Annotated in this window: 55 protein-coding genes, 1 other RNA gene and 1 pseudogene (2 of these 57 cut by a window edge); 42 read left to right on the plus strand and 15 right to left on the minus strand. The window is 39.3% G+C overall.

What is annotated here, in order from left to right; all coding sequences use genetic code 11:
- From PISS_RS02380 to PISS_RS02460, 17 genes are all read left to right on the plus strand, one after another.
- On the plus strand, positions 1 to 722 hold the 3' portion of the coding sequence (locus PISS_RS02380) for a Wzz/FepE/Etk N-terminal domain-containing protein (protein WP_036955882.1). It extends 241 nt beyond the left edge of the window; 722 of the gene's 963 nt are visible here — the last part of the coding sequence; its start codon lies off the left edge, out of view; the stop codon is at positions 720 to 722.
- 54 nt (positions 723 to 776) lie between these two features.
- Positions 777 to 1,895, plus strand: coding sequence for a non-hydrolyzing UDP-N-acetylglucosamine 2-epimerase (wecB, locus tag PISS_RS02385; RefSeq protein WP_036955885.1), 1,119 nt, complete (start codon positions 777 to 779; stop codon positions 1,893 to 1,895).
- A 209-nt stretch (positions 1,896 to 2,104) separates the two neighbouring features.
- Complete coding sequence (gene wecC, locus PISS_RS02390) at positions 2,105 to 3,397, plus strand: UDP-N-acetyl-D-mannosamine dehydrogenase (RefSeq protein WP_036955887.1); 1,293 nt, start codon at positions 2,105 to 2,107, stop codon at positions 3,395 to 3,397.
- Position 3,398: 1 nt separating this feature from the next.
- Positions 3,399 to 4,589: a UDP-N-acetylglucosamine 4,6-dehydratase gene (locus PISS_RS02395; RefSeq protein WP_036955889.1), complete on the plus strand. Its 1,191-nt coding sequence runs from the start codon at positions 3,399 to 3,401 to the stop codon at positions 4,587 to 4,589.
- Positions 4,590 to 4,604: 15 nt separating this feature from the next.
- Positions 4,605 to 5,759 carry a LegC family aminotransferase gene (locus tag PISS_RS02400; protein ID WP_036955892.1) on the plus strand — a complete coding sequence of 385 codons (1,155 nt, stop codon included), beginning with the start codon at positions 4,605 to 4,607 and terminating at the stop codon, positions 5,757 to 5,759.
- Positions 5,759 to 6,913, plus strand: a complete 1,155-nt coding sequence (gene neuC, locus PISS_RS02405) for a UDP-N-acetylglucosamine 2-epimerase (protein WP_058154135.1) — start codon at positions 5,759 to 5,761, stop codon at positions 6,911 to 6,913. Before PISS_RS02400 ends, neuC begins: the two co-directional genes overlap by 1 nt.
- 8 nt (positions 6,914 to 6,921) lie before the next feature.
- Complete coding sequence (gene neuB / locus PISS_RS02410) at positions 6,922 to 7,992, plus strand: N-acetylneuraminate synthase (protein ID WP_036955897.1); 1,071 nt, start codon at positions 6,922 to 6,924, stop codon at positions 7,990 to 7,992.
- Positions 7,985 to 8,644 (plus strand): acetyltransferase, encoded by a 660-nt coding sequence (locus PISS_RS02415; RefSeq protein ID WP_036955899.1) that lies wholly within the window; start codon positions 7,985 to 7,987, stop codon positions 8,642 to 8,644. Before neuB ends, PISS_RS02415 begins: the two co-directional genes overlap by 8 nt.
- Complete coding sequence (locus PISS_RS02420; RefSeq protein WP_036955905.1) at positions 8,634 to 9,686, plus strand: nucleotidyltransferase family protein; 1,053 nt, start codon at positions 8,634 to 8,636, stop codon at positions 9,684 to 9,686. The genes PISS_RS02415 and PISS_RS02420 overlap by 11 nt, the downstream gene beginning before the upstream one ends.
- Before the next feature lies 1 nt (position 9,687).
- Positions 9,688 to 10,383, plus strand: coding sequence for an acylneuraminate cytidylyltransferase family protein (locus PISS_RS02425; RefSeq protein WP_036955908.1), 696 nt, complete (start codon positions 9,688 to 9,690; stop codon positions 10,381 to 10,383).
- A 75-nt stretch (positions 10,384 to 10,458) separates the two neighbouring features.
- On the plus strand, positions 10,459 to 12,132 hold the full coding sequence (locus PISS_RS02430; protein WP_036955913.1) for an asparagine synthetase B family protein: 1,674 nt from the start codon (positions 10,459 to 10,461) through the stop codon (positions 12,130 to 12,132).
- A gap of 26 nt (positions 12,133 to 12,158) precedes the next feature.
- The gene (locus PISS_RS02435) at positions 12,159 to 13,487 is read left to right on the plus strand and encodes a lipopolysaccharide biosynthesis protein (RefSeq protein WP_198147820.1); all 1,329 of its coding nucleotides are present in this window, start codon (positions 12,159 to 12,161) and stop codon (positions 13,485 to 13,487) included.
- Positions 13,488 to 13,539: 52 nt separating this feature from the next.
- Entirely contained in the window at positions 13,540 to 14,616 is a 1,077-nt protein-coding gene (gene alr / locus PISS_RS02440) for an alanine racemase (protein WP_036955918.1), read from the plus strand.
- Between the two features lie 59 nt (positions 14,617 to 14,675).
- Entirely contained in the window at positions 14,676 to 15,947 is a 1,272-nt protein-coding gene (locus PISS_RS02445; protein ID WP_051894374.1) for a hypothetical protein, read from the plus strand.
- The gene (locus tag PISS_RS02450; RefSeq protein WP_036955920.1) at positions 15,948 to 17,216 is read left to right on the plus strand and encodes a hypothetical protein; all 1,269 of its coding nucleotides are present in this window, start codon (positions 15,948 to 15,950) and stop codon (positions 17,214 to 17,216) included.
- A 10-nt stretch (positions 17,217 to 17,226) separates the two neighbouring features.
- Positions 17,227 to 17,748: an acyltransferase gene (locus tag PISS_RS02455; RefSeq protein ID WP_198147821.1), complete on the plus strand. Its 522-nt coding sequence runs from the start codon at positions 17,227 to 17,229 to the stop codon at positions 17,746 to 17,748.
- Positions 17,749 to 17,764: 16 nt separating this feature from the next.
- Entirely contained in the window at positions 17,765 to 18,478 is a 714-nt protein-coding gene (locus PISS_RS02460; RefSeq protein WP_036955923.1) for a WecB/TagA/CpsF family glycosyltransferase, read from the plus strand.
- A gap of 128 nt (positions 18,479 to 18,606) precedes the next feature.
- Here PISS_RS02460 and PISS_RS02465 read toward each other — a convergent pair.
- Positions 18,607 to 19,662: pseudogene (locus tag PISS_RS02465) on the minus strand (IS256 family transposase).
- 231 nt (positions 19,663 to 19,893) lie between these two features.
- Here PISS_RS02465 and wecA point away from each other — a divergent pair.
- Together wecA and galU are read left to right on the plus strand one after the other, a co-directional pair.
- Entirely contained in the window at positions 19,894 to 20,967 is a 1,074-nt protein-coding gene (gene wecA, locus PISS_RS02470) for a UDP-N-acetylglucosamine--undecaprenyl-phosphate N-acetylglucosaminephosphotransferase (protein WP_036955925.1), read from the plus strand.
- Positions 20,968 to 21,123: 156 nt separating this feature from the next.
- On the plus strand, positions 21,124 to 22,008 hold the full coding sequence (galU, locus tag PISS_RS02475; protein WP_058154136.1) for a UTP--glucose-1-phosphate uridylyltransferase GalU: 885 nt from the start codon (positions 21,124 to 21,126) through the stop codon (positions 22,006 to 22,008).
- Positions 22,009 to 22,402: 394 nt separating this feature from the next.
- Here galU and PISS_RS02480 read toward each other — a convergent pair whose 3' ends face one another.
- Together PISS_RS02480 and PISS_RS02485 are read right to left on the minus strand one after the other, a co-directional pair.
- Positions 22,403 to 23,770 carry an MFS transporter gene (locus PISS_RS02480; RefSeq protein ID WP_096040825.1) on the minus strand — a complete coding sequence of 456 codons (1,368 nt, stop codon included), beginning with the start codon at positions 23,768 to 23,770 and terminating at the stop codon, positions 22,403 to 22,405.
- A gap of 145 nt (positions 23,771 to 23,915) precedes the next feature.
- Entirely contained in the window at positions 23,916 to 25,298 is a 1,383-nt protein-coding gene (locus PISS_RS02485) for an MBL fold metallo-hydrolase RNA specificity domain-containing protein (RefSeq protein WP_058154138.1), read from the minus strand.
- A gap of 375 nt (positions 25,299 to 25,673) precedes the next feature.
- Here PISS_RS02485 and PISS_RS02490 point away from each other — a divergent pair, with 375 nt between their 5' ends.
- A complete protein-coding gene (locus PISS_RS02490; RefSeq protein WP_013464035.1) occupies positions 25,674 to 26,045 on the plus strand; it encodes a GxxExxY protein in 372 nt (123 codons plus the stop codon).
- 1,000 nt (positions 26,046 to 27,045) lie between these two features.
- On the opposite strand, the gene PISS_RS02500 is transcribed toward PISS_RS02490, so the two are convergent.
- Complete coding sequence (locus PISS_RS02500) at positions 27,046 to 27,969, minus strand: manganese-dependent inorganic pyrophosphatase (RefSeq protein WP_013464036.1); 924 nt, start codon at positions 27,967 to 27,969, stop codon at positions 27,046 to 27,048.
- Between the two features lie 117 nt (positions 27,970 to 28,086).
- Here PISS_RS02500 and PISS_RS02505 point away from each other — a divergent pair, with 117 nt between their 5' ends.
- Both PISS_RS02505 and mutM read left to right on the plus strand, forming a co-directional pair.
- Positions 28,087 to 28,587 (plus strand): hypothetical protein, encoded by a 501-nt coding sequence (locus tag PISS_RS02505; RefSeq protein WP_013464037.1) that lies wholly within the window; start codon positions 28,087 to 28,089, stop codon positions 28,585 to 28,587.
- A 13-nt stretch (positions 28,588 to 28,600) separates the two neighbouring features.
- A complete protein-coding gene (gene mutM, locus PISS_RS02510) occupies positions 28,601 to 29,410 on the plus strand; it encodes a bifunctional DNA-formamidopyrimidine glycosylase/DNA-(apurinic or apyrimidinic site) lyase (protein ID WP_058154139.1) in 810 nt (269 codons plus the stop codon).
- 44 nt (positions 29,411 to 29,454) lie between these two features.
- Here mutM and PISS_RS02515 read toward each other — a convergent pair whose 3' ends face one another.
- Together PISS_RS02515 and PISS_RS02520 are read right to left on the minus strand one after the other, a co-directional pair.
- Positions 29,455 to 29,802 carry a four helix bundle protein gene (locus PISS_RS02515; RefSeq protein WP_013464039.1) on the minus strand — a complete coding sequence of 116 codons (348 nt, stop codon included), beginning with the start codon at positions 29,800 to 29,802 and terminating at the stop codon, positions 29,455 to 29,457.
- Between the two features lie 104 nt (positions 29,803 to 29,906).
- Positions 29,907 to 30,104, minus strand: a complete 198-nt coding sequence (locus tag PISS_RS02520) for a hypothetical protein (protein ID WP_058154140.1) — start codon at positions 30,102 to 30,104, stop codon at positions 29,907 to 29,909.
- Positions 30,105 to 30,146: 42 nt separating this feature from the next.
- On the opposite strand from PISS_RS02520, the gene rplM reads away from it, so the two are divergent.
- From rplM to PISS_RS02560, 8 genes are all read left to right on the plus strand, one after another.
- On the plus strand, positions 30,147 to 30,575 hold the full coding sequence (gene rplM / locus PISS_RS02525; RefSeq protein ID WP_002957960.1) for a 50S ribosomal protein L13: 429 nt from the start codon (positions 30,147 to 30,149) through the stop codon (positions 30,573 to 30,575).
- An 8-nt stretch (positions 30,576 to 30,583) separates the two neighbouring features.
- Positions 30,584 to 30,976 (plus strand): 30S ribosomal protein S9, encoded by a 393-nt coding sequence (gene rpsI, locus PISS_RS02530; RefSeq protein ID WP_024600778.1) that lies wholly within the window; start codon positions 30,584 to 30,586, stop codon positions 30,974 to 30,976.
- 177 nt (positions 30,977 to 31,153) lie between these two features.
- Positions 31,154 to 31,498 carry a four helix bundle protein gene (locus PISS_RS02535; protein ID WP_058154141.1) on the plus strand — a complete coding sequence of 115 codons (345 nt, stop codon included), beginning with the start codon at positions 31,154 to 31,156 and terminating at the stop codon, positions 31,496 to 31,498.
- Between the two features lie 530 nt (positions 31,499 to 32,028).
- Complete coding sequence (gene petA, locus PISS_RS02540; RefSeq protein ID WP_008110867.1) at positions 32,029 to 32,619, plus strand: ubiquinol-cytochrome c reductase iron-sulfur subunit; 591 nt, start codon at positions 32,029 to 32,031, stop codon at positions 32,617 to 32,619.
- Positions 32,619 to 33,884, plus strand: a complete 1,266-nt coding sequence (locus PISS_RS02545; protein WP_008110864.1) for a cytochrome b — start codon at positions 32,619 to 32,621, stop codon at positions 33,882 to 33,884. The genes petA and PISS_RS02545 overlap by 1 nt, the downstream gene beginning before the upstream one ends.
- Entirely contained in the window at positions 33,881 to 34,624 is a 744-nt protein-coding gene (locus PISS_RS02550; protein WP_008110862.1) for a cytochrome c1, read from the plus strand. Before PISS_RS02545 ends, PISS_RS02550 begins: the two co-directional genes overlap by 4 nt.
- A gap of 79 nt (positions 34,625 to 34,703) precedes the next feature.
- On the plus strand, positions 34,704 to 35,330 hold the full coding sequence (sspA, locus tag PISS_RS02555; protein ID WP_013464041.1) for a stringent starvation protein SspA: 627 nt from the start codon (positions 34,704 to 34,706) through the stop codon (positions 35,328 to 35,330).
- Positions 35,330 to 35,767, plus strand: a complete 438-nt coding sequence (locus tag PISS_RS02560; RefSeq protein ID WP_028834446.1) for a ClpXP protease specificity-enhancing factor — start codon at positions 35,330 to 35,332, stop codon at positions 35,765 to 35,767. The genes sspA and PISS_RS02560 overlap by 1 nt, the downstream gene beginning before the upstream one ends.
- Positions 35,768 to 36,442: 675 nt before the next feature.
- On the opposite strand, the gene dolP is transcribed toward PISS_RS02560, so the two are convergent.
- The 4 genes from dolP to PISS_RS02580 all read right to left on the minus strand — a co-directional run bounded on the left by dolP (position 36,443) and on the right by PISS_RS02580 (position 40,008).
- Entirely contained in the window at positions 36,443 to 37,009 is a 567-nt protein-coding gene (gene dolP, locus PISS_RS02565) for a division/outer membrane stress-associated lipid-binding lipoprotein (protein ID WP_013464043.1), read from the minus strand.
- Entirely contained in the window at positions 37,002 to 37,595 is a 594-nt protein-coding gene (locus PISS_RS02570; RefSeq protein WP_013464044.1) for an SIS domain-containing protein, read from the minus strand. The genes dolP and PISS_RS02570 overlap by 8 nt, the downstream gene beginning before the upstream one ends.
- Before the next feature lie 151 nt (positions 37,596 to 37,746).
- The gene (locus PISS_RS02575; RefSeq protein ID WP_058154142.1) at positions 37,747 to 38,118 is read right to left on the minus strand and encodes a YraN family protein; all 372 of its coding nucleotides are present in this window, start codon (positions 38,116 to 38,118) and stop codon (positions 37,747 to 37,749) included.
- Between the two features lie 9 nt (positions 38,119 to 38,127).
- Positions 38,128 to 40,008 (minus strand): penicillin-binding protein activator, encoded by a 1,881-nt coding sequence (locus tag PISS_RS02580; RefSeq protein WP_058154143.1) that lies wholly within the window; start codon positions 40,006 to 40,008, stop codon positions 38,128 to 38,130.
- A 60-nt stretch (positions 40,009 to 40,068) separates the two neighbouring features.
- Between PISS_RS02580 and rsmI the strand changes: the two genes are divergently transcribed.
- A complete protein-coding gene (gene rsmI, locus PISS_RS02585) occupies positions 40,069 to 40,926 on the plus strand; it encodes a 16S rRNA (cytidine(1402)-2'-O)-methyltransferase (protein WP_008468384.1) in 858 nt (285 codons plus the stop codon).
- A 42-nt stretch (positions 40,927 to 40,968) separates the two neighbouring features.
- Positions 40,969 to 41,334, plus strand: an RNA gene (rnpB, locus tag PISS_RS02590) — RNase P RNA component class A.
- Between the two features lie 266 nt (positions 41,335 to 41,600).
- Here rnpB and PISS_RS02595 read toward each other — a convergent pair.
- The gene (locus tag PISS_RS02595; protein WP_058154144.1) at positions 41,601 to 42,704 is read right to left on the minus strand and encodes a mechanosensitive ion channel family protein; all 1,104 of its coding nucleotides are present in this window, start codon (positions 42,702 to 42,704) and stop codon (positions 41,601 to 41,603) included.
- A gap of 123 nt (positions 42,705 to 42,827) precedes the next feature.
- Here PISS_RS02595 and PISS_RS02600 point away from each other — a divergent pair, with 123 nt between their 5' ends.
- The gene (locus PISS_RS02600) at positions 42,828 to 43,775 is read left to right on the plus strand and encodes a YihY/virulence factor BrkB family protein (RefSeq protein ID WP_058154145.1); all 948 of its coding nucleotides are present in this window, start codon (positions 42,828 to 42,830) and stop codon (positions 43,773 to 43,775) included.
- 23 nt (positions 43,776 to 43,798) lie between these two features.
- Here PISS_RS02600 and PISS_RS02605 read toward each other — a convergent pair whose 3' ends face one another.
- Entirely contained in the window at positions 43,799 to 46,825 is a 3,027-nt protein-coding gene (locus PISS_RS02605; protein WP_058154146.1) for a bifunctional diguanylate cyclase/phosphodiesterase, read from the minus strand.
- 254 nt (positions 46,826 to 47,079) lie between these two features.
- On the opposite strand from PISS_RS02605, the gene PISS_RS02610 reads away from it, so the two are divergent.
- Entirely contained in the window at positions 47,080 to 47,925 is an 846-nt protein-coding gene (locus tag PISS_RS02610) for a pirin family protein (protein WP_058154147.1), read from the plus strand.
- A 22-nt stretch (positions 47,926 to 47,947) separates the two neighbouring features.
- Here the strand turns inward: PISS_RS02610 and PISS_RS02615 are convergent, their stop codons facing one another.
- From PISS_RS02615 to PISS_RS02625, 3 genes are read right to left on the minus strand one after another with little or no spacing between them, the layout of a single operon-like run.
- Entirely contained in the window at positions 47,948 to 48,190 is a 243-nt protein-coding gene (locus tag PISS_RS02615) for a hypothetical protein (RefSeq protein WP_008110702.1), read from the minus strand.
- 13 nt (positions 48,191 to 48,203) lie between these two features.
- Positions 48,204 to 48,644 carry a hypothetical protein gene (locus tag PISS_RS02620; protein ID WP_058154148.1) on the minus strand — a complete coding sequence of 147 codons (441 nt, stop codon included), beginning with the start codon at positions 48,642 to 48,644 and terminating at the stop codon, positions 48,204 to 48,206.
- 5 nt (positions 48,645 to 48,649) lie between these two features.
- On the minus strand, positions 48,650 to 48,967 hold the full coding sequence (locus tag PISS_RS02625; RefSeq protein WP_013464052.1) for a hypothetical protein: 318 nt from the start codon (positions 48,965 to 48,967) through the stop codon (positions 48,650 to 48,652).
- 574 nt (positions 48,968 to 49,541) lie between these two features.
- On the opposite strand from PISS_RS02625, the gene mraZ reads away from it, so the two are divergent.
- The 8 genes in view from mraZ to murD are tightly spaced (at most 28 nt apart) and all read left to right on the plus strand, a layout consistent with a single transcriptional unit that may run on beyond the window.
- Positions 49,542 to 50,000: a division/cell wall cluster transcriptional repressor MraZ gene (mraZ, locus tag PISS_RS02630; protein ID WP_058154149.1), complete on the plus strand. Its 459-nt coding sequence runs from the start codon at positions 49,542 to 49,544 to the stop codon at positions 49,998 to 50,000.
- 28 nt (positions 50,001 to 50,028) lie between these two features.
- On the plus strand, positions 50,029 to 50,967 hold the full coding sequence (rsmH, locus tag PISS_RS02635; RefSeq protein ID WP_008110698.1) for a 16S rRNA (cytosine(1402)-N(4))-methyltransferase RsmH: 939 nt from the start codon (positions 50,029 to 50,031) through the stop codon (positions 50,965 to 50,967).
- A complete protein-coding gene (gene ftsL, locus PISS_RS02640) occupies positions 50,964 to 51,290 on the plus strand; it encodes a cell division protein FtsL (RefSeq protein WP_008110697.1) in 327 nt (108 codons plus the stop codon). Before rsmH ends, ftsL begins: the two co-directional genes overlap by 4 nt.
- Positions 51,287 to 53,104, plus strand: a complete 1,818-nt coding sequence (locus PISS_RS02645) for a peptidoglycan glycosyltransferase FtsI (protein ID WP_013464053.1) — start codon at positions 51,287 to 51,289, stop codon at positions 53,102 to 53,104. Before ftsL ends, PISS_RS02645 begins: the two co-directional genes overlap by 4 nt.
- A complete protein-coding gene (gene murE / locus PISS_RS02650) occupies positions 53,097 to 54,575 on the plus strand; it encodes a UDP-N-acetylmuramoyl-L-alanyl-D-glutamate--2,6-diaminopimelate ligase (protein WP_058155454.1) in 1,479 nt (492 codons plus the stop codon). Before PISS_RS02645 ends, murE begins: the two co-directional genes overlap by 8 nt.
- Positions 54,572 to 55,960 carry a UDP-N-acetylmuramoyl-tripeptide--D-alanyl-D-alanine ligase gene (locus PISS_RS02655; protein ID WP_008110694.1) on the plus strand — a complete coding sequence of 463 codons (1,389 nt, stop codon included), beginning with the start codon at positions 54,572 to 54,574 and terminating at the stop codon, positions 55,958 to 55,960. The genes murE and PISS_RS02655 overlap by 4 nt, the downstream gene beginning before the upstream one ends.
- Entirely contained in the window at positions 55,954 to 57,036 is a 1,083-nt protein-coding gene (mraY, locus tag PISS_RS02660; RefSeq protein WP_008110692.1) for a phospho-N-acetylmuramoyl-pentapeptide-transferase, read from the plus strand. Before PISS_RS02655 ends, mraY begins: the two co-directional genes overlap by 7 nt.
- Positions 57,037 to 57,671, plus strand: the 5' portion of a protein-coding gene (gene murD / locus PISS_RS02665; RefSeq protein ID WP_058154150.1) for a UDP-N-acetylmuramoyl-L-alanine--D-glutamate ligase. It continues 700 nt past the right edge of the window; the window shows 635 of its 1,335 coding nt (coding positions 1-635); the start codon lies at positions 57,037 to 57,039; its stop codon lies off the right edge, out of view. It begins immediately after the preceding gene.

The raw sequence follows: 57,671 nt of genomic DNA on the forward strand, positions 1-57,671 counted from the left end.
CATTAGCCGGCCAGTTTGGTGGCTTAGCAAGTTTAGCAGGAGTTAACTTAGGTTCAGGTGGCGGGGTTGATAAAACGCAAATGGCGCTTGAGGTACTAAAGTCGCGCAAATTTACCAGCGACTTTATTAAAAAACACAATATACTGCCCGACTTAATGGCGGCTAAATCGTGGAACCGTGAAACTAATACGGTTATTTATAACGAAGAGCTTTATATTGCAGAGCAAAATAAATGGATTCGCGAAGTTGAATTGCCTTTTAAACCACGGCCTTCAATGCAAGAGGCTTATAAAGAATTTAGTAAAATTATTAGTGCAAATAAAGATAAAGAAACTGGTATGGTTAAAATTGCTATAGAGCATGTATCGCCTTACATAGCACAACAATGGGTGAACTGGTTAATACAAGATATAAACGCGACCATGAAACAGCGCGACGTATTAGAGGCAAATAAAAGTAACGACTTTTTAACTCAGCAACTAGAGCAAACTAAAATAGCTGATATTCGTGCTGTACTATATAAATTAGTTGAAGAACAAACAAAAACAATTATGTTTGCAAATGTGCGTGATGAATATGTTTTTAAAACCATTGACCCTGCAATAGTGCCTGAGCAGAAGTTTAAGCCCAAAAGAGCGTTAATATGTGTTTCGGGTTTTTTGTTAGGTGGTACGTTAAGTGTAATGTTGGTACTCATTAGATATTTTATGAATAAAAAATAGTTAAAAGCTTAATAGTTCATATAATTCGAGTTATTCATAAAGTAAGGATTTAAAGTGAAAGTTTTAACTGTATTTGGCACTCGCCCAGAAGCTATTAAAATGGCTCCGTTAGTACATGCACTTAATAGTGATAATCGTTTTGAGGTAAAGGTATGTGTGACGGCGCAGCATCGTGAAATGCTTGATCAAGTCTTAGATTTATTTGAAATCACTCCTGATTACGACTTAAATTTAATGAGAGCTGGGCAAACACTGCCTGATGTAACGAGCCGTATTTTACTAGAGCTTACTCCTGTACTTAAAGAGTTTAAGCCCGATGTAGTGCTAGTGCATGGTGATACTGCTACCACTTTTGCTGCAAGTTTAGCTGCATATTATGAGCAAATAACAGTCGGACATGTTGAAGCCGGCCTGCGTACAGGGAATATTTACTCACCGTGGCCAGAAGAAGGCAATCGTAAATTAACGGGCGCACTTGCAAAGTATCACTTTTCACCAACCGAAAACTCTAAAGCTAACTTGTTGAAAGAGAACTATGCAGCTGAGAATATATCGGTAACCGGTAATACGGTTATAGATGCACTTTTACTTGTTAAGCAACAAATAGAAGATAATGCCAAATTGAGAAACACCTTAGCTAGACAATTCCCAATGCTTGATGAAAACAAAAAACTCATTTTAGTTACAGGGCATCGCCGTGAAAGTTTTGGTGGTGGGTTTGAGCGAATTTGTGAGGCATTGGCACAGACAGCTCAAGCGCATCCAGATTGCCAAATTCTTTATCCTGTGCATTTAAACCCAAATGTACAAGAGCCAGTAAAGCGTATTCTAAAAAGTGTAGATAACGTAAACTTAATTGAGCCTCAGCAATACTTACCATTTGTATATTTAATGAATCGCTCTCATATTATTTTAACTGATTCTGGTGGCATTCAAGAGGAGGCGCCTAGCCTGGGTAAACCTGTGCTTGTTATGCGTGATACCACTGAACGCCCTGAAGCAGTAAATGCGGGTACAGTTAAATTAGTGGGTACTGATGTAGCTAAAATAACCTCAGCATTAAATGAACTTTTAACTAATGATGAATCATATAAAACAATGAGCCGCGCTCATAACCCATACGGTGACGGTAAAGCGTGTCAACGTATTTGCGATATTTTAGCAAAAGATTAATTAGTAGCAGCGATTTTATATCGCGTCACAATACTATAGAGAATAGATTCGCAAGCTATAAAAATATAAGCAATGCTTGCATCAAAAATTTAAGATTAGAATTTTGTAGAACCTAGAACCTAGAACCTAGAACCTAGAACCTAGAACCTAGAACCTAGAACCTAGAACCTAGATTTAATACGATTTCAGTTGCATTCACAAGGATTATCATGCCATTTAATACGATTTCAGTTGTTGGTTTGGGCTATATTGGCTTACCAACCGCAGCAATGTTCGCATCACGAAAAATAAAAGTAATAGGGGTTGATGTAAATCAACATGCGGTAGATACAATTAACCGTGGTGAAATACATATAGTAGAACCTGATCTAGATATGATTGTTCATGCTGCAGTTACTGAAGGGTATTTAAAAGCAACAACTGTACCTGAACCGGCGGATGCTTTTTTAATAGCCGTACCAACACCGTTTAAAAGCACTCTAAATAAAGAAAGTGATTCAGCAATACCTGAGCCTGATTTAAGTTATATCAAAAAAGCCAGTGAAGCTATTTCGCCAGTACTTAAAAAAGGTGACTTAGTAATACTAGAGTCTACATCCCCTGTTGGTGCTACTGAGCAAATGGCTGTGTGGTTAGCTGCTGCGAGGCCAGACTTAACATTTCCGGGGCCTGAAAGTAGTTATACAGATATAAATATAGATGTAAATATAGCGCATTGCCCTGAACGTGTATTACCAGGTCATGTAGTTCGCGAGTTAGTAGAAAACGATCGTGTGATAGGTGGTATTACTGCTAAATGTTCTGCAAGGTCTGTTGAGCTTTACAAGACATTTGTACAAGGTGAATGTGTAATAACAAATGCCCGTACAGCCGAAATGGCAAAATTAACTGAAAACTCATGCCGCGATGTACAAATTGCATTTGCTAATGAGCTTTCAATAATTTGTGATAAACTAGATATAGACGTGTGGGAGCTTATATCGCTTGCTAACCGCCATCCACGTATTAATATTTTACAACCTGGTCCCGGAGTTGGCGGGCACTGTATCGCAGTTGACCCTTGGTTTATTGTTAGTAAAACCCCTGAACAGGCACAAATTATTCATACTGCCCGTAAAGTAAACGATGCTAAGCCAGAATGGGTAATTAATAAAGTTAAGTTAGCAATTGCTGATTTTTTACAAGCTAACCCAACTAAAACAGCAAAAGATGTAATCGTTGCCTGTTATGGCTTGGCTTTTAAACCAGATATCGATGATTTACGAGAAAGTCCTGCATTAAATATTACAAACAAAATTGCAGCAATGCATTCGGGCCCTGTCATAGCAATTGAACCTAATATAAATAAACTGCCGAGTAGCATTTCAGCATTTAATTTATCTACCTTAGAGAATGCAAAAGAAAATGCGGACATTCATTTACTATTAGTTGATCATAAAGAATTTATAAATACTGACTTAAAAGCAGAGTATTTAATAGATACAAAAGGTATATGGGGATAATATGAGCTCTATTTTAAATTTAATAGGTCGTAGCAAAACGCTTTTCAATCATGATATTAATAAAGAAGAAAATGAACTTCAGAAAAGAGTATCTGAGTCGCGATTTTTAGTGCTTGGTGGAGCCGGCTCAATAGGCCAAGCAGTTACAAAGGAAATATTTAAGCGTAATCCTGCGAAGCTTCATGTTGTCGATATTAGCGAAAATAACATGGTAGAGTTAGTACGAGATGTGCGTAGCTCTTTTGGGTATATAGAGGGCGACTTTCAAACTTTTGCGCTCGATATTGGTTCAGTTGAGTATGATGCATTTATAAAAGCTGATGGGCAATATGACTATGTATTGAATCTTTCTGCACTTAAGCATGTGCGCAGTGAAAAAGACCCATTTACATTAATGCGTATGATTGACGTAAATGTATTTAACACGGATAAAACAATTCAACAATCGATTGATTGCGGGGCAAAAAAATATTTCTGTGTGTCTACCGATAAAGCAGCTAACCCAGTTAATATGATGGGGGCCTCAAAGCGCATAATGGAAATGTTTTTAATGCGTAAAAGCGAAAAAATCGCTATTTCTACTGCGCGATTCGCAAACGTTGCTTTTTCTGATGGTTCATTATTACATGGCTTTAACCAACGCATTCAAAAGCAACAACCAATTGTCGCGCCTAGTGATATAAAACGCTATTTTGTTACCCCTCAGGAGTCTGGCGAATTATGTTTAATGTCGTGTATTTTCGGTGAAAATAGAGATATTTTCTTTCCAAAGCTCAGTGAAGCCCTGCATTTAATTACTTTCGCTGACATCGCTGTTAAGTATCTTGAAGAACGTGGCTTTGAGCCTGTTTTATGTAAAACGGAAGACGAAGCACGTGAGTTAGTAAAAACTCTACCAGCTCAAGGGAAGTGGCCATGTCTGTTTACTGAAAGTGACACCACGGGTGAAAAAGACTTTGAAGAGTTTTTCACTGATAGTGAAATATTAGACATGGAACGCTTTGAAAATTTAGGCATTATTAAAAATGATGCAATCTTTGAGCAAGCATTATTATCTGAATTTGAAGAAAGAATCACTCAAATGAAAGCAGATAAAAATTGGACAAAAGATGAAATTGTCTCACTTTTCTTTAAAATGCTTCCCGATTTTGGGCATAAAGAAACGGGCAAATACCTTGATGGTAAAATGTAATTAGGCAGATATATCATGACTAAACAGCTTGTTTCATTTATAAAAGATCTTTACCAAACTAACGAGTTTATTCCTCTGCACGCACCTACTTTTTCAGGTAACGAACAAAAGTATGTATCCGAAACTATAAACAGTACATTTGTTTCAAGCGTTGGTAAGTTTGTAGATGACTTTGAAAAACATATTGAAACTTACACCGAAACCGCAAAAGCGGTTGCTACTGTAAATGGCACGGCTGCATTACATACAGCCTTATATATGGCGGGAGTTAAAAGTAACGATATAGTTATTACGCAAGCGCTTACATTTGTAGCTACCTGTAATGCAGTACATCATATGGGAGCAGAGCCCGCATTTGTTGATGTATCACCTGTTAGCTTAGGTTTATGCCCTAAAGCATTGTCTACATTTTTAGAGCAGCATGCGGTACTAACCGAAACGGGTCCTGTACACAAAGAAACAAAACAGCGTATTCAGGCCGTCGTGCCAATGCATACATTTGGCCATCCTGTTGAGCTTGATGAGTTAGTTAGAGTATGTAATGAGTGGCAGATTGTTTTAGTAGAAGATGCTGCAGAAAGCCTTGGCTCTTTTTATAAAGGTAAGCACACAGGTACTTTAGGAGATTTTGGTGCTATTAGCTTTAATGGTAATAAAATTGTTACCACCGGTGGTGGCGGTATGGTTTTATGTAAAACTCTAATGACAGGGCAGCATACAAAACATATAACCACTACTGCAAAAGTGCCTCATCCGTATGAATTTTTTCATGATGAAGCAGGTTTTAACTATCGCATGCCTAACTTAAACGCAGCACTTGGTTGTGCCCAAATGGAAAGCTTAGTCGCATTTATCGATAATAAACGCCAGCTTGCGAATCAATATTCAGAATTTTTTAATGGCTCAGATTTTAAATTTGTAACTGAGCCAAGTTATGCAAAATCAAACTATTGGCTAAATGCAATTATTTGCCCAAACTACACTGAGCGAGAAAAACTACTAAAGCAAACGAATGCTGATGGTGTAATGACAAGACCAATATGGCAATTAATGCATCGTTTACCTATGTTTGAAAATGCATTGAGAGGCGATTTAAGCCATTCAGAGTTTGTTGAGGCTCACTTAGTTAATATACCAAGCTCTCCAGTTAAAAGTTTAGGCAAGTTATAATGACAAAAAAAATAGCTGTATTTACAGGTACCCGAGCAGAGTATGGGCTACTGTACTGGCTTTTAAAAGATATTCAAAGTGATCCAGAGCTTACATTACAGCTATTAGTTTCAGGCATGCATTTATCATCTGAGTTTGGTGAAACTTATAAACAAATAGAGCAAGATGGTTTTACCATAGATGAAAAAATAGAAATTTTACTCTCATCAGATACGGCCGTCGGTACCGCTAAAAGTATGGGGCTTGGTGTGCTTGGATTCACAGATGCGTTAAGTCGATTAAAGCCAGATGCACTGGTTATTTTAGGTGATCGTTTTGAAGCACTAGCGGCTGCACAAACTGCGATGATACTGCGTATTCCTATTTTGCATCTACATGGTGGAGAAATAACTGAAGGTGCCTATGATGACGCTATTCGCCATGCCATTACAAAGCTGAGCTATTTACACGGAACTTCCACTGAGGAGTATCGCCAACGTGTGATACAACTAGGTGAAGTACCTGAACGAGTTAAAAACATAGGTGCAATTGGCCTAGATCATTTAGCACGTAGTGACTTTATGAGCGTAAATGAAATTGGTAACTCATTAAATTTTAATTTAAAACAGCCTTACTTTCTCGTTACCTATCATCCAGTAACGCTAGGTGAAGAGTCTCCAGAGCAAAGCTTTATTGCATTACTTAATGCATTAGATGAATTTAAAGATCATCAAGTTATTTTAACTTATCCAAATGCCGATGATGGTGGACGCCGTATCATTCCAATACTTGAAAACTATGCTAAACAACATCCTAATAGAGTATGTGCAATACCTTCATTGGGGCAAAAACGCTACTTGAGCACGGTAAAAAATGCCGCTGTTGTTATTGGTAATTCCTCTAGTGGCATCATTGAAGTGCCAGCATTTAATGTTCCTACGGTAAATATAGGTGTAAGACAAAAAGGCCGTTTAGCAGCTAAAAGTGTACTTAGCTGTTCAGCTACAAAAGAGTCAATAACGGAAGCCATAAAGATGGCTGTTACAGGTAGCTATAAAACACCTGGGGAGAAAATAATAAACCCATACGGTGCTGGCAATGCAAGTGCTCAAGTAATTCAAATGCTCAAACTCCTAGAATTTGAGCCGAGTAAATCTTTTTACGATTTAAAGTGAGACCCTCTATGACATTAATTATTGCAGAAGCTGGTGTTAATCATAATGGCAGTGACGATTTAGCTTTTTCACTTGTTGACGCTGCTCATAAAGCAGGTGCCGATATAGTTAAATTTCAGACATTTAAAGCTAAAAATTTAGTAACTGAACAAGCTGAGCAAGCAGAGTATCAAGTTACTAATAGTGGTCAAAAAGAATCTCAGTTCTCAATGTTAAAGCGCTTAGAGTTGAGCTACGAAACACACCATAAGTTAGTTAAATACTGTAATGATTTAGGTATTGAGTTTCTTTCTACAGCTTTTGACTCAGAAAGCCTTTCATTTTTAGTTGATGATTTAGGTATAACTCGATTGAAGCTGCCATCAGGTGAAATTACTAACGCACCATTAGTGCTTGAACACGCAAGAACTGGCTGTGATTTGATAGTATCAACAGGTATGGCAACGCTTTCTGAAATAGAACAAGTTTTATCAGTGATTGCCTACGGTTATTTAAATTCTGAAGGTAAGCCAACAGATGAAGCACTTCAAGCGGCATACTTTTCAGAACATGGTAAGCAATTACTAAAAGAGAAAGTAACGCTTTTACATTGTACAACCGAATACCCGGCGCCATTTAATGATATAAATTTAAATGCTATGGACACTATGAAAGATGCGTTTAAACTCGAAGTGGGATACTCAGATCATAGTGCCGGCATTGTAGTTCCTATTGCTGCTGTTGCCAAAGGTGCTGTTTTAATTGAAAAGCACTTCACGGTTGATAAAAGTTTGACAGGGCCTGATCATAAAGCGTCCCTTGACCCAAAAGAATTAAAAGCCATGGTTGATGGTATTCGTACGGTTGAAAAAGTACTGGGAGATGGTATTAAAGGGCCTCGACCATCAGAAGTAAAAAATAAAAGCGTGGCGCGTAAAAGTCTTGTAGCGGCAAGTACAATTATTGCTGGTGAATTATTTAGTGAGGAAAACCTTGCAGTAAAGCGCCCAGGAAATGGCATTAACCCAATAAATTTCTGGCATTATTTAAGTAAACCAAGCGACAAAAGTTATAAAGCTGGCGACTTGATTGATGAGTAAGCCGGGGTATTTAGTTATCGGCGCCGGTGGGCATGCAGCTGCCCTTGCTGAAATATTAATTAAGCAGAAAAAAACTTTATTAGGTGTTGTAGCGCCGGATATCTTAGCTGGTCATGTGATTTTTGATTCTGTAAAGCACTATACACAGGATGATGACGTATTAAGGTTTTCAGTTGATAAGGTGTTATTAGTTAATGGTATTGGCGCTATGCCGCGTCAAGCGTTGAGAAAGAAAGTTTATACGCGTTTTTGTGAGTTAGGTTATACATTTGCAACTGTCATTGCTGATTCTGCGTTAGTGTCAGATTATGCTGTACTTGCTAAAGGTGCGCAAATTATGAATAACGCGGTGATTAATATTGGTAGTGAGATTGGCGAAAATACCATAGTCAACACCTCAGCCTCAATTGATCATGATTGTATAATTGGCGCTCATAGCCACCTTGCTCCAGGTACAACGTTAAGTGGACAGGTTGTCATCGAAGATAACGTACACGTAGCAACAGGTGCAAATATAATTAATAATGTATCTATAGGGCGAAATACGATAGTAGGTGTTGGCTCTAATATAACTAAGTCAATCCGAGAAAACTCAATGGTATATGGTGCACGAACCGTGATTAAAGGATTAGGTGTAATAAATGACAACTAACTGGGAAAAAGTGATAATTGATTCAACAATTTCAATCAAAGATGCACTAAAAGTTATTGACAAAGAAGCGTTGAGGGTAGCCTTGGTAGTTGATGATAATAAACTGGTCGGTATGGTTACTGATGGGGATGTACGAAGAGGTATACTTAAAGGGGTTGAATTGAGCGCCCCAGTAAAAGAAGTCATGAACTCTAAGCCTGTAAGTGCAAATGCATCATTAAGTAGTAATGAACTAAAACTCTTGATGCAATCGCGTAAAATACTGTCTCTGCCAATAGTAGATGATAATAATCAATTGGTAGGTTTAAAAACGCTTCATGAAACACTGTCTATTGAAAAACGTGAAAATCCTGTTTTTATTATGGCTGGAGGGTTTGGCACAAGGTTGCGTCCTTTGACAGACAGTTGCCCAAAACCAATGCTTGAGGTTGGTGGTAAACCAATGCTTGAGACGTTAATAAATAACTTTAAAAGCTATGGTTTTTATAAGTTTTATATATCTACTCACTACTTACCAGAAGTTATTATGGATTACTTTGGTAATGGTGATAAATTTGAAGTTGAAATTACTTATGTACATGAAGAAAACCCGCTTGGAACAGGCGGTGCACTCTCATTATTACCTGATAGTTTGCCTAAACAACCTTTAATTATGATTAATGGTGATATCTTAACTAATGTAGATTTCAGTAAAGTGCTTGATTTTCATGTTAAGCAAGAAAGTGATGCAACGATGTGTGTTCGTGATTACGAAATTAAAATACCGTTTGGCGTCATCGAAGGTGAAGGGCATAATATTACAGCAATGGTAGAGAAACCTACATATCGCTATTTTGTAAATGCAGGTATCTATATTATTTCAAATGAAATTATTGCTTCATTGCCTAACAATGAATATTTAGACATGCCAACATTGTTTGAAAGAAAACAGGGCGAAGGTTTCAAAACACTGAAGTTTCCCATTCACGAGTATTGGTTAGATGTAGGGCGTCACGATGATTTTAAAAAAGCGCAGTTAGATATCAATACTTTAGGAATATAAAATGATTAAGAGTAAAAAAGTATTGGCAATTATTCCTGCACGTGGCGGAAGTAAGCGGCTTCCTATGAAAAATATTAAGGAATTTAAAGGTCGACCATTAATTACTTGGTCAATTTTGGCTGCAACAGGCTCTAGCTATATAGACAAGGTCATTGTTAGCACTGATTGCGAAACTATAGGTGAAGTGGCCGTTGAGTCTGGGGCTGAGGTGCCATTTATGAGACCTTCAGAGCTAGCTAGTGACTATGCTAGTAGTAATGATGTTATATTACATGCGATAGGGCAAGTTGCTGATATTTACGACTATATAGTAGTTCTTCAACCCACATCTCCTTTAAGGACTCCTAGGGACATAGATGGAGCGATTGAAACCCTTGCAAGCGATGATAGTATTCAAGGCGTTGTCTCTGTGTGCCCTTGTGAACATAGCCCTCTTTGGGCTAATAGTTTACCTGTTGATTTAAATATGGGTGAATTCTTTCCTAAATCATCATTTCAAAAACGCTCACAAGATCTTCCAGAATATTTTCGATTAAATGGCTCTTTATATGCCTATAGCTTGAATTCCTTTACTGAGAATAAAGGGATTTATTATAATGAACATGTTAAAGCGTACATTATGCCCATAGAGAGGTCTATTGATATTGATACTATAATCGATTTTAAGGTTGCGGAAGTGTTAGCTGAATTCTCTTAATACATAGAATGCACTATCGCTAACTTATGAGTATAAATTTATATTTTAATCAGTTTAATTTTTGGAAAATAGTTAATGTTATTCACAATTAATAAAGAAGTTCAGTATTCTTTGCCTAGAAAAACTCAAATAGACGGTGTAAATTACTCATATCATATATTTGGAGACTTATATTTAGAAGACGAGCTCTCCACTATAAAAGCTTTAGTTCATAGTGATGATGCCTATTTAAGCAAGCTTATGGGGAACTTCACAATTATACTCAGCAACCCTCAAACTGCTGAGGTTAAGTTATTGTCTGATAGACCAGGAAAGCAAAATATATTTTATTGTTTTAAGGATGGACAATTACTAATTAGTGATGATTTCTGGGAAATGAAAGATGGTCTTTCATATGGTATAAAAGATATCGACGTCACAGTTTTAAAACAACAGATAATGTTCTTTACCGGTCTGAATAATAAAACGATTATGAAAGGGGTTAAAACTGTTCCAGCAGCCTCAATAGTGACAGTTGATTTTAATAATAGCAGTGAAAAAGTTAATAGGTATTGGTCCTTTCATTATAAGCAGAATACTTTATCTTATGAAGAAAAGTTAGATCTAATTGACGATACGTTCAATAACGCATTAGGGACTATAAAAAAACTCAATCCAAATGAAAGTTCATTTGCGGTAGGTATTAGCGGAGGTTTAGACTCAAGGGTTATACCTCATTATGCGAAAAAAAATAATATGAATATAGAAGGTTTCACAATAGGCATTGAAAAGCCAAGAAAGCTTCTATTATCTAACGACTTTAAAAGTGCAAATAAGATAGCTAGCTACTTTAATATAGAAAGAAAAACGTTACGATATGACTCTATCCCCATAAAAAAGCAGTTAGACTTAGAGTGTCAATTAGCTCCAGAAATAGGCTCTCAAATATTTAAAATTGCTAATGTGGATGATATTAAATCAAATACTTTAGTAACCGGAGCAAGTGGTTTCATAGTAGGGGCATCACCTTTATATGACTCAATTAAACGTGAAAACCTAATCGAGCACACCTTATTATATCAGTCTTTATTAAGCACAAAACCTTGTGCGTCTAAGTTTAAAAAGGCAATTAATTCATTAACGGGAATACCTCTCGAGTTTAAGCCAAAGGTTTCAAGATCTGGCTTCAGTCCTTTTTTTAGTGAGGATGAATTTGACGAGTCTGTAGCTGAGATAGAAAGCTTTTATGATGAATTTAAGCATTTATCTAAGTCAGAGAAGCTATTAAACTATGCAACATTCGGTTTGGGTCGCAATAACGATAAAGGTGCGTTTGAGAGTTTTTTAGGTCAAAAAAAATCATACAGCATTTATACACCTTTCTTTCTTGATACCGTCCAACAATTCAATGAGGACGAGCTTCTTAATAGAAGTATGTTTCAGGAGTTTATAACTAAGCGTTTACCTGAACTTGCAGATATACAAGGTCAAGATTTTAAGCCAACTTTGTTGGAAAAAAACAATTATTTATCAGCTGTTTATAGAAAGTATTGGGCAATGAGTAACTTTGTTATACGAGGAAATGGAGTTATGAATTATGAAAACTGGGTGAATTCAAGCAGTTTTTCTAAGCTAAAGTCGGATTTAAATAAAGATACCTCAGATATCCAAGATTTACTCGGAATTACATTTGATTATAGCGCTGGAAATGTACATCCAGCTGTAAAACTAAATATATTAAAAATGCAAAATGTTCTTATGAAGTTTTAAATATGCTTCACATCAGAAAAAAATTAATGCAGCCATCTTTTTTATACCTGTTTACAGATGTTTTTGTTAAAGGGCTGCAGTTCTTTTTAATGCCAATAGCTTCACATATATTAGATGTAGAAACTTATGGTTCATTTGTGTTGTGTTTAGTTTTACTTACATCCCTTGTACCGCTAATAAGCCTTTCAAGTGAATCATCATATTCTATTTTTTATAATCAAAGTCATGATGATGATAAAAATAGGTTGTTTGTTAATAGTATCCATGTCGCATTTACAGGGTATTTGTTATTTACGTTAGTTACATTAATTCTTTCGATAATAAATGACAATTTACTCTTTGAGATGATTTCTTTAAAAAGTCATATTACAAAAATGTGTGCAATAGTTTTTTTTGAATATTTTATCAATATAACATTATTATCTTACCGTCTAAGCTTTAAAAAAATTGCATACGTAAAGGTTTATTTAGGGTATTTTTTTATTAAATTTATATCGGCAATTATTTCGATTTATTTGTTTAAAAGCATTAATCATTACCTAAATACTATACTCGCATTAAACTTTATAATTTCGGTTGCTATTGTTAGTAAGCAGTTTGGCTTAGTTGTTTTTTTTAAAGAATTGAAAATATTTGACACTGCAAAATACCTTAAGATTACTAAGTATTGTATTGTAATTTTACCTGTAAGTGTATTTGCGATTATAAATGCAATGGTCGACAAAATTTATATAACATCATTGTTAAGTATGCAAGATTTAGCTAATTATTCATCAATCTTTCTTATAGCAGGTTCAATACAGATAATTATTCTAGCTATGAATAAGTCTTACATGCCAAAATTACTATACCACTATGCAGCTGAAGGATATTCAGCTATTCATAGAATGAAAGAAGAAACAGTAAAGTTAATGCTGATTAATTTTACTGTTTTTATTATTTGCATACTTTTACTACCAATTATGTTCAGGCTTGTATTTGACTCAAATATTGAATTTAATTACGCGGTATTTATTGTTCTCAGCCTTAGCTTTTTATCAAATACACTATATATACTTTTTACGAATATATTATCTCTTGAAGAGAAAACTGGAAAGTATAAGATGTTCGGGTTTGTATCTGCTTTAATTATTAATATTCCATTAGGATATTTATTAACTTTAGAATATGGGGTTTTGGGTTCCGCATTTTCAACGATGCTTAGCGGCTTATCAGCAGCTATTATTCTCTTTGCATTCGTGTCATGTAAAGTGTTAAAAGCGTACTTGCTGCGCGAAAGTTGTTATTTTTTATTCGGAGCAATAGCCGTTTCTGCGTCTGCCGTTTATATTAACAATCATTATCATATTTATTGATATTGTTTTATCAACATTAAAGTGTATTTTTTGAAGTGATTTTGGATATTAAATGAAAGAGCCTTTTGCCCTAATTAACTTAAACTCGATATATGAAAATATTCAAGTAATAAAGAAGCAAGCTAGTGAGGAACTTGAGCTAATTGCTGTTATTAAAGCTGATGGTTATGGTCATGGAGCTTACGAGGTTTCTCGAATTATAGAGAAGAGTGTTAGTATACTTGCTGTAGCAAGGTTGTCTGAAGCATTATCACTCAGGAAGCAAGGTGTAAATAAGCCCATCATGATTTTCTCAGGATTAAATTCCCTTGAAGACTTGTTGGTGGCTGTTGAACATAGGATTTTAGTTGTTATTCATTCGCTGTTTCAGCTTGAGCTTTTCTCGGCACTTCCCGAAGAGGCTATGTTAAATTGTTGGCTAAAGTTTGATAGTGGTATGCACCGCTTAGGGCTTAGTGAATCTGAAATCGAAAAAGCTATATTAATAATATCAAAACAGTATAAAAATGTGATAATAGATGGGTTGTTTACTCATCTTTCATCAGCTGAAAGTGATTTACAGAGAACTTTATATCAGCTTAGATTTTTTGAAAGTATACCTCAGAGTAAATCATTTAAAACTTCGATTACTAACTCTGCGGGACTTTTAAGTAAATACAAATCTTTTCAAGATTATGGACGGTTAGGCCTTTCCTTATACGGTGTTTCTCCTTTCATTGATTCCATAGGAAAAGATCTCGGGTTGAAACCTGTGATGGAGCTCAAAGCATATGTTATATCTATCAGAATGCACAAAGCTGGCGAGCCTGTTGGTTATGGAGGTAAGTGGGTATCTAACAATGATACTAAATTAGCAGTTGTTGGTATTGGATATGCCGATGGTTATCCTCGCTCCATATCCCCTGGCTGTCCAGTATTAATTAATGGAAAAAATTACCCTATCGTAGGGGCTGTGTCCATGGATCTCATTAGTGTCGATATCGGGTTAGTTAATAATGTTCAAGAGCTGGATGAGGTTACTTTATGGGGGCCAAAGTTACCAGTCGAAATTATAGCAAAGAGTGCAGGTATGATACCTTATGAGTTATTGGTTGGTGTCACTAAAAGAGTTGCTCGTGTCTATTCTTAACTATGTTTTAGAATAAGTTAATCAAGCAAAGAGGTGAGTGTTTTCTTGGAATATAAATTTTGATTTTTTCAGCTAAAGTATATTTTAACTTACTAGTTTTTACTGTTTTTTTGTTTTTTATATCTCGTCAAAATATAGTGGAGTTAGGTTTTCTTCGTTACTTTAATCATATATATATATTTATATATATTTTCTCCTTTGTTATTCTTTTATTCTGCAAGCCGATAAAGGCAAAATTTATATATTTACTCGTTATTGTTTTATTATATTCTGCTTTTTTAGTTTGGAAAAATAATCTTCCAATTTTTAATATGTTCCAAACTCTTATAACATTAAAGTATATTTTTGTATTTTATATTGCAGCAAACGTATTCCAAACCGATCGAGTTGTTTTGTTTGAAAAGTTTACTAAAATTTTAACTTTAGTATTGATTTTATCTGTGGTTTTTACTTTTACAGATTACATATTTCCTAATGTTTTTTATGATTTATCTAAAGACGGTAGAGGGTTGGGGGGGATCACTCCAGGCTCGTTCTTTGGCTCTCGAGTTTTGTACTCTGGTTTTCTGCTGTTATATAGTATTTTGCTTTTGTCCTTTAAATATAATAAAGGTCATAATAAGTACTTTATTTATAGTCCAAAGTTATACTGGTTGTTACTTTTATTGGCTTTCACTTTACTTTTTCTTACCTTTTCTCGAAAGGAGTTAGTGCTTCTTCTAATTGCCTACTCTATTTCGATTTTATATAAAAGCCAAGGTAAAAAAAAGTTATTAGGTATCACTCTGCTTATTGTTTTAACTCCCATAGTGTTTTTAGGTCTTTGGTTTTTTATAGGTGAAAGTGTTCAAGCTAATCTAAATGAAGGTTATGTGCGTTATAAAATCTTTTATTATGCTATGGAGATATTTGAGTACTATTTTCCTTTAGGCTCAGGCCCTGGAACATATGGGACTTTAATGTCCAAAATGTACACAGATGTATATACGCAGTTTAATGTTGATAGTGCAATTATCGGTTACGGTAGTGACATTGAAGGGCCTATTTTTGATTTGTTTTTTGTATCGCTAATTGCTGAGTATGGCTTAGGATTTATATTCGTTATATTTCTTATTTTTCAGCCATTTACATCAAGCAAGGATGAGGGGGTTGAAATGGTTTCTCATATAAACCTCATTAGAATTAATGCATTTTTAATGTTGGTGGGTATAGGTATGATGGTACCTATAATGGGTAACGTTGTTGGTCTATTATTATATTTTTTGCTTGGGATAATCTCATCGAGAGGGCTGTTATTAGCACCGAATAAAAAATTAGGAAAAGGAACTTAAGTGAATAACGAAGCTGAAACTTTTATTTTAAAGAATAACCTTGAACGAGAGCGGGAGGTATGGCCTCTATTAAAGTTCCATATACTTCGCAAAACACACATACCAGATAATGTGACCGATATGGAGTTTAAATCAAGTTCATATTTGAAAAATTTATATGCATTACTCATAAGTTTGATAAATATTTGTATAGCATTATTTAATAATAATAAAAAAAAAGTGTTTTTTGGTGCTTTTACTCGAGTAAAGGTAAGTAAAAGCTCGATTAATGATGAGTTTATATGTCAAAAAGAGATAGGGAATAACTTTCTTTTGTATCATTGTTCAAATTTTGAAAGTGTCAAAATTTTAGATTGTTTGAGGCATGGTATTATTTTTGAGAATGTTATTGTCCATTTATTTTTTAATTTTTATAAACTTTTTACGAAGAAAAAAAGTAACCTAAAAAATTTTGATAGAGAATTTCTAAGTATTTTGAAAAATCATCATAATTTATCTTCTGATAAAGTCGAGCTGATATTAAGAGACTTTTATATAAAAAAAAATATATATAGCTTTTTAATCCGATTGTTAAATATAAACGAAGTAAATGTCGTATCATCTTATACTAAGTCATCGGTTATAAGTGCGGCTGTTGAATTGAATAAAAAAGTAATAGAGCATCAGCATGGGTTGCTTGCTCCTTACCACGAATCATATACATATGGAGGGGAGCAGGTTTGGAAAAGCACTTTATTGCCAGAGTGGTTAGTTATTTACTCTTCTTATTGGTATAGAAAAATGGAAAGTTCTAATTTTGTTGTCCCTAGTAAAATTAAAGTTAAATCAAGAGATTTAATAGTAACTAAGGAAGATGATGAAATTATAGAGAATTTCTGTGATGGACGAGAGTATTACATATTTACTGGACAGGGCCTTTGTTATGATGAAATTGTTCTTTTTATTCAAGAGCTTTTAAAAGCAGAGCCTCAAAAACTTGTCGTATATCGACCACACCCTAGGGAGTATAAAAATTACTCTGTTTTAGTCGATAGAATATCCAATAGTAACTTTATAACTATTAACAGAGATCAATTAAGAAATACATCTAGCTTAATTTCAGGTGCGTTAGCTCACATATCTATTTTTTCATCTTGTCACTTCGATGCAATTGAGATATTGGGTAAGACATATGTTCTTGATGTTGTTGATGGGAATATAATGTCTAAAGGTGGTGAAGATGATAGTATTTTATTTATTAAACACCCAAAGCATATAAAACTAAATTAAAGGTTGTCTGATGACTCTTATGTTAAAGGTTAAATTATTTATCTATTATTTAATTTTTTATAATTTACCTAATTCAAGGTTTATTTCTGTGTTCAGTCGTTTAAGGTGTTGGTATTTATCTGACGTTCTGAATATTTTGTGTAAACATGATAAAAATCGTTTTGAAAATAGAGTTTATATTTCTAATGCCTCAAATTTGAAAATAGGTAAAAATGTTAGGATTAATGAAAATGTTTTCATACAGGGTGCGATAATTGGCGATAATGTGATGATTGCTCAAAATGTATCGATTTTGTCAAGCACACATAGTTACGAAAGGGTTGATATACCAATGGTAGAGCAAGACGATTTCTTTGGTTTGGCACCTATTATATGTGACGATGTATGGATAGGAAGGAATGTTGTTATAAAACATGGTGTTAAAATAGGTAAAGGATCGATTGTTGGGGCGTGTTCTTTGGTAACTAAAGACGTTCCTGAATATGCGGTTGTTGGTGGTGTTCCAGCTAAAATTATAAAGTATAGAACATAAGGGTATTTATTACCGTATGAATAAAACATGTAATATCGGTGGCTTAGAAATTTCAGCTTATGAAAGCATGGAGAGTGCTGTTAACTCTGTTCTTCAAAACGGGAATATCACTCAAGGTTTCGCTATAGCTGTAAATGCTGAAAAAGTAGTTTCTAGTCATGAAAACCCTGATGTAAAAGCTCTACTAAAATCAGCATCTATTCTCTACCCAGATGGTGCCGCGGTATCACTTCTGATGTCGAAAAGGGGGTGTTTCAGTGTTCGGATACCAGGTTGTGAGCTTTGGCTTGAGCTTATGAAAAGTGCTTCAAATCATAAAACTCCTGTTTATATAATTGGAGCGAAGTCTAATGTCCATAATGAGGTCGTCAAAAAACTCACCGAGGATATGGGGGTGAACGTTGTTGGTTCATGTGATGGCTATTTTAAAGATGAAAATATACTAATTCGGAATGTACAGGAAAGTGGAGCAAAAATAATTTCAGTTGCATTAGGTTCACCACGGCAAGAAAGTTTCATAAAAAAGTGTATGGGTACTCACCCTGAAGCTTTTTATATGGGAGTTGGTGGTACTTATGATGTTTTTACTAACAGAGTGAAGCGTGCCCCTGAATGGTTTCAAAGAAATAATTTAGAGTGGCTTTATAGGCTATTATCACAGCCTACAAGAATAAAAAGGCAGGTTAAACTTTTAAAGTATATTTTCTTGGCACTAGTGCGAAAAATTTAGGTCAATAATAAATATTTCAGTTTTTTGCTATAATAACTCAGTTTATTTTGATGGCGTTTAGAATTCAGTGTCAGCCAAAATTGCGAAATGTCTAGCACACCATCTAACCTATCTTCTAAATGGATGGGCTATTGCGACAATGCCAGGTTCCAGTTATGGATTGGCATTGTCCATTTCTTTGATGCATATAATATGACTGTTTACAACAATTTCATCAAGCTGTTTTTATTAGGGAATGCTCCCTTGGTTTTGAAGAGTCGCCTAAGCTGAAGATGTACAGCTTCAATCTAATTAGTGCTATAAATAGCTCTACTACGTAATCAGGATACTTGAAATAAACCGACAGATTACTCCATTTACGACGTCAAGAGCGGCTCTGTTGTATCTTTAGTGGTAACCTTATAGGCGGGTTTCAAGTCAGTCATAAGCTTTTTTGTGCTTTGAAACGATATACTTCATCGAATTACGAATTTGATTAATAACGCGCTCCTGTACTTTGGCGTCAGGACAGATTGTTGCTATTACTTCAGGAAACCTTCTAGTACATCAACAGAGGCAATTAAAATATCGGATACACCACGATTATGTAAATCTGTTAATATTGGAAACCAATAGTTAGCCCTCACTTTCAAAGACATATAAGTCAAGTGATTTTTTTGGGCCCTCGATATTGACATCTAGTACGGTATAAATAGATTTACTCACGTAGCGCCCATTTTCTTTAATCTCATAATTAATAGTATTAAGCCAGATAAGCGGGTAAATTAGAACTGTTATGGCAGTGATAGTAGCATTTGATACTTCAACAGCATACATATCTTTTATGTGGTCTCGAATATCTAGATAGCTCATCATAACTAAAGCAAATATAGATGAAATTTTCTCATTAATTTCAGACATTAACTTAGTTTGGTTCTTTTTAACTAGCTGAGATTCAAACGAACCTGAACGGTCTCCGAGCGTTTCAAGCACTAATAGGCTATGGATGATTTAACTGTTTTTTTGGTTAAGTCATTTTTACGGTTAATTTTAGTCTCAGATTGTGGACGCATCTATAATTCGGTTTTAAGAGCCGCTTGGGTGAGTTGTTTGATTAATAGTGTTATAGCACCGTCTTCACCAGGAAGACCTTTATCAGCTTGAAGTTTAACTAATGCTTTGTTGAAGTCGAAATTTTGAGTCATGTGCCACTCCTGCTTTCTTAATAATATTGAAATGACACAGATTTCTTAACCCTACCTTTATTTTATTCTTATAGAGTTGTAAGTTGATGTGGCTATAGAAAACAGGTTTTCGCTATAAAAGTTGTTCAAAGTCAGTATAATTGTTTATCATTATAAGCGATTTAATTCTCTTGTTAGTAGTGTTGTTGTTTTTCGCAATTTAAATATATTTAAATACCATTTCGAGACCTTATGTTAATTGACCTTTTATTTACCTTTTTTATTGCCTTTGCAGTATTGTTTTTAATGCGTAAGGTGGCTCGCAGAGCCGGTCTCGTAGATAAGCCATCAGGGCGAAAAATGCATACGGGTAACGTACCATTAGTGGGTGGTGTGGCTATTTGTATAACTATAGTAAATTATATTTATACACACCCTAACATGATTAACCATGCAAATTTGTATATGCTTTGTATTTGCGGTTTAACAGCTGTTGGTGCTTTGGATGATCGCTTTGATTTAAGCGTAAAAATACGCATGTTAGTTCAAGCGCTAATTTCTGTAGCGATGATTTACTTTGCTAATGCAGAACTACATACATTGGGAAATTTACTTGGTTTTGGTGCTATTGAGCTTGATATGTTTGGTGGTTTTATAACTGTACTTGCTGTCATTGGCTGTATAAATGCGTTTAATATGGTTGATGGCATTGACGGCCTTTTAGGTGGCTTATCAATAGTGACCTTTGCGAGTATTGGTATATTACTTTTACTAGCTGGTGAGCAAAGCTTAAGTTATCTATGTTTGTTATTGGTAGTATGTATGGTGCCTTATATACTATTAAACTTAGGTTTTATTGGTCATAAGCGTAAAGTATTCATGGGTGATGCTGGTAGCATGATGATAGGTTTTACTGTTATTTGGTTACTCATTGGAGCAAGTCAAACAGCAGGTAACCCGATGATAAGGCCTGTTACTGCTTTATGGCTTATTGCGGTACCATTAATGGATATGGTTGCGATTATGGTGCGCCGTGTGAAACATGGAAAGTCACCATTCAAGCCAGACCGTGAGCATTTACATCATATTTGTCAGCGTTTAGGTTTTTCATCGATTCAGACATTAACTTTAATATGTTTTATCGCTACGGCTTTTGCCGCGGTGGGGATCGTTGGTGAAATATTATTGGTACCTGAATATGTTATGTTTTATGGTTTTATTGCTATTTTTACTGTGTACCTTATATTTTTAATAAACTATTGCACTGTAATGAATTACTTCCGACGCAAGCTAAATTTACCTGAAAAACAGTTTTCATCAAACTAGTATATTCTTTTCTAAAACACCGAGTTAGCAACTCGGTGTTTTACTTTCTGAAATTTTTATAATTCATTCTACCTACTTTTAGCTAATTCAGGCTGTATATATTTAGCTATGCTACTTTTGCAAATAAATGTACTCACTTAAATTAAAGGACTACCTGTGAAAGCTGTAATTCCTGTTGCCGGTTTAGGCACCCGTATGTTGCCTATGACTAAGGCAATCCCTAAAGAAATGCTTCCCTTGGTTGATAAACCGCTTATTCAATACATAGTAAATGAATGTGTGGCGGCGGGTATTAAAGAAATAGTGCTCGTGACACATAGCTCTAAAAATGCCATTGAAAACCACTTTGATACCAGTTTTGAACTAGAGGCCACGCTAGAAAAGAGGGTTAAGCGCGCTTTACTTGACGAAGTTCGCTCTATTTGCCCTGCAGATGTAACCATTATGCATGTGCGCCAAGGTGAAGCTAAAGGCTTAGGGCATGCCATTTTATGTGCCAAACCAATCGTTGGTGATGATGACTTTGTGGTGGTGCTACCTGATGTAATCCTCGATGCTTATACGGCAAATCAAAAAACTGAAAACTTAGCGGCGATGATTGCTCGTTTTGAGCAAACGAAAGCCAGTCAAATTATGTTAGAGCCCGTTGCTATTGAAGATGTAAGTAAGTACGGCATTGCTGATATTAATGGTGTAGAGCTTGCTGCTGGTGAAAGTGCAGCAATTAAAAAAATGGTTGAAAAACCAGCCGCAGATGTTGCTCCTTCAAATTTAGCTGTTGTTGGTCGTTATGTTTTAAGTAAAAATATTTGGCCATTACTCGCTAAAACTCATGTAGGCGCAGGCGGTGAAATACAGCTTACAGACGCGATTGATGCATTATTGGCTATTGATACGGTAGAAGCGTTTCATATGAGCGGCTGCTCACATGACTGTGGCGATAAACTCGGCTATTTAAAAGCGATTGTAGAATACAGCATGCGCCATGAAACGTTAGGTGCTGAGTTTACTGAATATATGAAAGAGTTGGTTAAAGGGTAACGGGCGACGGGCATCGGGTAACGAGCTACGAGCTTCAGGCCTCCAGCCTAGAACTTCGAATTAACCAGTTGGGCTAATGGTTTTATGTTCTCATTTACTCCTCATTCACTTCTCTTTGTGAATAAGATCTTAAAATATTTATGCACAAAGAGTTTTAGAGACGCAGCGCTTTTAGAGGAAGTTACGGGCTGCGAACTTCGGGTTGCGGGCGACGAGCTTCGGGCCTCGAACCTAAATCCTAATACCGACGCGGGGTGAACCCGCTGCTACAGGTATAAAAAACACCGCATTTGCATCAAACGCGGTGTTTTTATGTTTTTCTGATGCCTTGAACCTTGAACCTTGAACCTTGAACCTTGAACCTTGAACCTCGCAGCTCGAACCTAGCAGCCTTTTAAGCCCGACCTCGCAGCGCAGAAATACAACTTGCCAGCATGACAAACCCCAATGACATTTTAAACGCCACTGAAATGGTGCTCATTAGTGCGTGGCTATTTTGCGCTGAGAAGGTGCTGTCACCAAGGTAATAATGCACAATTAAGTTGATTAAGCTCATGCCAAATAAATTACCAATAGTGCGTGATAAGTTCATTGAGGAAGACGCCACACCTAGCTCACTTTTATCCACTGCACCCATAATGGCATTGTTGTTAGGGGTCGAAAATAAGCCAAACCCAATCCCTAATAATAACAGTGAGCCGCTAATGTAAGCGGTGCTTGAACTAACCGATAACTGGGATAACAGGAAAAATCCAACCAGAACAATTACACAGCCTAGCGTGGCTAGTAAGCGTGGTTGTATTTTATCGGCAAGCTTACCTGCTAAGGGCGCCATAATAGCCATTGAAACCGCTTGTAGTAATACTATTTGTCCTGCATGTGCGGGGCTTAATCCTTTTATATATTGCAGGTACAAACTTAACAAAAAGGCCAGTGAAAAGTTACTGGCATACATGAGAAACGAAGTAGTCAACGATAGGCTGAACACACGACTTTCTAAAAACATTTGTACTCTAATTAAGGGGCGTCGACTGCGACTTTGGTGAACAATAAATAGCATTAAACAAATGATTGAAAGTGCGGTTAATAGCCAGCCAGCTATATTCGGTAAATCACTTAACCCTAATACTAAGCACAGTGCAAAGAGCGAGAAAATAACCATACCCCACCAGTCAAACGGCGATTTTTTATCGTTTTTCCATTCGCCATGTAAAAACAGTTTAATGGCAATAAGCAGCATAAGTATCAGGGGAATTTGCGAGTAAAACACGGCGCGCCATCCCCATATTTCAGTGAGCCAGCCACCAACCGCAGGCGCTGCACTGAGCCCTATGTACACACACGCCGCAGAGATGCCCAGTGCCATTCCGCGTTTATTATCAGGCGTGACAGAGGTGATAATGGCAACGCCTATACCAAAAATCATGGCGCCTGCAGCCCCTTGTATAAAGCGCCAAAAAAGCACCCACTCAATAGAGTTTGCTAACGCACACATTAGCGAGGCCAGTGCATTTAAGCCTAAACCAAATGCATACACGCGTTTGCGACCATAGTTGTCTGCTATTTTACCGCACGGCAGCATAAAGATAACGCTACTGAGTAAATACAAGGTGGGCATCCACGCAATCATTTTTGCGCTTGCGTGTAAATCTTCAGCAAGGTCGGGAATAGCGATATTAACGCCTGCCATGCCAAGCGGTCCAATAATAGAGCCGCTACAAACGATAATAAGTGCAATTGTAGTGGGGGGGAGATTAAACAAGAGGTATCCTTTTATTTACTGGCCTTAAAATGATACGTGAATATACTTGCTTGTACAGGATTTAAAGGGCAGCGAGTTGCGAGCGATGAGCGGTGGGCAACGGGGAGCGAGCTACGAGCCTAGAGCTTAACACCGAACCTCGAACCTATCCCTTGCCAATTTCTACCGTCACCTCATCTCCCAATATTTCTCTGTATTTTGCTGCGAGTGCATTTTTAGCGTCATCATCGCCGTGAACTATTTTTATATGGTGGGGCTTTTTGCGCATACCGGTTACAAATTTGATGAGACCGGCTTGATCTGCATGAGCACTATAACCGCTTATAGTGTGTATTTTGGCGTTAATATTCACCCTAGTATTATTTATCAACACGTAGCCATTTTTTGGTCCGTAGGTTTGTATGTCGCGACCTAATGTACCGCGCCCTTGGTAACCTACAAAGAGTACGTCGGTGGTTTTGTCGGTTAAAAATCGCTCTAAGTAATTAACTATACGCCCGCCGGTGCACATACCGCTTGCTGCTAAAATAATGGCAGGTGTTTGGCGGCTGGCTAAGTAATTTATTAACGCTAAGTGCTCGCTATGGGTGTTTATTGTAGTGAGGTTTTCAAAGTCGAGTGGGTGACGACCTTTGGCTACTTTTTGTTTGGCTTCTTCATCCCATAAATATTTAAATTTTCGGTACTGCTGAGTAAAGTTAGCTGCCATGGGGGAGTCGAGTATTACTTGTATTGTGCGCCAAGGTGAGTTTTTAGCAGAAGCATGAATTAGCTGTTCAAGTTCGTATAACAGCTCTTGCGTGCGGCCAATACTAAAGGCAGGCACAAGTACTACGCCGTTATCGGCAACGGCGCGTTCAATCACGTTTTTTAAGGTTTGCGTACGTTGTTTACGACCTTGGTGATTTTTATCACCATAAGTTGACTCTATGACTAAGGTATCGGCTTTATAGGGCGCTTTAGGTGAGGGTAGTAAAGGCGTGTAGGGCGCACCTAAATCACCAGAAAAAACCACTCTATGATTATTGCTCGCTTTATAAGGAGCCGTGCTTATGTCTATTTCTACATAAGCGGAGCCTAAAATATGCCCTGCTCGTTGTAGTCGGGCTTTCGCTGTGTGTTCACCTTTGCAAGGAAGCTCAAACCAAGCTTTAAAGTCTACAGCTACAACTTGTTGTTTAAGCAGCCTTAAGCAGGTATCTATTATTTTTTGGTCTCGCGTAACGCCCACTTTTAATGCATCTTCAATGACTAAAGGCAATAAGCTTGCTGATGCAACAGAGGTAAATATAGGGCCTTTAAAGCCAGCCATTAACAAATAGGGAATTCGGCCAACATGATCAATATGGCAATGGGTAACTATTAATGCGCGAACAGTGTCTATATTAAATTCAATGCTTAGATCATCTACAGAATCTTCACCTTGGAATAGTCCGCAATCAATTAGAAAAGAGCTTTGGTCGTTTATTATCAGCTGGTGGCATGAGCCTGTCACGCCATTGACTGCTCCATGGTGAAGTATGTGCATTTTATGTCCTTATTTATTGTTTTTTTACCAGTTTAGAGTAATTTTTTGCGATGTGCGATGTGCGATGTGCGATGTGCGATTTGCTAGTAAAAACCTAGAGCCTATGGGAGTTTTTCAAATATTTTGAAGGCGGGGCTTTATGCCGTTCAGCTGTAGCTCTGGGTTCATCCCGCATCTTTTGGTGATTTTTTACCACAGAGGTAACAGAGTACAAAGAGGAAGTGATTAAAGGTAAAGAGCAGTTATTATGTCAGATATCAGTAATTGATTTCTCGGTTTAGTGCTTCGATTTTCACTGTGATTCAAAATAATCCTTTAGACGAGAAAGTGACTATACTGTCAAAATAAATTACAAGGAAGTGGATAAAAATATCAATGGAAACAGATTTACTAACTCATAAAGTTATTGGTTGCGCCATTGAGGTTCATAAAAATTTAGGTCCTGGTTTATTAGAGTCTAGTTATGAAAGTTGCCTAATGTATGAACTAAATCAATCCGGACTGCTAGCTATTGCACAAGCTGAACTACCTATAAAATATAAGAATGTATCAATCGATACAGGTTATAGACTTGATATATTGTTACCGGATAAGCTAATTGTTGAGTTAAAAGCAGTTGATAAATTGCGGCCTATTCATTCTGCTCAGTTGATGACGTATTTAAAGCTGACAGGAATAAGAACAGGTCTACTAGTTAATTTTAATGAAGTTAAGCTCGTTGACGGTATTAAAAGGATCAGAGTTTAATTACTTTACTTCCTAAATAACTTCAAGATTAAGAAGTTACAACTGACTGTCTTCTCGGTGTAGCGCGAAGCGCCTCAGTGTTCTCTGTTGTGCAAAAAATTAAAACACTATTTACCACCGAGGTCACAGAGTGCACAGAGGAAGTGATTAAAAATAAAAACAGGTAGCTGTCAGCGTTCAGTAAAGTATTACTCGGTGTAGCGCGAAGCGCCTCGGTGTTCTCTGTGGTGAAAAAAATTAAAACACTATTTACCACCGAGGTCACAGAGTGCACAGAGGGAGTGATTAAAAATAAAAACAGGTAGCTGTCAGCGTTCAGTAAGGTATTACTCTGTGTAGCGCGAAGCGCCTCGGTGTTCTCTGTGGTTCAAAAGTGGGCTGCGAACTTACCTACCCACTGCGCGGGGTAAACTCCCGCCTACAAGCATAAAAAAACCTTGCGATATTAACCGCAAGGTTTTTAAATTTCTCGAACCTCGAACCTCGAACCTCGAACCTCGAACCTCGAACCTCGAACCTCGAACCTCGAACCTCGAACCTCGAACCTCGAACCTCGAACCTCGAACCTCGAACCTCGAACCTCGAACCTCGAACCTCGAACCTCGAACCTCGAACCTCGAACCTCGAACCTCGAACCTCGAACCTCGAACCTCGAACCTCGAACCTCGAACCTCGAACCTCGAACCTCGAACCTCGAACCTCGAACCTCGAACCTCGAACCTCGAACCTCGAACCTCGAACCTCGAACCTCGAACCTCGAACCTCGAACCTCGAACCTCGAACCTCGAACCTCGAACCTCGAACCTCGAACCTCGAACCTCGAACCTCGAACCTCGAACCTCGAACCTCGAACCTCGAACCTCGAACCTCGAACCTCGAACCTCGAACCTCGAACCTCGAACCTCGAACCTCGAACCTCGAACCTCGAACCTCGAACCTCGAACCTCGAACCTCGAACCTCGAACCTCGAACCTCGAACCTCGAACCTCGAACCTCGAACCTAGCTCTTAAAAGCGTCTTGTAGTGGGGGTACTACTTGCTTTTTACGGCTCAATACGCCATCTAGCCATACTTTACCGTCTTCTGGCTTTTCACCATAGGCTTGCTCAACAAGGCTGGCATCGTCTGATGCAATCAGCATTTGTGAGCCTTCTTTCATAATGTCGGTTAGTAGTAAAAATACTGAATGACGACCGCCTTCTTCTTTAAGCTTGGCAATGTCAGCTTCAAGGTCAGCTTTAATCTCGTCAAATACTGCAAGGTCAATAACTTCTAACTGACCAATGCCAACAAGGTTACCGTTCATGTTAAAGTCTTTAAAGTCACGCATTACTAAATCACGTACAGGCGTATCTTCAACGGCTGATTTAACGCGGAACATGTCCATGCCTAGTTCTTTAAAGTCTTCAATGCCTGCAATTTCAGCAAGGGCTTCAACACATTTAATGTCGGCAGTGGTACAGGTTGGTGATTTAAAAATAACCGTGTCGCTTAATATGGCGCAAAGCATAATGCCAGCAATATCTTTAGGGATCTCTACGTTATAAAAATCGTACATCATCTTAATAATGGTGTTAGAACAACCAACAGGGCGGATCCAGCATTCAAGCGGGGTTGATGAGGTTAAATCACCTAATTTATGGTGATCAACTACGCCAACAACGCGAGCTTGGTCGATATCATCAGGTGCTTGGGTTTTTTCTGTGTGGTCTACAATGTAAACGTCTTCGCCAGCGTAGCTAAGTTTAAGCTCAGGTGCTTCGAAGCCAAATTTATCTAAAATAAACTGTGTTTCTGGTGATACTTCACCAAGGCGGGTTGGAATTGCCGGCTCATCAATTTGGTTTTTTAAATAAGCCAGTGCAATTGCACCACATATTGAATCTGAATCTGGGATTTTATGGCCCACTACATACATTGACATTGACTAAACTCCTTAAAATTTGCCGATATTCTAGCAAAGTATCCAGCTTTTAACATATAGACAGTGCAATTAAGTTTTAGCTAAACTTGAAAACCTTATATAAATTAGGAACTGCATATGCGATTAAGCCGCAAAGGTTGGAACAATGTTATTATTTTTTCTATGTTGATCATGATCTTCTTTTTAAATGGTCTTCATAAAAAGATTGGATCCGATGAAACGCAGGCGCAACTGCAGCCACTACTTCCTGTGCAAAGCTTTGTGTTAACACTTGAATTTAGCGACCAAAAAATTGAGCGCATTGGTACAAGCTGGCGTACTACTGCTTTGATCAAAGAGGTACCGCTTAGTTGGCAAGGTTCAGAGCAGCAACTTAGTGAGCTTGTTTATTTATGGCAAAATACAGCGTTAATGACGACAGCCACACCTGATGCGCTTGATATTAATAAGCCACTATCGGCAGCGACGTTTGAACTCGCGGGTGAGCCCCTACCTTGGATGTACTTATTATATAAAGCAAATGGTGAGTATTACCTTCTCGAGAAAACCAGTCAGCGGCTAATGTTGCTTGATTTAAGCACTGCCAAGCAATTATTTCCTAGTTTTACCTTTTCATAAGTGAGTTTTATAAATGCCTGAATTACCAGAAGTAGAAGTTAGCCGCATGGGCATTACCCCCCATGTGCTAAACCAAGTCGTTACTAAGGTAAACATTCATAATGCCAGTATGCGCTGGCCTGTGCCAGATGAGGTATACCAACTTGAGGGGTTGGTGGTTAGCAGTATTGAACGCCGCGCAAAATACTTGCTATTAGAATGTGAGCTTGGGGCGGCTATATTGCACTTAGGGATGTCAGGGAACTTGCGCGTTGTAAATAAAACCGAGCCACTTAAAAAACACGACCATGTTGAGTTTATTTTAGCGAACGACAAAGCACTGCGCTTGAACGATCCGCGCCGCTTTGGTTGTTGTTTATGGCAAGCACCCAATGAAGAGCACAAGCTACTAGCTAAATTAGGCCCTGAACCACTCACTGATGACTTTTTTGCTAAACGTGTTTATGAACAATCACGTAATAAAAAAGTGCCCGTTAAGCAGTTTATTATGAATAACGCCGTGGTGGTGGGGGTCGGTAATATTTATGCTAACGAGTCATTATTTAAAGCGGGTATTGACCCTCGTAAAGAAGCCGGAAAGGTAAGCCTTAAAAGCTACCAAGCGTTAATCCCAATTATAAAAGACACTTTAGCCGCTGCAATTACTCAAGGCGGCACAACGTTAAAAGACTTTGCCCAAAGTGACGGTAAGCCTGGCTACTTTGCGCAACAGTTATTAGTGTATGGCCGAAAAGGCCAACCTTGTGTAAATTGCGATACCGAATTAACCGAAATTCGCCTAGGGCAACGCAGCACTGTTTTTTGTGAGGTGTGTCAGAAGTAGAGAATAGCTGTCAGCTGTAAGTTTTCAGCTGTCAGTAAGAATGGTTACTCACTTGTTTTTATTTTTGCTATCAAACTTGTTAGCATTTTTGACAGCTGGACTGTTTCATTTAGCCAAGACTTACCTATGTCGGTATCAATATAGTTAATATCGATGCCAATATATATTTGGGTTCTTGCCTCAGCAAGCGAAGAGCGAGCGATATCTAAAAAGCGTGTTTTTTCTTTATCACTCTCTCTTGTCATGCCCTCAGCTATATTACTAGGAACAGATAAACCAGAGCGTGTTAATTGATCTCTAAAGCTAAAGTCTTTAATTAGTTGTGTATTTCTGTAAATATCAGCGCTAAGGCGAGCTGAGCGCTTCCATACATCTAAGTTTTCAAAGTTCATAATACAAAATCCTTATGCTCAGTTTTTATCCTAGTTGATATTTTATTAACTACAAATATCTATTTTCAGCAAGGAAGTATTTTCTGTTGACTCTAAAGTTATAATTAGCTTTGCTGACCGCTGAGTAATAACTTTTCTTGAGGAAAAAACAACCGGCCGGTAGCAATGTGATTTAAGTGCTGGTATACTCCCGCGTCTGCCACGTTGCGTTCTATGTCCTCATATAGTTTAGCCACTTGTGAGCGGCGCAAAAGTCTAAAACTCGAAGGGGTTGTAGCAAACTTAGAGCGGTAGTTAAACATAACTACCTGTGGTTTTAATTGAAAAACATTGGATTTTTATAAATGAAAACGTTTGTTGCTAAACCAGAAACAGTAAAACGTGACTGGTACGTAGTTGACGCTGAAGGTAAAACTTTAGGTCGCATCGCTACTGAAATCGCTCATCGCCTACGCGGTAAGCATAAAGCTGAGTACACACCGCACGTAGATACTGGTGATTACATCATCGTTATTAACGCTGAGAAAGTTACTGTTACTGGTAATAAATTCAAAGACAAAGTGTACTATGCTCACTCTGGTTTCCCAGGTGGTCTTAAGTCTACTACTTTTGATAAACTTCAAGCTGCAAAGCCTGAAATGATCATCGAAAAAGCTGTTAAAGGCATGTTGCCACGTGGTCCTTTAGGCCGCGCTATGTACCGTAAACTTAAAGTTTACGCGGGTACTGAGCACAATCATGCTGCACAACAGCCTCAGGTTCTAGACATTTAAGGAGCACTATCATGGCAAATCAATACTACGGTACAGGTCGTCGTAAAAGTTCAAGTGCTCGCGTATTCTTACGCCCAGGCACTGGTAACATCGTAATCAACAAGCGCTCTTTAGAAGAGTACTTTGGTCGCGAAACAGCACGCATGGTTGTTCGTCAAGCTCTTGAGCTTGTTGACATGACTGAAAAGTTTGACTTACACATCACCGTTGCTGGTGGTGGTACTACTGGTCAAGCTGGTGCTATCCGTCACGGTATCACTCGTGCACTTATGGAGTTTGACGAGTCATTACGTCCACAACTTCGTAAAGCAGGTTTCGTTACTCGTGATGCACGTAAAGTTGAACGTAAGAAAGTGGGTCTTAAGAAAGCGCGTAAGCGTCCACAGTTCTCAAAACGTTAATTTTTACGTTATCAAGAATTCAAAAACCCAGCTTATGCTGGGTTTTTTGTTTTTAGATAATGAGTTTCGAGTAACGGGCTACGAGAACCGAGCTGCGAAAGAGATTAAGTTCCGTGCGTTAAATTATATGTTTACTATAATTTATGATGAATGCGGGATTAAGGCTAAGGAGTGGTTGTGAGGTATGAAAGTTTAGATGTATGGAAAAAGTCTTTCTCATTAAGTTTGTTTGTATACCAAACCTTTGCTGCTTTGAGGGATTTCGGCTTAAAAGATCAAATGTGTCGAAGCGCAGTTTCAGTGCCTAGCAATATTGCAGAGGGTTATGAGCGTTACTCTGATAAAGAAAGAGCTTATTTTCTTTCTGTGGCTAAAGGGTCTGTCGGTGAATTAAAAACTCAGCTAATGATTGCTTTTGAGTTAGGTCATATTAATTATGAACAAACAGAATACGCTTTAAATGAGTGTGAGAGTATTGGGAAAATGCTTGGTAAATTGATTTCTATGATTAAAAATGCATGATAACCCCGAACCCCGAACCCCGAACCCCGAACCCCGAACCCCGAACCCCGAACCTTTTCCCTTTAAGGCTAATGTCGACATTAGCTTGATCAAAATAGGCCAAGTATGCGTATTTATTGAACGAAAGCTTAAAAATGACCGACTAACGCAAAAAAAGTTAAATAATTATCGCAATTAGTTTAAATCCATCAGTTAATTGGTGAATTTTTTTGCTACAATTGGCGGGCAAATAAAGTGAATGAGTTTAATGTCGCCAAATTCAGTGGTTACTGTACTTAGTTGGTGAGATTGTACTTGTTTACAAATTGTTTTTACGGAAGCGATACTATAGTCATTTGGTTTCATACTCGAGCTAACTTAATCAACTATTTGAGCAAGTCAGGATTATTCGAGCAGGAGGCTGTGAATAACCTTGTTTTAAACAAGGGTTTTAATTATGATCGTTTCTCTTTTAAAATTCGAAAAATTAACCTGCTGTAACTGATGTTCTCAATATAGCAAGTGTTGAGAATCATAGTGGAGATAAGTGGATGAGCAATGCGCCTGTAGACAATGGCCGACGTCGCTTTTTAACCATAGCTACCTCTGTTGTTGGTGGTGTTGGTGCGGCTGGGGCTGCTGTTCCTTTTATTGCGTCTTGGAATCCAAGTGAGCGAGCTAAATCTGCGGGTGCGCCTGTAGAAGTAGATATCAGCAAACTTGAGCCAGGACAATTAATACGTGTCGAGTGGCGTGGTAAACCTGTATGGGTTGTATCACGGACCCCAAAAATGCTTGAGCAGATGAAAGAACATGAAGGTCAACTTCGTGATCCGCAATCGCAAGAGCCACAACAATTAGAATCATCAACCAATGATTTCCGTTCATTACGCCCAGAGATTTTTGTCGCTGTAGGTATTTGTACGCATTTGGGTTGTTCACCTAGCTTTTTACAAGGTGGCTTTGGTGAGAAAGTGGAAGGGACTGATGACGGTTTTTACTGTCCATGTCACGGTTCTAAGTTTGATATGGCCGGCCGTGTATTTCAATCGGTACCTGCACCATTAAATTTAGAAGTCCCACCATATACTTTTCTTGATGAGACCACTATTTTAGTGGGCGAAGAACAAGGGGTGGCCTAATGTTTGGAAAAATTGTTGAGTGGATAGACGACCGTATCCCAATGACACGTGTTTGGAACATGCACATTGCACAGTATCCAGCACCAAAAAACTTTAACTTCTGGTACTTCTTTGGCTCACTCGCTATGTTAGTACTAGTTAACCAAATCCTTACCGGTATTTGGTTAACGATGAACTATGTACCATCTGCTGAAGGTGCGTTTGCATCAGTAGAATACATCATGCGTGATGTAGAGTACGGTTGGTTATTACGTTATTTGCATTCAACGGGTGCATCTGCGTTCTTCATCGTTGTTTACATGCATATGTTCCGTGGCATGATCTACGGTTCTTACCAAAAACCACGTGAATTACTGTGGTTATTCGGTATGTTTATTTTCCTAGCCCTAATGGCTGAAGCGTTCATGGGTTACTTATTACCATGGGGTCAAATGTCGTTCTGGGGTGCACAGGTAATCATTTCATTATTCGGGGCTATCCCGGTTATTGGTGATGATTTAACACTGTGGATTCGTGGTGACTACGTTATTTCGGGTGCAACGCTTAACCGCTTCTTTGCATTACATGTAATTGCACTGCCATTGGTTATTGTTATCTTAGTATTTTTACACATTGTTGCACTACACGAAGTGGGTTCAAACAACCCAGACGGTATTGATAACAAACGTAAAAAAGGAACTGTGGCTGAAGAAGATAAGCCTAAATTTAAGTTCCATGAATACTACACTGATAAAAAAGACATCATTGATGCGATTCCGTTCCACCCTTATTACACAGTAAAAGATATTGTGGGTGTGGTTGGCTTCTTAATCTTGTTCTGTTGGGTGGTGTTCTTTATGCCTGCTATGGGTGGTTTCTTCTTAGAAGCGCCAAACTTTGAACCGGCAAACCCACTCAAAACACCAGCGCATATTTTCCCTGTTTGGTACTTTACGCCGTTTTATGCAATCTTACGTGCGATTCCAGACAAGCTAATGGGTGTTGCAGCAATGGGTGCATCTATTGTCGTGCTAGCATTATTGCCTTGGATTGACCGTGGTTCGGTTCGTTCAGTTCGTTACCGTTGTGGTTTCCACAAATGGAACATTGCAGGCTTTGTAGTTACTTTCGTTCTTTTAGGTTGGGTTGGTGCTACACCTCAAACTGACTTTAAAACGCTTGTTTCGCAAATCTGTACTGTGACTTACTTTATGTTCTTCGTACTGTTATTTGTTTACAGTAAGAATGAAAAAACTAAGCCATTGCCTGAGAGGTTAACGAAATGATGAAAAAGCTACTTATTGGTTTATTCGCTTTATCAGTAAACGTATTACCAGCAATGGCGGCAGGCCCGTCAGTTCCTCTAATGGAAGCGGGTAACGATATATCTGATCAACCTTCTTTGCAACGTGGCGCAAAGTTGTTCATGAACTACTGTCTTGGTTGTCACCAAATGCAGTATCAACGTTATGAACGTACTTTCCGCGATATTGGTATTCCAACAGAGATTGGTCAAGAGCAACTTATTTTTGATGGTTCAAAAGTAGGTAGTCATATCAATAATGCAATGAAGAAAGAAGATGCTGCAAAATGGTTTGGTGCGGCTCCGCCGGATCTAACAAATGTTGCGCGTGTGCGTGGCAGTGATTGGATTTATACCTATTTAAAATCGTTTTACAAAGATGAATCTCGTCCGTTTGGCGTAAATAATACGTTATTCCCATCGGTGGGTATGCCACATGTTCTTCAAGAGTTGCAAGGTGTTCCTACTGCAATTACTGAAGAAGTAACAGTAAATGGTAAAACAACCACTCATATTACTGGTACAGAAACAGATGGTACGGGCGAATTAAGTGTAGATGAATATGACCAAGCAGTTCGTGATTTAACGAATTTCCTAGAGTATGTAGGTGAACCTACACGTCTCGAATCGGAAGCGCTAGGTATTAAGGTACTTGGATTCTTAGTGATTCTATTTATCTTGGCATTTATGCTGAAGAAAGAATACTGGAGAGATGTTCATTAAGTTTGAACATATTTAAAGGTAATTTTGCAATAGGGGCTTAAGCCCCTATTGCTGTTTTAGTTATTTAATGGAGGTAGGCATGGCCGTAGCTGCCAATAAGCGCCCTGTAATGACCCTTTTTTCTGGTGCTAACTGTATGTATAGCCACCAAGTACGCATTGTACTTGCTGAAAAAGGTGTAAGTGTAGATATTCATATGGCTGAAAAGGATAATCTGCCAGAAGCACTTCACGAAATTAACCCTTACGGTACAGTGCCAACACTGATTGACCGTGAGCTTGGTTTATATCAGGCAAACATCATCATGGAATACCTTGATGAACGTTTTCCTCATCCTCCACTAATGCCTGTATACCCGGTCATGCGTGGTCGTAGTCGTTTAATGATGCACCGTATTGATACTGATTGGTACAGCCTAGCTGAAAAGATCATTAACAACACGTCTGAAGCAGCGCAAGCGCGTAAAGAGCTGACAGAAGCATTACTTGCAATAGCACCGATCTTTAGTGAAGCGCCTTACTTTATGAGTGAAGAGTTTAGCTTAGTTGATTGTTACTTAGCTCCACTATTATGGCGTTTACCTGAGTTTGGTATTGAGCTAAATGGTGCAGGCTCTAAAGAACTTAAAGAGTATATGATCCGTTTATTTGAACGTGAATCATTCCAAGCTTCTTTAACTGAAGCAGAGCGTGAGATCCGTTTATAATGACCTCTAATCGTCCTTATTTACTACGCGCTTTTTTTGATTGGATTGTTGATAACGAATGCACACCACACTTAGTGGTTAATGCTGATTTTCCTGCAGTGCAAGTGCCAACACAGTTTGTCCAAGACGGCCAAATTGTATTGAACATAAGCCCTTCAGCGGTTACGCAGTTTTCGTTAGATAATTCTCAGCTTAGCTTTAACGCACGCTTTGGCGGTCAGCCAATGCAAGTGTACGTGCCTTTAGGGGCTGTACTTGCAATATATGCACGCGAAAATGGCGAAGGCACAGTCTTTACTGCAGATGAGTTTTTAGAGGACGAAGACGATTTTGCTCCAGAGCTTGAAAGTGTTGATTCATCACCTGAACTAGTTGATGAAACACCTGATCCTAAGCCTGAAAAGAAAAAAGGCTCACATTTACGCGTTATAAAATAACCCGTAAATGTTAGATAAAAACCGCTTAATAAGCGGTTTTTTTATGCCTGATTAAAAGTAGGTGAAAGGTGAAAGGTGAAAGTTCACGGGCGACGAGCTGCGAGAAACGGGTTAAGGTTGATTGGTGTAGCAGCGGGTTTATTCCGCGCATGTGGTTTTAGGTAATAAATTTATTCACAAAGAGGTTAAGAGACACTGCGCTTTTAGAGCTAGTGAAAAAACAATTAATCACTCGGGCTCATGGTTATTGTTTTCTCATTTACTGCTCATTCACTTCTCTTTGTGCAAAAAGATCTTAAAGAGATTTTATTCACCACAGAGGGGACAGAGCACACAGAGGAAATGATTAAAGACATGTTTTATTTGTCCTGTCTTCTCTGTGTACTCTGTGGTAAAAATGTTTTTTAAGTGGGGCTTACGCCGTGCAAGTTTGATTTAAGTTCACGGGCGACGGGCGACGGGCGACGGGCTGCGAGAAGCGGGTTAAGCTTGGATGATGTAGCAGCGGATTGATTCTGCGTCTATTAGTGATAATGCGCGAGGTAAACTCCCGCCTACAGATATAAAAAAACCTTGCGATGTTAACCGCAAGGTTTTTAAACTTCTCGAACCTCGAACCTCGAACCTCGAACCTCGAACCTCGAACCTCGAACCTCGAACCTCGAACCTGATACTTTACAAATACTCAAACACTTTAATAACGCGCTCTACGCCAGAGATATTACGGGCAATATTAACGGCTTGGTTTGCTTCAGCGTCAGATACTAGCCCCATTAAGTATACTTCGGCATTTTCAGTCACTACTTTTATATTATTACTGCTGATGTTTTCAGCCGCTAAAAGCTGCGCTTTTACTTTTGAGGTTAACCATGAGTCGTGAGTTTGCGTGGTGATACCAATATTAGAGCCAATGCGTAATTGGTTGTGAATTTTACGAATGCCAGATAGGTTCTCAATGGTTTTAAACGCTTGGTTTTTCATTTCTTGGTTAGGAACTTGCCCTACCATTAAAACCACGCCATTAACGCTTATAACGCTGATATGAGCAAACTTATTAAGACGTTCATCTTCACTAATAGCAATGCTGGCTTTTATTTCAATGTTGTTGTCGTCTATTTGCGAGCCAATGGTTCGTCTATCGTTTGCTGCAGTAACAGCACTGGCTGTGCCGGCCACTACAGCAGCAGCACAACCTTGTAATAACACAACGGTGCCTAAAATAATCAGGGAGCGTTTAAACATAATTTTCATCCTGCGGGAAAAGAGTTAAATCTACCAATTCACTTAAACAGTGAAGGTTAACTAAATGCGATTCAATAATGCGACTAGGGCGTTTAGACGGTGTACGTATTTCTACATCGTTGTGCCCAAGTAAGCCAACGAGTTCGCCACCATCATCACCTACCATTACTATGACCTTCATATCTTTGGTTAGTGCCGCTTCTACTGCAGAAATTATATGTTTTTCATTACCATTAATTGCTAATGCAAGGAGCAAATCACCTTGCTGAGCAAAGGCACGTACTTGGCGCGCAAAGGTATCGTGGTCATCTATTTGATGGCCTTGACCTAGGTTAATATTTTCTTGCGAAAGGGCGATTGCAGGTAAGCAAGGGCGCTCTGTTTCGTAAAAGTTTACTAATACGCCAGCCATGTGTTGTGCCAACATGTGGCAGTTTGCTGTGCCGCAACATATCAGTTTATTACCATTGATCAGGCTTTGTGCAATGGTGAATGCCGCTGACTCCAATGCGCTAGGAAGTACTTCACCTGCTGCAATTTGAACTTGAATACTTTCTTTAAAAATTTCTTTTATTGTGTCTTGCATGGATTACCAACAATTAATATCTAATTCTGTGTGAGCTCACACCCGCTTTATTAAGGATGATGATTTTTAGAAGCAGCTTGTTAATTTTTAACTACGCATTAATGCATTTAGCTGTTGTAATAATTGCTCACTCATTTGTATGTGCTCGGTATTAAAATACGTTTTTTAGCCAGTTTATGTGTAGTGATGGCTCGCCTGTTATAGCAACATAATCAATACGTAATGGCTGATTCTTTAAGTTTTTAGCCGCGAGGTAATGATAAATAGTTCGTCTTAATTTTTCTTGCTTTTGCGGGCTTAAAGCATAATTAGCGCCGCCTTTTATATTATTTTTACGAAACTTAACCTCAACAAACACTAAGGTGTCACCGTCTTTCATAATGACATCAAGTTCGCCATAGGGGCAGTAGTAATTACGCTCAATCGCTTTTAAGCCTTGTGCTTCTAAATACTTTTGCGCTTGGCGCTCATAATACTGGCCTTTTTCACGACTATTTTGCCACAGCTGTTTAAACCACGACATGTCGACCCCTTAGTTAATTATGGTTATGCCATCGTTAGCTGATTGCATAAATAGCGGTACAGGGCGTTGTGTTTTTAACTCCACCGGTTTTATTCGGCGGTTGCTGTACTGAGCCCATTGCAGTGAACGTTCAATATCACCGGCACTATTAATCGACAATTTACCGCTCAACCCTGAAAAGTATTTATCGGGTGTAACACTCAATTGTCTAATATCGTTAAGCATGGTGACGGAATCATAAGCCATCGCAAATAAACGTTGGCTTATATCGGCTTGTTCAGGCCATAAATCATTGTATTGCTGACGCAGATTATGTTGCTTAATTTGTGAGTCTAACATCCAAGGCAGTTCAGTAAAGTAGAGTCCGTCTAAATCACCTTTGTCAGTGGTATCTATTTGCTTACTGTGGCTTTTAGAGCTGGCGTAAATAGGAATTCTATCGGCAAAGGTACTCACATTAACATCAAGGTAAGGCTTAATTAATCGGGTTTCAATGGCGTCGCCGAGTATGTAGATGGCATCAATATCTCCACGTGAGCGTGTTTCACTTTCAACTTCTTTATTAAAAAGTGCTTTAACAGATTTAATACGCTCTTTTGACTTATCAACTTCTAACAAGCTAGTAATCGTATTGGGCATATCTTTGTTATCGTTATAAAAACCAACTTGCGTGGTTGTTTCACTATAGCGTTGCCACTGCAGATTAAAGTAGTCAACTAAGCGCTGGCCATTGGTATTATTTGGCGCTAGCAACATCGGCTTTTGATAACCCTGTGCTAAAAAGTGCTCTAGCGTTTGCTGTACTTCATGTTCAGGATTAAGCGCAAAAAAGTAATGTTGCAGCGAGGTTCTTTCGCCATCAAAGGTATTTAAATGTAAGGTGGGTATATCGAGTAATGTATTGGTATTAGCGAGCTTATCTATATTGGCTTTTAATAGTGGACCAATAACAAAGTCAGGCTGTAACTGAGAAATTTGTGCGCTCAACGCTTCTGTTTCAGTGTTTTCATCTATAAACAGTGTTTCGTTGATCTCTTTTTTATCAAGCGCTGCCAATATACCGGCTTTTAAGGCATCCCCAAGGCGCTTATTAGCACCTGACTGAGGCAGTAAAACAACCAAACGCTCAATATTAATTGGCGCTAATTCATTAGCATACGTTTCTTGTTTTGGCAGTACATTGTTACCAGGATGCCCCAGGTAACGGCGGCGCCAATTATTAATGGCTTGGTCTAAATCAACCGAGCTGTTGGCGTAAACTTGATGATACAAAGCTAAGTTAACCCAACCTTGTTGGATCACAGAACCACGGTTAAATCGTTCTAATGCGTAAGATGAGAGTTGCTTTAAATTTTTCCAAAGTGCATTACTAAGCTGAGGAATTGAAATAGTGTTTTTAGTTGCAGATTCTGACGCCGCAAAAAAATAGGGTGCAGCACGTTTTGGCAAGTTTTGAGAAGCAAAAATGCTGGCAGTTAAAAATTGGTGCCAGGCAAAATGTTCGGGTTGCTTGAGTTGTCCCTCAAGTGAGTTTAATACTTCAAGTGCTTGCTGGTTTTTATTCTGCTCTTTTTGTGCAAAGGCAATATATAAACGGTTTTGAATTTGATCAACACTGGCAGTAAGAGCAAGTTCGCTACATATTGTTTCGAGTAGCGGCCAGTTTTCTTCCGTAATGGCGCTATCACGGGCACTATAAAGCAGTTGAATTTTATCTGCACCAAAACGGTTTTGCGCTAATTGATAAATCGATTGCGCGTTCAGTGCTTCATTTTTCAGCGTATTGGCACTGCTATTTAAGTTATCGCTGGTTTTAGTTGGTTTTTCGGTTGTGCTACACGCCGATAACCCTGACAATATAATTAATAGACTAACTAGTTTAAGTCGCACAATGATTTCCCATACGTTAACGCGATTTGCTTATATTACTGACTGACGCAGGAGACCTCAATGTTAAATGAGGAGAATTCACAGAAAATTGGCACTCTTTACGTTGTTGCCACCCCAATCGGCAATTATGACGACTTAAGTCAGCGTGCAATCGCGACATTATCGCAGGTTGACTTAATCGCTGCTGAAGACACTCGCCATACTGGCAAGCTACTCAGCCACTTTGGTATTAAGGCTAAAACCTTTGCGTTACATGACCATAATGAAAAGCAAAAAGCGCAGCAAATTATCGACCAACTTAATCAAGGGTTAAATATTGCATTAGTATCCGATGCCGGCACGCCGCTTATAAGCGACCCTGGTTATGCCGTTGTTAATTTATGCCGTGAGCAGGGCGCACTTGTAACACCTGTACCTGGTGCATGCGCTGCTATTACGGCGGTATGTTGTTCAGGGCTGCCAACCGACCGTTTTCAGTTTGTTGGCTTTACGCCCGCTAAAAGTAAAGCACGCCAAGATTTTTTTATTGATGCGGTTAACTCAAGTATTACCAGTATTATGTATGAAAGTACCCACCGTATTATGGCAAGCTTAGACGATTTAGAAGCAGCGCTAGGTGGTGAGCAGCAAGTGGTATTTGCCAAAGAGCTCACTAAAACATTTGAAACCTTTTTTAATGGCACAGTGACTGAGTTAAAGCAGTTTTTAACTGACGATCCTACTAAACAGCGCGGTGAAATAGTACTCATGCTGCCGGGTAAACCTAAGGTAGTTGACGATATTCCGCCAGAGGCACGCAAAATGTTAGCGCTACTTGAAAACGAAATGCCAATGAAAAAAGCCTGTGGCGTGGTGGCCGATTATTTTGGTATGAAGAAAAACGCGCTGTATAAAACAATTATTGAAGAAAAACAGTAAATGTTTACTGCGTAGTGTGGTGCTCTCATGTATACTGCGCGCCGAGTTAGCCAAGATAATCGCTGCCTGCAACGAAAATGCGCAGGGGGAGGAAAGTCCGGGCTCCACAGGGCAGAGTGCCAGTTAACGGCTGGGGGGCGTGAGCCCACGACAAGTGCAGCAGAGAGAAGACCGCCAATCTTCGGATTGGTAAGGGTGAAAGGGTGCGGTAAGAGCGCACCGGGCCGCTAGTAATAGTCGGTTGCAAGGTAAACTCCACTCGGAGCAAGACCAAATAGGGTTCCTTATGGCGTGGCCCACGTTGGAACCGGGTAGGTTGCTTGAGCCATAGAGCGATTTATGGCCTAGACGAATGATTATCACTTTCTTCGGAAAGGACAGAACCCGGCTTACCGGCTGACTCACTCATTCAATAAAAAAGCCCGCAGTTAACGCTGCGGGCTTTTTTGTGTTTGGAATAAGCTGTTAGGTTCCAGCCGTCAGCCGTCAGCGGGCGGCGGGCGGCGAGCTTCGGGTTGCGGGCTTAAAACCTAAACTCGACGCGAGACTAACTATCGCCTTCAGGCATAAAAAACCTTGTAATGTTAACCGCAAGGCTTTTAAATTTCTCGAACCTCGAACCTCGAACCTCGAACCTCGAACCTCGAACCTCGAACCTCGAACCTCGAACCTCTCTATATAATATTTTTACCTTGCTCTGGGTCGCGTGATTCATCGGCTTGCTCGCGAATATCATCCGTATCACTACTTACATCATCAATACTGTGTTCATGCTCTGTGGTTTTATGTTTTTGAATATGTGATTGCTCGTTAATTTCTTCTGTTGTCTCTGTTTTAGCTTCGCTTGCTATGGGATAAATATCTTCACCTTGGCTATTGAGCAATATACGCTCTCTGGCATTGTCAGGCATACTTATATTATGTTGCGTAAAACTATTGATTAACTCTCGCATAAGCTGTGAGGCTACTTTTACCGTGCTGTATTGTTCGCCGTTGACCCAAAAGTAAACGGTAAAGTTAATAGTGGCGGAGCCTAAGTTATCAATCAATACTTGGGGAGGTGGATCGCTAAGCACAGAGGTTTGCTGCGATATTATACTAATTGCCAGACTTTGTGCGTCGCGAATGTCATTATCGTAGCCAATACCGATTGAAAAATGACCGCGCATTTTTGGATTAGCGGTTAAGTTTTTAATGGTATTTTTATACACAGTCGCATTGGGTATTTGAATATGATTGCCATCGTAGTCAACTAAAGTGGTTGCCCGTGCAGTTACTTTTTTAACAATACCAATTCTGCCATCAACTTCTATTACATCATCTATTTTAAATGGACGCTGTACACTTAAAAGTAAACTGGCAATAAAGTTCTCAGCAATATCCCGAAAGGCAAAGCCTAAAATAAGCCCAATTAATCCGGTGCCACTCATAATTGCGACCGCGAATTCGGTAAGTCCTGCCAAGCGTAAAAATAGATAAAACCCGAGTAAAATAATTAAGGTGCTAATACCTCGCCTAGCAACTAGATGTACTAATTTACTCTTGGTCATGTAAGTAACAGGCTTTATTAACAAGCGTGATAATGGTGTGGCAATTAAATAACTAATCACCAAAATAACAATCCCTAATAATAAAGTGGGCAGTAATTGCATGAATGTGTGTAGTAATTGCACGCTTTGATCTTTTAAAAAGCTCCAAGAAATTGAGTTTGGCTTAACGGTGTCGATTGCTGGAATTGATGTGTTATTAGCGAGTGTTGCAATTAAAGCACTGAGCATAGAGGTCATCCGTGTTAGGTCGAAGTAATTAGGGTCTGTGTTAAACAATAGCAGCAAGTTTAATACCAAGCAGTATTTGTTTGGCAAACATTTTGCTACTTAATTAGGAAAAGGGAGTTAACTATGAGTGACTTTAAGCGTGGCCAAAGAGCCAAGCAGCCTAACCATATCCCTCTGCGTGGCTGGTGGGATATTATAAGGCGAATAGTAAAACAAATGAGCCGTGATAATTTATCTTTAGTGGCGGCTGGCGTGGCATTTTATGCGTTACTGGCTATTTTTCCCGCCATTGCGGCATTGGTGTCTGTGTATGCTTATTTTGCATCACCGAATGATATTAGTGTGTATTTAAGTCAGTTTATGGCGTTATTACCACAAAGCACTCAAGAAATTATTTTATCTCAAGTTTCAAGTCTTGCGCAAAAGTCACAAACTAGTTTAAGCCTTAGTGCGCTGGGTACTTTACTGTTAACTATCTGGAGTAGCTCTAAGGGCAGCCAAGCGTTGATCACAGCATGTAATATTAGTTATCACGAATACGAAAAACGCTCATTCTTAAAGGTGCAACTTGTGCGTTTGTTATTTTCAGTGGGTGCAATTGTGGTGGCTGTAATAGCACTGGTAATTATAGGTATATTACCGCTAGCGCTTAATTTACTCGGAATTAAAGAGAGTATTGATTTTTTAATCATGCTTATATCATGGCCGTTGCTGGCATTGACCTTTAACTTTGCATTATTAATTTTATACCGTTATGCGCCTCACAGAAAAGCAGCTAAATGGCGCTGGGTTACCGTGGGCTCATTCACCGCCACTGTATTATGGATTGTGGCATCTTTTGGCTTTTCATTTTATGTATCTCATTTTGCTAGTTACAACGAAACATATGGCTCTTTAGGTGGAGTGGTTATTATGCTTATGTGGCTATTTATTAGCGCTTATATCATTATTTTGGGAGCCACAATCAATGCTGCGTTAGAGCAGCAAACCGCTCAAGACAGCACCATTGGACCAAATAAAAAAAGAGGGCAGCGAGGTGCGTATGCAGCAGACCACCTCGACACAAAATAACCAGTATTAGGGCTAAATGACTTTTATTTCAAACTAATTACTTGATTTGTTGTTATCAGCTGCATAAACGAGGCTTTGTGCAGCGGCTTTGAAAACAAATAGCCTTGGCCATAATCACAACCGGCCTCAAGTAATAAATCCATTTGTAATTTTGTTTCTATGCCTTCGGCAATCACTTTTAAACCAAGCTGATGAGCCATCATGATAATTGCTTCACACAAAGCCAGCTCTTGACTGCCTTTTTGAATATTATCAACAAAGCGTTTATCTATTTTTAGGTAGTCGGTATCCATTTCTTGCAAGTAAGCAAGCGATGAATAACCGGTGCCAAAGTCATCAAGGGCCAATTGCATCCCTGACTTAACCAAGGCTTTCAAACGACTTTGGGTAAGTTCTTCAGGGTTAACCATTAAGCCTTCAGTAATTTCGGCCACAATCGCTGAGGCTGGTATATTTGCCGTTGCTAGCATATCGTACCATTCGTCTATGCCGCTATCGACGGTTGCCAATTGCACTGGTGAAACGTTAATGCTTATTTGAAATTCATCTTGAATGTGTTTTTTAATATCATTAAGTGTTTGTAGTGCCTCAGCAAATACAAATTGACCCAGCGCATTTATTTGTCTGGTTTCTTCAGCAAGAGGAATAAAGTCAGCAGGGCTGATCAGGCCTTTTTCTGGGTGTTGCCAACGAATAAGTCCCTCAGCTTTATGAACGTGTAAATCATTAAGCGATACGATAGGTTGGTAATACAATTCAAATTGTTCTAGCTCTATAGCTGAGCGAAGCTCTTTGAGTAGTTGCATTCTTGCGTTTGCATCTTCACGCATATCATGTGAGAAAAATTCAAAGCCATTGCGACCGCTATTTTTTGCTTTATACATAGCTTGGTCAGCGGCTTTAAGTAATTGCTCTGGATTTTGGCCATCATCTGGCGCGCAGGCAATACCAATACTGGCACTGATATACACTTTTTCATCTTCAATAAAAATAGTGGAGGCAAGGCTAAGCAAAAGTGATTTTGCTATTTGCTTTATATTATCGCTGCCATGTAAATCACTAAACACAACAACAAACTCATCTCCGCCAATTCGTGCTACAAAGTCAGCCTCTTTGGCCGTTTGCACAATTCGCTCAGACACTAACTTAAGTAATCTATCGCCGTAATGGTGGCCCAATGTGTCGTTAATATCTTTAAAATGATCAATATCTAATAGCATAATGACCAGTTTTTGATCTGCATTGGTCAGGTTTGCGAATCGTTGGTTTAAGCGCTCTTTTAGTTCTAATCGATTAGGCAAGTCGGTTAAATGATCAAAGTGCGCTTGTCGCCAAATTAATTCATCTGCTTGTTTTTTCTCGGTTAGGTCGGTAAAAATAGCAATACGACTAGTCGGGGCTTTATTTTTATCGTAAATAGTATCGATGGTTAACCATTCAACATACAGCTCGCCATTTTTACGACGATTGGTTATTTCACCTTGCCAACGCCCTGTTTTATTGAGCGATTGCCACATGTAATTATAAAACTGCTTATCGTGTTTACCCGATGATAAAATACCCACCGTTTTATTGAGTACTTCTTTTCGAGAATACAAAGTTGTTTCACAAAACGCAGGGTTCACATCATAAATAACCCCATTTTCATCCGTGATTGCCATGCCTTCACTGCTGTTGTTGTATACTAATGACGCTAAATGCAACGATTCTTGATTTTGCTTTCGTTGAGTGATGTTACTAATAACGATAATAAACTCATCGGCTTTTTTCATTGGGCTAATTTTAGCTTCATAAAACTGATTGTCTTGTTTTTGTTCAAGTTCAACAGTGACAGGGGCGATCAGGGGTATTAAGTACCCTTGCACTTGTTTTAAATTAGCATCAGAGAATAAACACGATAATTTTTTAGGGGGTGTTGAATGGCTATAATTTAACGATTTAATACGTCCACCGGTATCAAGAATATTGCCATTGGCATCTACGCGTAAAAAAGCATCGGGTAATGCATTAAGCAGGCTATTGAGCTCGTCATGCTTATGTTTAAGGCATGCTTCAGCCGTTAAGCGAGTCTCGGCCATGTATTTAAAACGATGGTAAAGTCTATTTAGCTCAGGACTATTGGGCTGCTCATCGTCATGAGGCATATTACCGGCCGCTAAGCGGTTAACCGCCTGCGTTAAACTTTTAATCGGATTTAAAATGCTTTTATTGACCAGTCGTCTAGCTAATACAGCTAAAAGAAGAATGGTCATTAAAAATCCTAAAACCATTTTTACAAAGTTAATATCTATCCGCTCAAGTGTTTTATCTATTGGTTGAGTAATATAAATAGAGAGCTTATTGTCATTGCCATCTCGATAGAGAGTCGTTTGATGAAAAACTCTACGGATACCATCTTTTCCTTTAAAAATGACACCTGCTTGTAAATTATGTTCTAAATCAAACTCTTCCAATTTATAACCTAATCTATCGGCTGAAAAAGGGGAGTTGGCTAAAATAAGATTATTAGAGTCAGTGATGGCGACTCGAACTTCTGTCGGTAAATTCAAGCTATTAAGTGCCGAGCTCCACCAGTCTAAAGCAATTACAGTTACTATCACGCCTTCAATATCATTGTTTTCATTAAGAATAGGGGAAGCAAAGTTAATGCTCTGGGCTTCAAGGCTGCGATCGTGCTGGAAATGGCCAATACTAAACTCTTTACTGGCGAGTGCGTTTTTAAAGTAGGGACGATCACTAACGTTGATATTAGGGGCACCATTATTTGAGGAACAAATTAAATCGCCGTCTTTGTTTACTAAACCAATATTCGCGATATTGCCATTGAGTGCCTTAACATCTAAAAAATACGAAGGGCAGCGAGAAGATAAAGACTTAATGTCTTTCTGCTTTTTTGCTAAAAACTCAGTAATATGCTCTACATCATTAATCATGCTTTGCTGCTTGATAATTAGGTGCTCAGTGATAGAGCGCACTTTTTTCTCGTGCTCTTTAATAGCCGCGTCACGACTAAACCACAAGGTTACTAAAATGACAGCAGCTACAGGCATGCAAATTAGCATAAGTAGTCGATAAAGCTGATGTTTTAATGATGCAGTAAAAATAATCGTATCCAAATAAATATAGGGTAAAACTCTGACCAATAATTCTACTATAAATAACCTTTAATGTACTAAGGTTATATCGCAAATATTAAATTTACTTTTATTGTATATAACTGAAATTTATTAATTAATTTTCGGGTAGAGTCATAATAATAAATTAATATTTTATACTTTTACTTAACCTATTTTAGGCAAAAAAAATGAAAATAACCAAAGTACTAACTGCTTATGCTACCCAAGATGGGGATGGTGTTAATATTCGTCGTATTCCAGGATTTGATGGTAAATATTTAGATCCATTTTTAATGATAGATGAGCTTAAATCTGACGATGAAAGTGATTATATTGGTGGCTTTCCTCCTCATCCTCATAGGGGGATCGAAACCTTTACCTATATTTTAAAAGGCGGGTTTGAACATCAAGACCAAATGGGTAACAAAAAGGCGATTCGTGCGGGTGACGTACAATGGATGAGTACCGGTAGCGGTGTTATGCACAGTGAAATGCCTCTTGCCGATGCTGAACAAGGCTTACATGGTTTTCAAATTTGGCTCAATATGCCAAGTGCTCAAAAAATGCGTGAGCCTCAATACCAAGATACCACAGAGCATCCAGCACCGAGTTTTACTAATCAACAAGGTGTTTCACTTAAAGCCTTAGCAGGGACATGGCAATTTGAATCACACCAATTGGCTGCAAGCTTACAAAATTTAGCTGCTAATGGCGCTATAGCCGATGTAGCTTTGCCTGCGGGTGAAGGGCTTAATTTACCGGCTTTAAAACAGCAAAAAGTGATGATTTATATTCATACAGGCTCATTAATATCTCAGACCGATGACGTGTTTAATGCGGGTAAGTTACTTATATTAGAACCATTGAGTGACATTGCATTACAGGCAAAGAAAGCGGCGGGGGTTCTTATTTTCGCAGGCGATCCACTTAACCAGCCAATTGCGCACATGGGACCTTTTGTAATGACCACCGAGGCTGAAATTCGCCAGGCTGTTAGCGATTATCAAAATGGTTTTTTTGGCTCATTGTCGTGATAAATCGATGCGCGAATGACTTTTAAGCAAGTAGCTTTAATAACCAAGTGTATTTTTTTATCGTGTTAGCATCACCTTTAGCAGACTCAACTACAGCGCCAGCTGCAAACGCACTGGCGAGCCCCACTTTTGTTGCTGCAAAGCGCTTGGCTCTGTATTTTATAGCTGCAAGATGCTGACGTTTTAGCTCTGATCGCATAACAACTTCTTTATCTAGCTGTTGCACGCGAGCGTTCGGTGAGTTGATCAAATAATTGATTAACATAATTGTGTGTGCCTTATAATTTAAGCAGCTGCTTTAGGCTATTTAGCGTTTTAGTAAAGCCAATTTTTTTGCTTAGATAAACGGCGTTTCGCCACAGCCAAACTAAGCATAAAATTTGTAGGCTGATCACCACTGCAATGCTCAGCCAAATAGAGCTAAACAGATCAAAGGTGGCAAAGCCTACAATACCTAAAAATCCCACCCACAGTAACACCAAGCCACTGGCAAAACATCCTAGTAGAATGGTGATCAGTGCTAAGGATCTTAGCGATAGCTTCCACTCAGCTGTAGCCAGCTGATGCGTTAACTTTCCTTGTTGGTGATAATCATCCTTGAGCTGCGCTGCATAATCAGCAAGCTTAGCAACATGATCTTGCCAGTCATCGGCGTGTTTTGCCGATGACGGCGAATCTGTCCCTTGTGATTCACTTGGTGTTGAGTGTTGGTTTTGCATTAGTATTACTTACGACGAAACAGTGCTGTAACTAACATACCAGCAGCAAACGCCAGACCCGCCGTTGCTAATGGGTTTTCTGATGCGAGTTGACGCGTTTTAGACGAACACTCTGCTAGTTTCTCACGAGCGGCTAACTGCTTTTCATTAAGCGTTTCAGCTGAGCTGCTTGCGCCTTTACGAACACCATTTTCAGCTACCGCCGCTTTGCTTGATAATGCATCAACTGCGTCATGCGCTGCTGATGTCGCTTTATCTGTTAGCGGTGCTTCAATCTCTTGTTTTGCATCAATAGGAGTTTTGCTCTTTGTTGCCGTAGCCATAATCAATCCTTAATAGTTTTTTAAAAGTAATTATTTAGATGCAATGATTAAACCAGTCTTTAACCTGTTGTTTTATATGAATTGTATTTTATTTACGAATTTTGAGTGGGTTTATAGCTGTAACTATTGCGACAACAGTTTGTAATTTTTACAAACTAGGACGTGTTGATCATTCGAGATTGATTTTTTCTTTGTCCACTCAGTTACAAACCTCGCGACGCGATTAAACCGCATCTAGTTTGACCAAACTCTAATTCACAAAGGTCAGCAGGGCTCAAATAAATTGTAATTATTCACTGTTTATTCATTAAGCAAATAATGCCAACGAGCTAATAAAAAGAACGATAAAAAATTTTTTACTGGCTGATCAGATTTTTTATTAAACAATTCAACCGCTTTAATCGGAGCCTTATTTTTTCAGGCTTCGCGGGGTGCTAAAGCTGGGTGACTTACTTGACAAAAAGGCTTGTCAAGCCCTAAACTGGAGCACTGTGGTAAAAAGTGGTGTTTAGTGGATCAAACTGGATCGGGTTAATCAAAAAGTTGATTAAAATAAATTTACAATAGGCTTTTTATGTTTCGTGGCGCAAGTTCACTGAGTTTGGATGATAAAGGACGTTTTGCGGTACCGACTAAGTACCGAGACACGCTATTGTCTGAAGATCAGGGAACGGTAATTTGCACAGTTGCACTCAATGAGCCTTGCCTTTGGTTATACCCTCTTGGTGAATGGCTAGAAATAGAAAGCCGTTTAGCAAAAATATCTAATATGAATCCTAGAGCACGACGGATGCAACGTATGTTGTTAGGTAATGCGACAGAATATCAGCTTGATAAAAACGGTCGAATTTTGTTGGCGCCTTCATTGCGCTCACATGCAGAACTTGGCAAAAAAATTATGCTGGTGGGTTTAATGAATAAATTTGAAATTTGGGATGAAGCACGTTGGCACGAGCAGATGCGCCAAGACACTGAGCTTGAAAGGCTCGGTGATTTTGAACCGAATGACGATTTAGATAACTTCACCCTCTAGCAGCAAAATAAAAGGCAAATAACAGCTAATGACAGCGCAATTTGAACACGTATCCGTATTAATGGACGAAACCATAGATGCACTTGCAATTAAGCCAGACGGCATATACATGGATGGTACCTTTGGACGTGGCGGACATTCAGGGCAAATATTAGCGCGCTTAGGTGAAAGCGGTCGTTTGCAGGCCATTGACCAAGATCCACAAGCGATAAAGTCTGCTGAAAAGTTTGCTGATGATCCACGTTTTTCAATTGCTCATTCTCGTTTTTCAAAGTTATACGAGGTAGCTGAGCAAAACGATCTTATTGGTCAGGTTGATGGCATTTTACTTGATATTGGTGTGTCGTCGCCGCAGCTAGATGACGCAGCGCGTGGCTTTAGCTTTATGAAAGATGGTCCGCTCGATATGAGAATGGATCCAAGTACAGGTCGCAGCGCAGCGCAGTGGTTAGCTGAGGCTGAATTAGATGACATTACTCATGTGATCAAAAAGCTAGGTGAAGAAAAATTTGGTAAGCGCATTGCGCACAAAATTTTAGAAGTGCGTGAACACACGCCAATTACTACCACTAAGCAGCTCGCTGATTTAGTCGATGAAGCCGTACCGGTGAAAGATAAGTTTAAACACCCTGCAACGCGGACTTTCCAGGCTATTCGTATTTATATCAATAGCGAATTAGAGGAAATTCAAACGGCATTACAAGCGGCGATTAAAGTTCTTAAGCCGGGTGGTCGCTTAGTGGTTATTTCGTTTCATTCTTTAGAAGATCGCATTGTTAAACAATTTATTAAAAAACAGAGTAAGGGAGAAGCGATACCCAGAGGTCTGCCTTTAACCGACGCACAAATAAATAAAAATCTGACGTTAAAAGCAGTGGGTAAAGCTATTAAACCAAGTGCTGATGAAGTGGCGCGTAATCCACGCTCTCGCAGCTCAGTGCTAAGGATCGCACAGAGGTTGGGATGAGTAAAAAAGCGAGCTATCGCCAACCCAATTTATTTCTTGAAATAATTAAAGGCCTAGGTGCGAACAAGATCACCTTGGCCTTGTTGGTTGTGATATTCGCATCAAGCTTGAGTGTGGTGCAAGTAACTCATCTCTCTCGAGCGCAATTAATTGAGCAAGATTCGTTGCTCCAAGAGCGTGACGAATTGGATTTAGAATGGCGTTATTTTTTAGTGGAAGAAGAGTTTTATTCACAACATGCGCGCATTGAAGAAGTGGCAACGTCACAACTCGAAATGAAGCGGCCAACCAGCCAAGATGAGCAGGTAATTATATTACAATGAGAATGCGAGGCAAAAAACCAGTCAATAACCTAATAGCATGGCGCTTTATTTTAGTGTGCGCGGTGATTTTTTTAGTGTTTGTGACCTTGGTATCGCGTGCTGCGTACTTGCAAGTAATTGAACCTGATAAAGCGCGCTCTGAAAGCGATAAACGTACGGTACGGATTGAAAAACTGCATGTGCAACGCGGGATGATTTTCGATCGTAACGGTAAAGAGCTTGCCGTTAGTGTGCCTGTGGTAAGCGTGTATGCGGATCCTAAAGCCCTGCATAAATCACTGGTTAGTAAAGTACTTAGGCAAGCACGCAAAAACGGTGAAGATCAGCAAACGCTTCGTGAAAATGTTGCTGAGTTAAATAAGCGTACCGCCCTGTATTATAAAAATGATTTACGCTGGCGTGAATTGGCTGATGTGTTACGCATTGAGCCTAGTAAAATTAACACGCGATTACTTGATGATCCTACTCGTCGCTTTGTGTATTTAAAACGCCAAGTGACTCCCGCTGTGGCTAATTACATCGGTGATTTACGCCTACCTGGTATTCATTTATTGGATGAATCAAAACGTTATTACCCTGCTGGTGAAGTAAGCGCACATGTTATTGGGTTTACCAATATTGATGGTAAAGGCATTGAGGGCATAGAAAAGCTTTATGAAAACGCGTTAACCGGTGAAGAAGGTCGCCGTACCATTCGCAAAGATGCGCAAGGGCGTGAAGTTGAAGTGCTTGATGAACGCGAGCGAGTAGAGCCTGAAAGCATTCAGCTAAGTATTGATCAGCGAATTCAAGCCATTGCCTATAAAGCAGTTAAATCAGCGGTATTAACTTATAAAGCGACCTCAGGTTCTGCCATGGTAGTAGATGTTAAAACCGGTGAAGTCTTGGCCATGGTCAATAGCCCATCATTTAATCCTAACAACTTAAGCGGGGCGGCTCCTCATAAACGTCGTAACCGCGCTATTACCGATTTGTTTGAACCCGGCTCAACTGTTAAGCCTCTAGCCATTTTAGCTGGATTAGACTACGGCACAATCCAACCGGATGATAAAGTTGATACCTACCCAGGCTGGATGCGCTTAGGGGGCAGCTTAGTACAAGATACCCGTAATCATGGCGAAATGACGCTGCGCGAAATTTTAAAATACTCCAGTAATATGGGAGTAACCAAAATAAGCCAAACAGTACCCAAAGAGTACTTTGTGGGCCTGTATCAAAAAGTGGGGTTTGGCAGTGATAGTGGTACTGGCATGGTAGGCGAAAGTAGTGGCTTATTTTACCCTAATCGCCGTTGGTCAGATCACGAAATTGCAGCGCTCTCGTTTGGTTACAATATTGCCGTGAGTACCGCGCAAATGGCACGTTTTTACGCCATGTTAGGGGCAGGCGGGGTTAATCGTCCGCTTACTGTACTAAAGCAAGATTCTATACCTGAAGGTGAGCGTGTCTTTCAACAAGAAGATGTTGAAGCCGTTGTCCATATGATGGAAAGCGTATTTGAAGAAGGCGGTACCGCACGCCGCGTTAAAGTGGATGGTTACCGCGCTGCTGGTAAAACAGGCACCTCTAAAAAAGCCGCCGCAGGGGGCTATGGTGACGAATATGTAGGTTATTTTGCGGGCATTGCCCCTGCGAGTAACCCGCGATTAGCCGTTGTGGTATTAATCAACGAGCCCGGTGGAGATGTTTATTATGGCGGCGCAACAGCAGGTCCAGCGTTTGCAGAAATAATCTCTAATTCATTAAGAATTTTAAACGTTGCCCCAGACAAAGACTCGGTGGCATACGTGAAGGGCAAAGATGATGGTGCGTGATTTACACACAATTTTAAAACATTTAGAAATAGATGCAGCACGTTTAATGGTAAACGAGCTGCGTTTAGATAGCCGCGATGTAAAACCAGGTGATGTGTTTGTGGCGATAAAAGGGCACCAGTTAGATGGTGGGCACTTTATTAGTAAAGCAATTGAAAATGGTGCCAGTGCAATTATTGCCGACAGACTGTGTGAATTTGAAAGTGATTTTGAGCCGCTTTATTTAGTCTCAGAGTTGAATAAGAAACTGCCTGTATTGGCGAGTCAATTTTACCAACAACCGAGCAAGCACTTAGATTTAGTTGGCGTAACGGGCACCAATGGTAAATCGACTACCACAGCAATGATTGCTCATTTAGCGCAATTTTGTCATACCCAAGCCGCTATTATTGGTACCTTAGGTTACGGCCATCCAGATAATTTAACACCACTGCAAAATACTACGCCTTCGGCAGTCGATTTACAGCGTATTTTAAGCGACTTAAAAAATGAGCAACACCAATTGGTTGCTATGGAAGTGTCATCGCATGGTTTGGTACAGCACCGTGTTGATCAATGCTATTTTAAAGCCGCAGTGTTTACTAACTTGTCGCGCGATCACTTAGATTACCATGGCAATATGCAAAGCTATGGTGATGCTAAATTAATGCTGTTTCGTGATTTTGATGCTGATCATGTCATTCTTAATCAGGATGACGGACAAGCAGAGCAATGGATTGAAAAATACAGCTTTAATAGTCTTATTTGTTATGGCCGTAAAAACTTAGCCCCTAAAAATGCACAGTTTGTGTATTTTTCAGATGTTCAGTATTCAGCAACCGGTATTTCGGCGCAATTAACTACTAGCTGGGGTGATGTTGCCATAAAATCACCGCTGTTTGGTGAATTTAACCTTTATAATCTAACGGCTGCGTTAGCAACGCTATTAGCGCTAGGCTATCCATTAACACAGTTAGTAGCAGGATGTGAGTATTTACAGCCGGTAGCCGGCAGGATGCAAGCATTTACAGCGCCAAGTATGCCTACTTGCGTTGTTGATTACGCGCATACGCCAGATGCGTTGGCTTTAGCGTTACAAGCGCTGCAGCAACATGTACCAGGTGGAGTTAGTTGTGTGTTTGGTTGTGGCGGCGACAGAGATAAAGGAAAGCGTGTACTAATGGCACAAGCTGCTGAGCAGTTTGCAGACAAAGTGATCATTACCAGTGATAACCCACGCTCTGAAGACCCTAATGACATTATTAATGATGTAGCTGCGGGATTAGAGCATCCAGAAAACGTTCATTTAGAGGCCGATCGCGGTGCCGCGATACAATTTGCTATAGATAACGCAAAAGCCGGTGAGGTTATTTTAATTGCCGGTAAAGGGCATGAAGACTATCAAATTATAGGCGATACACGCATCGATTTTTGTGACCGCCAATTTGTACAACAACAATTAAAAAAAGCAGTAAGAGGGTCTCAAGCATGATCCCGATGGATTTTGATTGGCTAGCTAATGTGCTAGCAACCGATTATCAAGGTGATAATCGCAAGGTGATAAATATAAACACCGATACCCGTACTTTATGTGATGGTGAAGTGTTTTTGGCGCTTAAGGGCCCAAATTTTGATGGCCATAAATTTATTGAACAAGCAAAACAAAAAGGCGCTATAGGCGTGATTGTCGATCACGCTGTTGATACCGATATTGCTCAATTTGTAGTTGCCGATACCCGTATTGCATTAGGCACAATTGGTACAGCAGTGATGGCGCAAGTTGCACCTAAAACTATCGCTATTACTGGCAGTGTAGGTAAAACCACAGTTAAAGAAATGTGTGCCGCTATTTTATCAAGTAAAGGGGATGTATTAGCCACTAAAGGTAATTTTAACAACGACATTGGCGTACCGTTAACTTTACTCAGATTAGAGCCACAACATCGCTTTGCGGTTATTGAATTAGGCGCTAACCACATAGGTGAAATTGCGTACACCACCGCGATGACCAAACCGGATGTAGCTGTGGTATGTAATGTTGCTGCTGCCCACTTGGAAGGCTTTGGTAGCCTGCAAGGTGTGGCACAAGCAAAAGGTGAAATTTACGACGGATTAAAAGAGGATGGCATCGCCATCGTCAATTGCGATAGTGACTTTAGTCAATATTGGCTTGATAAGTTAGCAACGCGCAATATTAAATGTTTTTCGAGTAGTGAAAAGCTCGATATTTGGGCTGAAGACATCAGCCTAGATGCACAAGCTCGCGCAAGCTTTACTTTGTGCACCAAGCAACACAGTGTGCCGGTTAAGTTAGCACTGCCAGGTAAACACAATATTAGTAACGCGCTTATTGCTGCGGCGTTAACCAGTGAGTTTGACGTGTCACTTGAGGACATTGCCAGCGCGTTAGCTACCATGGGTGAAGTTAAAGGACGGGTTAACCTAATTGAAGCCAGTGATTCACTCACCATTATCGATGATACATACAATGCTAACGTAAAGTCGGTGAAAGCTGCGATTGATTTACTTAGTGATATTCAAGGTCATCGTATTTTGGCACTCGGTGATATGGGTGAACTTGGCGAAGATGCCCGTAAATATCATCAAGAAGTCGGTGAATACGCATTAGCGCAAGGCATTGATGAGTTATTTACACTCGGAGTATTAAGTAAATGTGCCAGTGATGTATTTGGGCTGCCAAATCGCCATTTCTCTAATCGTGAGCAAATGCTGCAGCAAATTCAAAACAGCATTAGCAAAGTAGATAAAAAAATTACCCTTGTCGTGAAAGGATCACGCAGTTCTCGCATGGAGCTTTTAGTAACCGATTTAGTTAATGGCCAGCAACAAGCCATCAATGGAGTATCATCATGTTAGTTTGGCTGGCTGAGTATTTAACTCAATATTATAGTGGCTTTAATGTTTTTTCGTATTTAACCCTGCGTGCCATTTTAGGTATTTTAACCGCATTGATGATGTCGTTGTATTTTGGTCCTAAGTTAATTCGTGCGCTGCAACGCATGCAAATAGGACAAACAGTACGTGATGATGGTCCGCAATCGCACCTATCTAAATCGGGTACGCCGACCATGGGTGGCTTACTTATTTTAGGGGCTATTTTTACCAGCACATTATTATGGGCAGACTTGTCTAATAAATACGTATGGGCCACTTTATTTGTAATTGGCTCATTAGGTATTGTGGGCTTTATTGATGATTACCGTAAGGTGATCCGTAAAGATCCAAAAGGACTTATTGCAAAGTGGAAATACTTTTGGCAATCGGTAATTGCACTGGTTGTAGCCACTGCGCTTTACATGAGCAGCACACAAGCAACTGAAACGTCACTGGTAGTGCCATTTTTTAAAGATGTACTGCCACAGCTGGGGCTGTTTTATATCGTGATCACCTACTTTGCGTTGGTGGGCACGTCAAACGCGGTTAATTTAACCGACGGTCTAGACGGTTTAGCCATTGTACCTACTATTTTAGTGGCTGCAGCACTGGCCATTATTGCTTACTTAACGGGTAATATTAATTTTTCGGCTTATTTGCATATTCCGCATCTACCACTGGCGAGTGAGTTGGTTGTGGTATGTACCGCTATTGTAGGGGCTGGGTTAGGTTTTTTATGGTTTAACACGTATCCGGCGCAAGTATTTATGGGCGATGTAGGCTCATTAGCACTGGGTGGTGCATTGGGGATTATTGCCGTACTTGTTCGCCAAGAGCTGTTACTGATTATTATGGGGGGCGTGTTTGTAATGGAAGCGCTATCGGTAATTTTACAAGTTGGCTCTTACAAATTACGTGGGCAACGCATTTTTAGAATGGCGCCTATTCATCACCATTACGAACTTAAAGGTTGGCCGGAGCCACGCGTTATTGTGCGCTTTTGGATAATTTCTATTGTGCTGGTACTCGCTGGCCTTGCGACATTAAAGATCCGATAAATGCAGTATTTAAACGAGATAAAAAATAAACACATAACAGTGCTCGGACTCGGTGTAACCGGTCTGGGCATTGTGCGTTTTTTATTATCTCAATCAATACAGCCTTATGTGGTCGATAGCAGAGAGAATCCGCCAGGTGTTGATTGGCTCAATCAGCACGCACCTCAATTAAAAACGCACTTTGGTGACCTAGAAAATGCGGCGCTCAGTGCTTGCGATATGATTATTATTAGTCCCGGGCTAAGCTTAAAAACACCAGCGGTTGCGAAGGCAATGAATGCCGGTGTAGAAGTGATTGGTGATGTTGAGCTATTTGCCCGCATTAATAGCAAACCAGTCGTTGCTGTAACCGGCTCTAATGGTAAATCAACCGTAGTAACACTTGCCTACGAAGTATTAAAAACCGCAGGTTATAAGGTGGCACTCGGTGGCAACATTGGCACAGCGGTACTGGATTTGCTTGATGGTGACTTTGATGTATTTGTATTGGAGCTATCGAGTTTTCAGCTTGATACCACACGCAGCCTAAAAACCACCAGTGCAACCGTGCTTAATATTTCAGAAGATCATCTCGATCGTTATGATAGTTACCAAGCCTATATAGATTCAAAATTAAGTATTTATAACGGTGCTGA

The sequence above is a fragment of the Pseudoalteromonas issachenkonii genome, assembly GCF_002310795.1.
Lineage (GTDB): Bacteria > Pseudomonadota > Gammaproteobacteria > Enterobacterales > Alteromonadaceae > Pseudoalteromonas > Pseudoalteromonas tetraodonis.

Coding starts and splice junctions, on each gene's coding strand:
- wecC (WP_036955887.1), top strand. CDS start 2,105: ATGCCATTTAATACGATTTCAGTTGTTGGTTTGGGCTATATTGGCTTA.
- PISS_RS02395 (WP_036955889.1), top strand. CDS start 3,399: ATGAGCTCTATTTTAAATTTAATAGGTCGTAGCAAAACGCTTTTCAAT.
- PISS_RS02400 (WP_036955892.1), top strand. CDS start 4,605: ATGACTAAACAGCTTGTTTCATTTATAAAAGATCTTTACCAAACTAAC.
- neuC (WP_058154135.1), top strand. CDS start 5,759: ATGACAAAAAAAATAGCTGTATTTACAGGTACCCGAGCAGAGTATGGG.
- neuB (WP_036955897.1), top strand. CDS start 6,922: ATGACATTAATTATTGCAGAAGCTGGTGTTAATCATAATGGCAGTGAC.
- PISS_RS02415 (WP_036955899.1), top strand. CDS start 7,985: ATGAGTAAGCCGGGGTATTTAGTTATCGGCGCCGGTGGGCATGCAGCT.
- PISS_RS02420 (WP_036955905.1), top strand. CDS start 8,634: ATGACAACTAACTGGGAAAAAGTGATAATTGATTCAACAATTTCAATC.
- PISS_RS02425 (WP_036955908.1), top strand. CDS start 9,688: ATGATTAAGAGTAAAAAAGTATTGGCAATTATTCCTGCACGTGGCGGA.
- PISS_RS02430 (WP_036955913.1), top strand. CDS start 10,459: ATGTTATTCACAATTAATAAAGAAGTTCAGTATTCTTTGCCTAGAAAA.
- PISS_RS02435 (WP_198147820.1), top strand. CDS start 12,159: ATGCAGCCATCTTTTTTATACCTGTTTACAGATGTTTTTGTTAAAGGG.
- alr (WP_036955918.1), top strand. CDS start 13,540: ATGAAAGAGCCTTTTGCCCTAATTAACTTAAACTCGATATATGAAAAT.
- PISS_RS02455 (WP_198147821.1), top strand. CDS start 17,227: ATGACTCTTATGTTAAAGGTTAAATTATTTATCTATTATTTAATTTTT.
- PISS_RS02460 (WP_036955923.1), top strand. CDS start 17,765: ATGAATAAAACATGTAATATCGGTGGCTTAGAAATTTCAGCTTATGAA.
- wecA (WP_036955925.1), top strand. CDS start 19,894: ATGTTAATTGACCTTTTATTTACCTTTTTTATTGCCTTTGCAGTATTG.
- PISS_RS02485 (WP_058154138.1), bottom strand. CDS start 25,298: ATGCACATACTTCACCATGGAGCAGTCAATGGCGTGACAGGCTCATGC.
- PISS_RS02490 (WP_013464035.1), top strand. CDS start 25,674: ATGGAAACAGATTTACTAACTCATAAAGTTATTGGTTGCGCCATTGAG.
- PISS_RS02500 (WP_013464036.1), bottom strand. CDS start 27,969: ATGTCAATGTATGTAGTGGGCCATAAAATCCCAGATTCAGATTCAATA.
- PISS_RS02505 (WP_013464037.1), top strand. CDS start 28,087: ATGCGATTAAGCCGCAAAGGTTGGAACAATGTTATTATTTTTTCTATG.
- mutM (WP_058154139.1), top strand. CDS start 28,601: ATGCCTGAATTACCAGAAGTAGAAGTTAGCCGCATGGGCATTACCCCC.
- PISS_RS02515 (WP_013464039.1), bottom strand. CDS start 29,802: ATGAACTTTGAAAACTTAGATGTATGGAAGCGCTCAGCTCGCCTTAGC.
- PISS_RS02520 (WP_058154140.1), bottom strand. CDS start 30,104: ATGTTTAACTACCGCTCTAAGTTTGCTACAACCCCTTCGAGTTTTAGA.
- rplM (WP_002957960.1), top strand. CDS start 30,147: ATGAAAACGTTTGTTGCTAAACCAGAAACAGTAAAACGTGACTGGTAC.
- petA (WP_008110867.1), top strand. CDS start 32,029: ATGAGCAATGCGCCTGTAGACAATGGCCGACGTCGCTTTTTAACCATA.
- PISS_RS02545 (WP_008110864.1), top strand. CDS start 32,619: ATGTTTGGAAAAATTGTTGAGTGGATAGACGACCGTATCCCAATGACA.
- PISS_RS02550 (WP_008110862.1), top strand. CDS start 33,881: ATGATGAAAAAGCTACTTATTGGTTTATTCGCTTTATCAGTAAACGTA.
- sspA (WP_013464041.1), top strand. CDS start 34,704: ATGGCCGTAGCTGCCAATAAGCGCCCTGTAATGACCCTTTTTTCTGGT.
- PISS_RS02560 (WP_028834446.1), top strand. CDS start 35,330: ATGACCTCTAATCGTCCTTATTTACTACGCGCTTTTTTTGATTGGATT.
- dolP (WP_013464043.1), bottom strand. CDS start 37,009: ATGTTTAAACGCTCCCTGATTATTTTAGGCACCGTTGTGTTATTACAA.
- PISS_RS02570 (WP_013464044.1), bottom strand. CDS start 37,595: ATGCAAGACACAATAAAAGAAATTTTTAAAGAAAGTATTCAAGTTCAA.
- PISS_RS02575 (WP_058154142.1), bottom strand. CDS start 38,118: ATGTCGTGGTTTAAACAGCTGTGGCAAAATAGTCGTGAAAAAGGCCAG.
- rsmI (WP_008468384.1), top strand. CDS start 40,069: ATGTTAAATGAGGAGAATTCACAGAAAATTGGCACTCTTTACGTTGTT.
- PISS_RS02595 (WP_058154144.1), bottom strand. CDS start 42,704: ATGCTCAGTGCTTTAATTGCAACACTCGCTAATAACACATCAATTCCA.
- PISS_RS02600 (WP_058154145.1), top strand. CDS start 42,828: ATGAGTGACTTTAAGCGTGGCCAAAGAGCCAAGCAGCCTAACCATATC.
- PISS_RS02605 (WP_058154146.1), bottom strand. CDS start 46,825: ATGCCTGTAGCTGCTGTCATTTTAGTAACCTTGTGGTTTAGTCGTGAC.
- PISS_RS02610 (WP_058154147.1), top strand. CDS start 47,080: ATGAAAATAACCAAAGTACTAACTGCTTATGCTACCCAAGATGGGGAT.
- PISS_RS02615 (WP_008110702.1), bottom strand. CDS start 48,190: ATGTTAATCAATTATTTGATCAACTCACCGAACGCTCGCGTGCAACAG.
- PISS_RS02620 (WP_058154148.1), bottom strand. CDS start 48,644: ATGCAAAACCAACACTCAACACCAAGTGAATCACAAGGGACAGATTCG.
- PISS_RS02625 (WP_013464052.1), bottom strand. CDS start 48,967: ATGGCTACGGCAACAAAGAGCAAAACTCCTATTGATGCAAAACAAGAG.
- mraZ (WP_058154149.1), top strand. CDS start 49,542: ATGTTTCGTGGCGCAAGTTCACTGAGTTTGGATGATAAAGGACGTTTT.
- rsmH (WP_008110698.1), top strand. CDS start 50,029: ATGACAGCGCAATTTGAACACGTATCCGTATTAATGGACGAAACCATA.
- ftsL (WP_008110697.1), top strand. CDS start 50,964: ATGAGTAAAAAAGCGAGCTATCGCCAACCCAATTTATTTCTTGAAATA.
- PISS_RS02645 (WP_013464053.1), top strand. CDS start 51,287: ATGAGAATGCGAGGCAAAAAACCAGTCAATAACCTAATAGCATGGCGC.
- PISS_RS02655 (WP_008110694.1), top strand. CDS start 54,572: ATGATCCCGATGGATTTTGATTGGCTAGCTAATGTGCTAGCAACCGAT.
- mraY (WP_008110692.1), top strand. CDS start 55,954: ATGTTAGTTTGGCTGGCTGAGTATTTAACTCAATATTATAGTGGCTTT.